A 57,671-nucleotide genomic window follows, 5' to 3' on the forward strand; every position below is an offset into this window, starting at 1 on the left:
TGCTGCCATCCCTTTCATCACTTGTTCTTGGAACATTAAATACACAATAATTGTTGGTAAGGATGCCATAGATAATGCGGCCATCGTTAAGCTGTAGTCTGTCGTAAATCCATCTGCAAATACGGACAAGCTCAATGGCAATGTCTTAAGACTAGGGTCATTGATAAAGACTAGTGCAAACGCAAAGTCATTCCAAAAGCGAAGAAACCCTAAAATAGCTACCGTAGACAATGCTGGAAGCGTAATGGGAAGAATAAGACGGAGAAATATTCCCGTATAGCCTGCTCCATCGACAAGCGCCGCTTCTTCCATTTCCTTTGGTATATTTGCCAAGTAAGCTGTAATAATGAACACAGCAATCGGCAGCTCAAACGCTGTATAAGGTAGAATAAGTGCAGCATGTGTATCGAAAATCCCCATCATATTCATCATACTGAACAGTGGTACCAACGTGCTATGGATTGGAATTAATAATCCGAGCAGTAATAAGCTATACAATATCCCTCTGCCCCTGAACTCAAACCTAGATATGATATAGGCAGTCAATGCTCCGAAGAACAGCGTTAACACCAACGATACAAAGGTAACAAATAGCGAATTCATCGTTGCCTTGCCCATTCCTGAAACTTCCCATGCACGAACAAAGTTGCTCCAATTCCAAGTCTGCGGCAGCGAAAACGGATTGGCAAAGAAGTCTGCATTCGACTTAAACGCGCTCATAAACATCCAAAATAATGGATACAGTGTCACTAACGCATAAAAGCCAAGTAATATATTTCGAATCGATCTTCTCCACCACTTATACTGCCGTCGCGTCTTATGCAACCCTGTGTCCAGTGCTGGCATCGACGTACTCATAGGCTGCACTCCTCTCTATAACAGAACCATATCTTTACCTCTCACCTAAACTATTGATTGTTGCGCCGCATAAGTATTTGCGACCCCGCAATCAAGAGTAGACTGATAATTACAATAAGCGTCGAGACTGCACTTCCGTACCCATAACGATAAACATTGAATGTGTTGTTATACATGTACGAAGCCAACAATTCGGTGGCATGTGCTGGGCCTCCTTTTGTCATTACATAGATGAGGTCGAATGCCTTGAGGCTTCCGGAAATACACAACACGATTGCTACCTTTATCGTATCCCATATCATGGGTAGTGTTATCGAGAACAATCTGCGTGTTCTTGTCGCTCCATCAATAGCAGCTGCGTCGTTTAATTCCTGTGGAATGCTGCTCAAAGCGGCAAGAAACATAATTAAGTAGGGCCCAATAAAATTCCAAATAATCGGAATGGCAATCATCCACATTGCAATACTCGGGTCAGAGAGCCACGCACGGTTCCACTCTTCCAGCCCTACAAAAGAGAGTATGCCATTTAACAATCCTATTTGCGGCTGATAAATATAAGACCAGATAATACCGATGACCACTGAAGAAAGTACCATTGGCATAAACACAGAAGCCCGTACGAAGCGTTGAAACCATGTACCTTGGCTAAGCAATAGTGCTAATAATAAGGCAAGTGGAACTTGTCCAAATACGGAAGCCGCGACAACAATTAAGTTATTTCCAAGCGATTGCCAAAAAATATCATGCGATAGCGCTTCCACATAGTTGTCAAAACCGATAAAGCGCGCCTCACCTATTCCTTTCCAATCCATGAAACCATAATATGCTGACCAGAATACTGGCACGACAACAAACACGGCATATAGCAGCACAGATGGAAGCAGGCCAAATCCGATAAATAGTTTTCTAGCTGTTCCAATTCGCATCGTGCACCTCCACTTCTACGATTAGCAATGCCTTGCAAAGATGATGCCTCTAAGCAAGGCATTGCCCTCTCATTCTTTAGACTTCATGTACGTTACTTGCCGAGTGATTTAGCTTGTGCCTCTTGAATTTTTGCAGCGATTGCTTTTGGATCTCCACCCATAAGAAGCTCTTGAATCCCGTTATTCACTACGTCTGCCCCTGCACTTGTGAGCATGCCATCGTAGACAGGCGTAAATTGAATGTCATTAACCAGTTCATAAACTTTGGAGAAAATAGGTGATACTTTACTCTTATCCAGTTCAACCTTATAGCTGACCAACTGATTCGATTCCAATGTACGTTTTTGAGCCTCAGGACCGGACATTGCAAAAATGAGCTTATGAGCTGCTTCTTTAACCTTGCCCTCCGTTTTTGCACTCAAACCAAGTCCAACCCCAACTACACCTGAAGTTGTATTTGGATCACCTTTTCCGTCTGCAATAGCAGGCAATACGGTTACACCCATTTGCTTAATCGCATCTGGTGTTGCATTAGCCGTCAAATTCGTCAAGGCCCATCCGCCATCGATCATCATAGCCGCTTGACCATGAGCAAACATCATTTCCATCTGTGTGTTATCCATACTATTAAAGCCTTCTTGGAATGCGCCCTCCTGCTGCAACTGCTGTAATAGTTCAAGCGCACGTACAAACTCTGGATCTGTGAACTTTGCACCGTCTTGAGCAGCGGCTTTGATAAACCATTCGGTACCTGTAACACGATCAGCTAATGAACTGAGAATACTGGATTGAGCCAGCCACGCCGCTTTATTTCCAAGTGCTATTGGTGTTACTTTGGCAGCCTTTAATGTACGGACAGCTTGTAACAGCTCATCCCATGTTTGCGGCACTTTCACTCCATGCTTATCAAGAATAGACTGGTTGTAATAGAGAATAGAGGTTGGAGTCAAGCTCATTGGAGCACTATACACTTTGTTATCTATTGTGAAATTATCAAATGAACCTGGCAAAAAGCCATCTTTCCAAGTCGCGTTTGCTTGCAACAATTCATCTACAGGTTGAATGAGGCCTCCTCCTTGAAACTCCTTCGTCATAGCCCCTGGCCACATAATGAATACGTCTGGCATTTCATTTGCCGCTGCCACCGTTTTTAGACGAGCTCGATAACCGTCTGGCGGGATCGCCTGAACATTCAGCTTAATACCTGGGTTAGCCGCTTCAAACTCACTAATGATTTCTCTCATCGTTCGAGCACGCAAATCATCCCCCGTGAAATTGTGCCAAAGTGACAGCTTGATACTATCCCCTTCAGCACTTTTAATTCCAGTCGCTCCCTTATCTCCAGAGCATCCTGCAAACATCGTAACAACGATAAGCAAAGTGAGTACAATCATCCAATTTCTACGCATTAACAATCCCCCCTGTTAATAGTTCTGCCTCTCCTGTTGTGCAGGAGTAGGTAATGAGTCAATTATAAGGAAGCGCTTACTTTTAGCGTGAGGGATATTTTTCCGATGCGTACGGGAACTTTTTCAGGCTTTTAGACGATAATCAGAGGGTGTACATTTCATATAGCGCTTGAACAGCTGAGCAAAATATTTAACATCCTCATATCCAACAATTCTAGCGATCTCATTTACCATTAGCTCTGTATTTTGCAGCAGCTCACAAGCACGCTCCATTCGCACCATCGTTACAAATTCGATATAGTTCATCCCGGTTTCAATCTTAAATCGTTCGCTCAAATGATGAGGATGGACATGAACGACGTCGGCAACCCGCTTCAATGTCAGCGTACCATCAGCATGCTCTCGAATATACTGCTTTGCTTTTAAAATAACAGACTGAGAAGTATTGCTTACTAGATGAACATATCTTTGCATAGCCTGCTGTAAAGCGGCATAAAGTTCTCGTTCCCATTGTTCTCTATTCATGGAACCTGCAGTACCTATCATCGTTATCTGCCAGATTGACTGATGCATGTTATCAGAAGCATCTTCGGCCATTCGATCCATCCAACGTTGAATCCCTATAAACAAGGAACTCACATAATTTTGCAGCGAATGTGGTGTCGCTTGTGGGTGACTCGTAAGCCGATCTACAAATTCAGATATCCAGCACCTCAATTCGCTAGCATTTCCAGACTTTAATTGTTGGATCAGGCCAGACTCATCTTCCGCATGCCTTAATAACGGGAGTCCTGTTCGCATCTCTGCCTCTTCGACCCTCATCGTTCTCTGTTTCGCTGCTATAACATGGTAGGAAGTTGCTTTAGCTGCACCGACTGCAGAATGACATACGCCTTCCACTAAGGAAGTCGCACGCCCTATTCCCGCGAACAGCCTGCACTTGAGCTGCTGCTCAATCATAGAAATTAACCTTTCCCACTCATGTACCCAGGATTGGTAAGCTTCATAACGTACAACAAGTAAGCGAGCATCATTTCGGAGCACCGCACAACGGATCGAATCACGCAGCATATTGCTAACTGCAAATAGGAGCAGCGATTCTTCTTTGGAATCCCAGCCCTCTACTTTCAATTCTGCGACTTCGTAATAACCTTCTGGTTGATCTGCGCTAGAATGACTAGACAAACGAGACTCATGAATTAGCAATTCAGCAGCATGTCTGGATTCCTCTACAGATAATTGGCCGGATAGCCATCTGCGCAGCAATTGATCACGATAAGACCCTTCTCTTTTCGCATGCTCTACCTGCTCCATACGACGAGATTCTATTCTTTCTCTCGCCTTGAGCGCTGCACGAACGATATCGTCTGGCCGTGATGTTTTCAACAAATAATCCGATACCCCATGACGGATCGCTTGCTGTGCATAATTAAAGTCATCATAACCGGTGTATACAATCGTTTCTGTTAACGGGCTGCATTCACGTATATAACCCGCAAGCGTTAATCCATCGACACCATTCATTCGAATGTCAGTCAATACGAGCTCTGGTTTCTCCTCTGCTATCAATTTCATCGCTTCTTCAGCTGATTGGCACGGAGTAAGCAGCTCAAACCCAAGCTCTTGCCAAGGAATTACTTGAGATAATCCATTACGAATAATGACCTCATCGTCTACGATTAATGCTTTCATTTTAAATCCCCCCGCCACTCATGATGGAATTGCTGCCTTAGTATTGGCTTGACTTTCGCGCTACTAAAAATACAAACTACCATTCCCCTTTAAAGCGCAGTATAATGCATGTTCCATGTTCCTTTTGGCTGCTGATGCTTACTTGCGAAGAAGTTCCATAATGGAGTAGAAGGCGCTGCTGAACATTCATTAATCCACACCCGCTTCCATGTACGGCCCGATCCGCTTCCAATAGTGGATCGCTAGGAATGAAAGTCCCCCGTCTTCCATCAGCGATGTTCAACATATGTATTTGCAGCTCGTTAAGACGTTCCTCCGATATTCCAACTCCGTTATCACACACTTGACATTCCATCCATCCTTCTTCGCATTCACGTAGATCGATCATGATTTGCCCGCGCTGTTTCATAGCGTCCTTTAAAATACCGTGAAGTAGTGCATTTTCGACCAGCGGCTGCAGCAGCAGTTTGAGTATAGGCTTTTCCAATAAGTTCGGAGACACATTTACTTCCATATCGAATCGTTCCGGATAACGAATAGCTTGAATATTCATATAATTTCGAACATGCTCGATCTCCTGTCTAACACTGGTTACTTCTACACCACGATTTAAGCTAAATCGCAAGAAATCACTAAGAGAACCTACCATTTCTGCAATTTGATCTTGTTTATTCATCCATGCCATCCACTGTATCGAAGAAAGCGTATTGTATAAAAAATGGGGCTGAATCTGGGCCTGAAGTGCTTTCAAGTCAGCCTCTTTCTTCATCGCTTCATTAATCTTCACCTGCTCAGTGAGCTGTCCAATATTTTCGCTTAGTCGATTATATGTTTTAATAAGTTGTCCAATTTCATCTGGCGTCTCAATGGGCAATCTACGATATACACGCTCGGGATTTATCGTTGCTAAATACCTCGTAAGCCTAATTAACGGTTTCGTTACCTGCTTCACAAAAAACATGACAGCAAATGCTGTAATTAGCAGTGCCAGTCCAACTGCAACAGCTGTTAGCAATAACACATATCGATTTTGTGCACTAAACGCATCGTAAGGTATGACGGTATAGGCTTGCCACGATGAAATAAGTGGAACGTCCGCTGCGATGACGATGTAGCGCCCTGAGCCGCTGTCCATCTCCCACATTTGTTCCGAATAGCCCTGCAATTTAGGCTGCTGCCGTATTTTTGCAAGTACATCATGATCAAGTTCTGTTGTACTAGATGCTATAATTTGACCTTGTTCATTTTGTAAAAACATAACACCATGCTCCTGTACAGCCACACGCAGCTGCTCGCTCACCACCGCAGTATCAATGCCAATCGATAACATGCCTAGTGTCTTAAACGTATTCAAGTCACGAATGGGCCTTACCAGAAATACAGAACGCTTCTTACCTGCGCTCGTGGTGGACTCTAAGGGTGGCGACCACCATTTAGGATGCTGCTTCCAGTACGATTCCGACATATCCGCAACTTGAAATAAAGAGGATTCAAGAATGGTATTGTTGTTGACCTCTGGCATTCCTTGTAGCGAGATGATGCGGATCTCCGAAATATACCGCTTTGAAAAAGCTAAATTCGTTAAAAATCCCGTCAAATCTAAATCTTCAGTTGCAGTCGCTCTCGTTTTACTCAAATATGATTGAACTTGTTCTTGTCCGATAAGAAAGACCGACATATTCTCTACATCCTGAACAATCGTTTCCATATACGAATTGATTTGTCGCAATGTATTCAAATTGGACATCGTTACTTTCTCTTCTGTTATTTTTGATGCTGTGTAATAGGAAATGAAGCCTAGTAACACTATGGGGACCATAGTTGCAAAAATAAGAATGAAAGACATTTTGCGATGAAGCGAACGAACGATCCATTGCATTTTGCTTTCCCCTCGCCTTCCTTTTAATGAATGATTGTATCATGATGCCTTTTTGTTAGGGAGAAAAACTTTTTGTTTGATCAGCTAAAAAAGTGTGATAAGCTATAAGCGTTCTTTACCAAATATTTCTGATAAACCTATCATTATTGTACGCTGAGAGGGAGGTCAAGCGATAGTGGAATCGATACAAGATGAACTCCCATTCCTTCAAGCTTTAGTAAAAGGCATCGCCGCTCAATTTGGAGACAATTGCGAGGTTGTGCTCCATGATCTGACACTTCCTTATGATAGAACGATTGTTGCCATCGAAAATGGCCACGTTACAGGCAGAAAAGTTGGAGACCCAGGGACGAATCTTGGCTTGGAACTGCTTCGCGGCTCTACAGAGAATGGTCATAAGCTGAACTATGTCACACAAACGAAAGACGGGCGCTTACTTCGCTCAACTTCGCTGTATATGAACAATCAAGATGGAACTATTATCGGATCACTTTGCATCAATTTTGATATTACTAGTCTTATGATCGCGGAGAAGACGCTGCAATCGATCACGATGACCAACTTGCAAACCGATGTCAAAGAATCTTTCGTTACCAACGTAAACGATTTGTTGGACGTGCTTATTCAAGAAACACAAGATGTAATAGGCAAGCCAGTAGCTGTCATGAGCAAGGAAGATAAAATGAAGATGATTGCTCTATTGGACCAAAAGGGCGCTTTCCTTATTAAGAAGTCCAGCGAGAAAATTTGTCTGTACCTTGGGATATCCAAATATTCACTCTATAGCTATCTAGATGAAGTTAAACAATGGAATGCGGAGGAATAGCAATGGAACACAGTGACTTGACTCAATCAAGCGGAATTCAAACCTGTGATAGTACTGATGCAATCGATTCATTTCCCGTTTTAGCGGAAGCCGAAACACCGTTTGTTCTCATTGATGAGCGTAAAGTAGATCATAACTTAAAACGAATGGCTGAGCAGGCAAGCAAGCTGGGTGTTAAGCTACGGCCCCATATTAAGACGCATAAAATGCCTTACTTTGCGCAGAAACAGCTGGACATGGGGGCAATAGGAATTACAGTAGCCAAAGTTTCTGAAGCTGAAGTTATGGTTGAGCAAGGAATTACGGATATTTTTATCGCCTACCCGATTGTCACGCCATCTAAAATACGTCGAGCAGCAGCGCTCCAAGAACGTGCACGAATTATAGTTGGTGTAGATAGTGAAGCTGGTGCAGTTATACTTAATCAAATCGCCGAAGAGCTTCAAGTTCGCTTAGAAGTGAGACTGGAAATTGACACTGGTCTTCGTCGGACAGGAGTTAGTGGTGATGCTACTGTTCGAACTGCCGATCGTATCGCAGCCTGCCCTCATTTGGATTTAACAGGAATCTTTACCTTTAGAGGTGCAATGCTCGCTGGTCAAGCAACTACAGATTTGCATGCTGCTGGCGTGGAGGAAAGCGAATTGATGCTGGCTGTAGCTGACACTTTGCGACAAGCGGGTCATTCTATTCACGATATTAGTGTCGGTTCCTCCCCTACGGGGTTAACAGCTGGTACAGTAGCTGGTGTGTCCGAGATTAGACCAGGCACTTATATTTTCAATGATCGCATGCAAATGGCGTTTGATCTCGTGGATCGTCATGATTGTGCCGCAACTATCGTAGTAACGGTTGTCAGTTGTCCCTATGAAGATCAGCTTGTCATTGATGGCGGCAGCAAAGCTTTCGCTACTGATGTTCAGCCTAACGGTGCTCCTCTCTTTATGAAAGGATTTGGGCATATTGTAGAATATCCCGATGCTGTGTTAGAGCGGCTTTCAGAAGAGCACGGTGTCATCCGCATTCAGCCTGGTCATTCCGTGCAGGTTGGAGATCGACTGCATATTATTCCAAACCATATTTGCAGTTCTTTAAATTTGTATAACAACGTCTGGATACATGGCACGGAGAGTCCTTCTCAAATGAACATCGCGGCTAGAGGCCATAACTGGTAGTTGTTGTTGAATAGTCATGAAATAGGTTCTACATCTTATTACACTTACAACTTGGGATGAAGGAGCGAGGGCGCCATGCTCGATTTGATTGTGAAACAAGCTCGAATTGCTGATGGATCTGGGAATCCATGGTTCTGGGGTGAAGTAGGCGTTAAAGACGGTCTCATTACACATGTGGGAGGTCCTGGTTCTGTTGATGTCAGTGCCGCTCAAATCATTGATGCTAAAGGCGAATTGTTAACACCAGGATTCATTGATGGCCACTGTCATTCAGATTTAATGATTATGGACTATCCTGAAAGCGGTATTAAAATGCAGCAAGGTGTTACTGCCGAAGTTGTCGGCAACTGTGGTCTTGCTCCTGCGCCTTTCGTTCCTGAGCGCGCTGCTATGTTACAAGAGTATATAACACCCGTTATCGGTACAACGAAACATCAATGGAGTTGGAAATCTGTTGGCGAATATATGGACGCGATTCATCAATTGAAACCAGCTGAGCACATGGCGACTTACGTTGCCCACGGTGCACTGCGCATCGGTGTAATGGGGTTTGACAACCGCCCTCCTTCAGCGGAAGAGCTTGAAGCGATGAAAGCGATCGTGAAGGAAGGAATGGAAGCTGGAGCGATCGGCCTATCTATTGGACTCCTTTATGCACCAGGCAGCTATGCTAACCGTGATGAAATCGCTGAACTATGCCGTGTCGTCGCACAATATGGAGGCTTGCTGGCCACTCATATTCGTGGTGAAGGCCGTCATCTCTTGCCTTCTATCGACGAAGTAATTTGGATCGCGGAGCAATCTGGTGTTTCGCTTCATATTAGTCACCTCAAAGCTGCTGGCAAACGTAGTTGGGGACAAGTACAAGAAGCGATGGAACGTATCGATCAAGCGCGAGCACGCGGCATGGATGTGACTTGTGATGTATATCCTTATCATGCCGGATCGACAACTTTGACTACAGTGCTGCCGCCATGGCTGCTCCAAGGAGGACTTGCTGGCGTACTGGAAGCTCTTCAGCAGCCTAGCATTCGCCAACGTCTGCATGAAGAGTTGGCGGAAGAACAAGATGACTGGGACAATCTCGTTGCTTCAACAGGCTGGCATAGTGTCGTTGTTTCTGCGGTACACAGCGACAACAACAAATCACTGGAAGGCTTGTCAATTGCCGAAATAGCTGAGAAACGTAGCATACATCCAGTTGATGCAATGATGGATCTTCTATTAGAAGAGCAAGCGAAAGTAACGATAGTCTATTATCATATGGCAACTGATGACGTAGATGCAGTCGTTCGCTATCCTTACTCTTTGGTTGCTTCTGATAGTCTTCACTGTGAGACAGGCAAACCGCATCCGCGTTTGTATGGTACGTTCCCTCGTATTTTTTCCCAGTATGTACGAGAACGTAAAATTATTACGCTTGAGGATGCTGTACGCAAGTTAACATCGTATCCTGCTGCACGTTTCCGTCTTGGCAAACGGGGCCTATTAGTACCTGGCTATGCAGCAGACATGGTCATTTTCAATCCTGAAACGATTGAGGATACGGCAACTTTTGAAGATCCTAGACAATACCCTCACGGTATCTCCCATGTTTTCGTCAATGGAAAATGGACGATGGAACATGGACAGTTCCGTAATGTATATGCTGGCGAGATGCTGCGAGCTGCTCGCCAAGTCCGTCATTGCTGTGGTGGACACTAAATCAGTCAGGAATGTAAATCGATACATCATTCGATAAATCGTTCCCTACTTCCATTACCTATACTAAAGGAGATGAATGTTATGTCACGTATCGAACAACGTTTACAAGAGCTAGGAATTACTTTACCAGAGGTTGGAGAGCCAAAATTCTCTTACATACCAAGCCGTAGAACAGGCAACCTTGTTTACACTTCTGGTATGGACTGCCGTGTTGATGGTGTGCTTATTTATGAAGGTAAAGTTGGTAGCGACTTAACGATCGAGCAAGGTCAAGATTGTGCGCGTCAATGTATCATTAATGCACTAGCTGTTGTTAAACAACAAGTAGGCGATCTTGATCGCGTGAAACAAGTCGTGAAGATGCTTGCCTTCGTTAATAGTGCTCCAGGCTTTGGAGACCAACCGTATGTAATCAACGGTGCATCCAACCTGCTCATTGACATCTTTGGAGAAGCTGGGCGCCATGCACGTTCTGCTATCGGTACAAGCGATCTTCCGTTCCACACGCCTGTAGAGATCGAGATTATCGTTGAAGTGGAAGACAACTAATAAGAAACAGTCTATAATTTGGCATAGTCTATTAAATAGAATTAATAATTATGTAATTGTTATTATGTTTATTATTCAAAGAAATTAAAGCAACTCATAAAACCTTCCTTGTCCTGATACGGATTTGGAAGGTTTTTTATTAGCATTCGCAATTATTCCTATTTTTTCTATTGACGAATTATAGAAAGAGAAGTAAATTAAATTATATATTAAATGACTTTAACACATAAAAGCGTGTAAGCGTGCAAGTGAAAAAGCAGTTTGAGATAAAATAGACAACATCTAGATTAGGAGAATGCACCATGAATCACAATCACACTGAACAGCCTCATCCACCTTCCCTGTCATGGCAGCAAGGAGCCGCTATCTTCGTCCTTGTCCTTGGGTGGCTGTTGTATGCCATACTCGGCTTGCAAGCTCAACCGCATATGCCTTTATTAATTGCAGCCATCGGCACTGCGCTCGCTTTGAAATTATGCGGCCAAAGTTGGAAAATGATTGAACAATCCGCCGTTCGCGGCTTGAAAGACTCCATTCAACCTGTCATGCTATTGTCGCTGATCGGTATTCTTATCGGGGCATGGATGATGAGTGGAACGGTTCCAGCCATGCTTGTATACGGCACAAACTTTTTTTTACCTGAATGGTTTGCTTTAAGTGCTATGCTCTTGACTGTAGTTGTTTCGATGAGCATCGGCAGCTCGATTACAACGGTAGCTACATTTGGAGTCGCTATCATCGCAATTTCTGAAGCTATGGGTGCCAATTCTGCTCTTGTGGCAGGTGCTGTTGTTTCAGGTGCTTGCTTCGGTGACAAAATGTCCCCATTATCAGATACGACGAACTTTGCAGCAGCTGTTTCAAGAGTTAGCATTACAAGTCACATTCGCAATATGACGAAAACGACAATTCCTGCTTTCCTTATAACAATCGTCGCTTTTGCCATACTTGGACATAGTACAGCAAATGATATGAGTTCCATTATTGCGATGAAACAGGAACTTCAACAAGTATTCCATATTCATCCGTTGAATTTACTTCCGTTAGTTATCGTACTTATTGCATCTTTGAAGCGTATTCCCATCTTGTTAACGATGCTTATGGGAATCGGCACAGCATTGGTTATTACAGGCTTCATACAAGGCAATTGGAACGTATCCATGTGGATGCAAACGATGCAAAGTGGATTAAGAATAAACTTTGAACTTGAGACGCTTGCTCCTGTCATTAACCGCGGAGGCATCGACTCCATGATGTGGTCCATCTCTTTGATAGGGATTGCATTTGTATTCGGTGGACTGCTGCAGCACGGCGGGGTTATTCGCTCTTGGATTGAGCCGTTAATGGCCCGCATTAAACGGAAACAAACGATGGTGGTAACAACCGGATTGAGCTCCATTGGTGTAAACTTTATGACTGGTGAACAATACATGTCCATTCTAATTCCAGGACAAATGTTCCAAGAGCAATATGAACAACGACGCATTCCTCGTCTCACGCTTTCACGAACATTAGAGGATTGTGGAACACTTGTAAATCCATTAGTCCCATGGGGCGTTAGTGGTGCAATGATGACAAGTGCAATCGGTATGGATGTTCTCACCTACGCACCATTTGCCTTGTTCCTTTGGATATCTCCATTGTGTACATTCGCGTTTGCACTTATTCCAGGATTGAACCGTCGAACCCTACACGAGACGGAATAGCGAATGAATGTAAAACCCTCTGCTCATTTGAATAGAGGGTTTATTTTTGTTTTCATTAGTCATTTTGTACGGACCGGATTTGCATGATGAATGATAACTCTACATCCGTTATGAAGTCCATGAACTTCATCCCTACGTATTGCATATTCTAATGAATCGCAATAAAAAAGGCTGAGGCAGGTATTTACCCGCTCAGCCGTGTGTATATTTTAGTTAGCACGCTTATGTGCAGGTTCAGCTGTTTGCGCAGCTTTCTTTGCAGCACGGCTACGTTTAATAAGAAGACCAGTACCTACTACAAGAACTACAACAGCTGCTTCGAAGCTGTATTTTGCAACCGGATTTTCGAAGTATGGCTTCAAGAAGCCTTCGCCAACGAACATTTTGGAAGCAGTAAAGGCAAGAATTGCAGCACCAATTGTAATAACAACTGGGAAACGATCAATCAACTTGATAACAAGCGTACTTCCCCAAACAACGATTGGAACAGAAATCAAAAGACCGATAATAACAAGCATATTGTCATGGTTTGCAGCACCTGCAACCGCGATAACATTGTCGATACCCATCGCAGCATCTGCGATAATAATGGTACGAATAGCGCCCATTAATGTACTAGCAGCTTTGACTTCTTCATGTCCTTTGTCCTCAAGCATTAACTTAAGAGCGATCCAGAGAAGAAGCAAACCACCTACTACCATTAACCCTGGAATATTGAGCAATTGAACAACGAAGATCGTTGCTACTGCACGAATAGCTACCGCTCCAAATGTTCCCCAGAAAATAACCTTCTTCTGCTCTTCTTTCTTCAAGTTACGAGCAGCCATACCGATAACGAGTGCGTTATCACCTGCTAGGACAAGGTCCAGCAAAATAATACTAAGTAATGCCCCGAACCATTCCACTGAAAATAGTTCCATTGTAATCCCCCTCATTTGGTCGTTGTACCTTATATCGTTTGCATATAAAAGCGCCGCTACCCAAAAAAGTAACGGCGCACGTAAAAGAGACCTTTACCTTTTTGTCGGCAAGGTCTCGCAAACAACGAATTCGTTGCCAGCATAGCCGAGGTGCACGCCCGCGCAACCTGGAATGACGACTATACTGTATAGCTACTCCCCTTATGGAGTTATGATGTTGTGTAAATACCAACCGTCACGTGCTTTAACGTGTAATAATAATATCACGGGTAAACTATAAGTTCAAGAGTATTTTTACCAACTTTTTTAACTTATTTGAGATTGCTTGGACAATTGCAATATCGGGTATGATTTGGTTATGATGTTAACAAAATAACTTGGAGAGGTGATTGCTGTGAGTAACAACTCTGCCGCATCTAACTTAGAAAAAGCAACATTCGCTGGCGGCTGTTTCTGGTGCATGGTGACACCATTCGAACAACTTCCAGGCATACACGGGATCGTCTCCGGATATATTGGCGGTCACACCGAAAACCCCACTTACAAAGAAGTATGTTCAGAAACTACGGGTCATGCTGAAGCTGTGCAGATTACATATGATCCTCATATTTTTCCTTATCAAAAGCTGCTTGAACTTTTTTGGAAGCAAATTGACCCCACAGATGCTGGAGGACAATTTTATGATCGTGGACGCTCCTATCGGACAGCCATATTTTATCACAATGAACAACAACGCGAGCTAGCGGAGCATTCCAAGCAGCAGCTTGAAGCCAGTGGAAGATTCAATAAACCAATCTCCACTGAGATCGTACCCGCTGCAATCTTTTATGAAGCTGAAGATTATCACCAGAATTACCACAAGAAAAATCCAGCTCATTATAAACGATATCGCAAAGGTTCAGGAAGAGATGCATTCATCGCAGAACATTGGGGAGTCAGTGATGATGAACGACATCAATTGAGAGACAAGTTAAATCCCATGCAATATCACGTTACACAAAATAACGCTACTGAACCCCCATTCCAAAATGAATTCTGGGATCACGAAGAAGAAGGCATTTATGTGGATATCGTCTCTGGCGAACCATTATTTAGTTCCGTGGATAAATACGATTCAGGCTGCGGCTGGCCAAGCTTCACAAAGCCCCTTCACCCTTTTAACGTTACAGAGGAACTGGATTTGACCCATGGTATGATCAGAACAGAGGTGCGCAGTCGTTTTGGAGATTCGCATCTGGGGCATGTATTTGATGATGGTCCAACTCCAGCAGGACTTCGCTATTGCATAAACTCGGCAGCATTACGCTTTATTCCTGCTTCTAGACTGAAGGAAGAAGGCTATGAGCAATTCGTGTCAATGTTTGCCTGAGAAAAAAACATCCTAATAATGTTGTATCATTCATTCCCATCAAAAACAGAGCACCCTTCAACCCATCTCATGTATGGCTGAAAAGGTGCTCTTTCGATACAACAAAGTGATTCACACATTTGAGCTAACAAGTATCACGCTGATTTTTTCTTCACGAATGCTACGATATTATGGAAAGTCGTGAGATCAGAAAATAAAAAATCTTCATCTGATATTTTGAAATTATATTCTTGTGCGATTGCAGTCAATATTTGCACGTGAGTAATGGAATCGATGCCCCACAGTTCATCAATTGGCGTATCCAACTCATCCTCGGACATAACGACACTATACGTTTTAAAGATTTCACGAACTCTGAACTCTACTGTTGTTTCCATATTTCCACCCCATATTATTTGATAAGATTGCTCCGTTTTATGTTGAAGCTACTGATGTCAACGACCACATTTCTTTTTCCATCTCAAGCAATTCTTTCGCCTTTGCATGGAGTAGGTTCAGATTCAATTGTTTATCATCTGATAGTGTTTTGTTAATGAAAATTTGCTTGATAGCTTTCCAACCTTGTTGAATGCGCTTGTTTGCCCGAATCATTTCTTTGCCTAACGCTTCGTCTATCTGGCCTAATTCAATTAATGATTGAATCAAAAAGCTGTTGCCGAGCTGACGATTTTCAATAATATTTATGCCTATTAAAGAAATACTAATATAATCGTCAAACTGATCCGTTGCTGCCTTAATATCCCATAATCCATCAAATGAGAATCGGGCTAACTCTTCCACCAATCGTTCTGCATTGCGCCTTACATCTTGAATCGATAGTTGATAGGGTTCAATTTCATCATTAAATTGATAAGTAAAAGCATGCGGCTCTCCGTTGGCTGGAGTTGTCACCGCTGTAGAATTCATAAACGCACGAATAAGCCTTTCCTCCGGCACTTCATGAGTACGGTAGCCTTCAATATCATCATCTAGGACAGCGTACATTTTCGTTTCAGGGTCATAACCATTAATGATGGAATAATGACTCATGTGAAACTTTTCCCACGCAATATTTTTAGGGAGCCAATAAAATAAGTCAACGTGGATCTTAACAAGCTGCTTCTTCTCCAAAATAATGTGCTTAAGCTCTTCAACAAAATGGTCCATGTCTTTAAAGAAGATTGACTCTTCTTTAACAATGACTTTGCTCAATATGTACTTGTCCCAGTTCGTACTATAATCCAACACCTCGATGGTAGGCGTCATAAATGAATAATCAATAGCTGCCCCCCATGTTTTATAAGAATAGTCGTTCATATAGGAGGCGTATTTGTAGCTTGGTTCTAACTGGCTTGCAATCGTATAGTGGGAGTTCAAAATGCAATTCATCCAAAAGTCATTGTACGGTGTTAACGGTATGGAATACTGCATGTACGAGCACCTCTTTCCTTATAATCGAATGATTGGCATAGTGTTGTCAGTCATCGGGTCTATAAAAAGATAGATAAACGTGTATCCATGACTTGCAGCATGTGGGTAGGATCTTAGTTGTGTAATTAAAATGATTCGAAGCAAAGCCTGTAGCCTTACATGAGGAATTATCTATGATGAAGTTTAATAGAATAACACAAGCATTACATAAACTTGAACATTAAGAAAACGTTATAAATATACGAAGATATACATAATTGTTCATCGAATCGATAAACATCAACATATACATAAACAAAAAAAGGAGCTTGCCTCGAGAATATCTAATTATACATGTTCATCCCATAACAAGTATTCAAAGTATCACTTTCCGAGAGTGTGCAGATTTCCTAAAATCAACCTAAAGATACACCAATAATTTGTAAATATTATTGATTCTCTTAATTAAATTGTTTATACTTCTTAATAAATCATTAACAGCATGAAAATATTGCTAATAAGTTGCTATATCTAGAAGAATACCGCTAACTATATCTCCTGTCAATTGTTATAGCGCTTGAACTTTGGAGATTATTTCCCATCTACTTTACATATTGTTGTGTAACTACTATCCTATTACTTCTTTGATTTGCACAGAAATGATAGTAACTGATATGGCTTTTCGATTAATTGTTTATTCACATTTTATACATATATAAATGAGTGGAGGGCTTTTAATGGAACACATCTATTCAGCTTCAGTTATCATTCCTACTTACAATCGTATTAACAATTTGAAACGCTCATTGGATTCTTTAGTCGAGCAGCAGCTTCCTAAGGATGAATTTGAAGTACTTATTTGTGACGATGGATCAAGTGAAGATACGCTAGGATTAGCGAGGAAATACGATGGATTATTGAACATCAAGTACTTTTTTCAAGAAGACAAAGGTTTCAGAGCTGCTGCTGCACGCAACCTAGGTATTCGCAATGCGGAAGGTAATCTATGCATTTTCATTGATAATGGGATTATTCTGCATAAAGATGCGATTCAAGAGCATATCAATGCTCACCTAGAAAGTAGTCAGCCAAGTGCTGTGCTGGGCTATGTTTACGGTTATGACATGGCAACTAGCAATCATGAGGAAATACGAGGAGTTGTCGAAAATAACTCTATAGATGGTGCTATAGAAACATTGCGCAATATGAAAATTCTTGATATTCGCGAGAGGCACTATCTTGAGTTCGGGGACGATCTTGAAGCATGGCCTGCCCCATTTGTTGTACTCTGGACATGTAATGTTTCTGTACCTCGGGAAACACTGCTCGAAATCGGGATGTTCGATGAGAACTACACCACTTGGGGTGGAGAAGATATCGATCTAGCCCTGGCTCTTCTCCAGCATGGAGCTAGCATCAAACTAGCACGAGCTTCGATGAGCATTCACTTCCCACATGAGAAAGAGCACGACTGGGAAATTGACGAAGAAAAGGGCAAATTGGAACTGAAGAAAAAGAAAGAATATTTGATTAGCAAATATTCATCTCCAGAATTGAAACGTTGGATGGAGATAAATGACATAGACGAACTCAATCGAGCACTATTAGCAGAACAGCAAATCGTCTGATAGCTTATACATTTCATGGATGTATACTAGGGGGGATGCCAAGTGTATCCCCCCTGTTGTTGTACCGATTCCATTTTACCAAGCCATAATACGCTTAATCTCTTGAGTAAGTTGATCTGCCATTTTAACATGTGTATTCGTAGTCGGGTGACCCTCTTCACCAAGCCCATCCCGCTGCGTATCAATCAAATCAAATATAAGTGAGTACATATTCAAATCGCCAGCCGCACGAAGTTGTTCACATGCCTCAACAACATAATCTTTAAGCGGCCATTGTTGAAAAGGACCAAGTGCCATTATGATCTTCGCCTGAGGATAATTGCTGCGTATACGTGTAACGAATTTACAATAGGTTGTGACAAACTCTTGTTGATCAATAGCAAAGTTATTATCATTGGTTCCTAAATTGATGACAACGAGATCAGGAATCCAGCTCGAAAAATCCCATCTTGATTCAGGTATGATTGGATTAAGCCTTTCATATTGTACTGGCATCGTGTTATCTCGATTATTATCATAGTTAACGACTAAGCCGATACCAGATACAGCTATCGTGTGATGCTCAGCGTCAAGCGCACGAGTTGCAATCGTGCCATAAGCAAGTTCGTTATTTTCATTTTCGGGCTTCGTAAGATCCTCTTCCCTACCTTCATTACCAGAACCGCAGCTTATTGAATCGCCAATAATCTCTACTTTCCGTGTAAACCGTGCTGGTGGTTCTAGAAAAGTCCCCCCGTCAGACAATGTGAAGCCCATAAATTGAATACTTCCGAACATCCCTTCCGTCCGTTTATATACTTCAATCGTATGTACATCATCACTAAGATCTGTTGCCAGCGTGTATACCGATACCCCAGCATCAATGTAGAGCTTGTAAGGCTCGCCACCATCAATGCTCACATTAACCCATGAGTGATCTCTATGCTTCACGGTCATATACATCGTAATAGAAGAGCCTTCAAACCGAGCTGCAATCGAACTTCCCGGCCAAGATAGTATAGGTCCACCATCATCTGACCAATCTATTCTCCCCACATAACGTATACTGTTTTGCATATTAAATTGAGAACTCTTCAACTGTTCGTCGCTCGGCCGCACGATTGGCTGCCAATACTTGTTCATTACTTCCACTATTATGTCCACTCCTTAAGCAATCGTTAGCGTCATCGTCAGACTCACGCTACAAAGGCCGTTCTGTCTCTACTAATGCCAAACATACTACTAACCTATTTGTATCCCACAACGATAATGGAAGATATACGTAAATATTGTAACATACAAGAAGAAAACAATAGATATTTTAAGCTATAATAAGATTAGTTTTCTTCATTTATTTGGAAACAAAGTAGAAAGGAGCCTCATTCCATGAATCGAAGGTCCAATCGTGCCATTGTCGTTAATCAGATCGGTTATCCGCTCCATAGCACTAAACAAGCTGTGTTCACCAAAGATGGAACCTTTCATGTTGTGAACGAAAGCAGTGGGATAGTAGTTTTTACAGGGCGAACGAGTTCCTTAAACAACGATCCTGCTAGCGGTCACATGGTGGCTCTCGGTGATTTTAGCGAGGTGAATGAAATTGGTAGATTCTATATACAACATGAAATAGAAAACGTGACCTCTGCCCCATTTTCAATCCAGCCGCATCCGTATACCGCTCTTCATCACGGACTATTAAAAGCATTCTATTATTTTCGCTGTGGACAAGAACTTACACCAGAACTTGCTGGCCCATGGCACCATAGTGCCTGCCACTTAGCAGAGGGATTCGTTTATGACAATCCTGAGCAAAGATTGGATTGCTCTGGAGGTTGGCATGATGCTGGTGACTACGGAAAATATATAGTACCTGGAGCAAAAGCGGTTGCCGATCTGCTGCTCGCATACGAGCTGTATCCCAGCGCCTTTCGTCGTCCCGTCCCTATTCCAGAAACAGATGGATTCCTTCCAGATGTACTGCATGAATGTCGTTGGGAGTTAGATTGGATGTTTAAAATGCAACACCCGTCCGGAGGTGTGTTTCACAAACTTACTACACATCAGTTTCCTCCACTTACTACTTTGCCTGAGCACGATCTAGAGCCACTTATCTTTTCCCCCATTTCATCGACAGCAACTGGTTGTTTTGCTGCGATAATGGCAAAGGCTGCACGAATCTACCAACCATTTGATGCAAAATATGCACATAAGTGTATTCAAGCATCTGTTCTCGCATGGGAGTGGTTAATGAACAATCCAGGTGTACTCGCATTCCACAATCCACCTGATATAGGTACAGGCGATTACAGTGATCAACAAGACATAGACGATCGTTATTGGGCTGCTTGTGAATTGTACGCTACAACACATAACCCCGTTTATCAAGATGCATTGTTGACAATGAGCAAAGAAGCGTTCCATAAATTTGGACTTTGCTGGTCCAATATAGGTGGATACGGCAGTATAGCCTATCTACTGAGCGATATTACGCAAACGGATTGCGAATTATACGATCAGTTGTTAAGTGGCCTTCGGAATGAAGCAGACTATATGCTTTGGAAAAGTTCAACAGACGGATATGGCATTTCACTGCTTAAAGATGAGTATATTTGGGGCAGCAACAAAGTGGTCATGAACAATGCTATGCTGTTATTGATAGCCTATCGCTTTTTTGAAGACAAACGATATGAAGCAGCTGCATTGAATCATGTTCATTACCTTTCAGGGCGCAATTCGCTAGATCTAAGTTATATTACAGGTTTCGGAGATCATTCTGTCCAACATCCGCATTACCGCCCAAGTATCGCAGATGACACTACAGACCCTGTACCTGGACTTGTTAGCGGTGGGCCTAATGCTGGCTTACATGATGAAATCTCCAAGAAAAGCCTTCAAGGTCTGCCACCAGCTCAATGCTTTATCGATCATGAAGATAGTTACGCCACCAATGAAGTAGCTATTTATTGGAATTCGCCTGCTTTATTCGTACTCTCTCATTGGGAGCAGCAGAAATAGGCAAGAGAGATGCTCCGTCATTCACACACTTGTTACATCACTGAATGACGGAAGCTAATCTCTTTTCTTTTCTAAAAAAACTAAACCTTGCACAATGACTCACTTTCCACCTTCTGTCCATATACATTTACATTCCATATGGAAAATCCATATGTAGTTTCCCTTTCTAACATAAGTATGCGAACGTATCGGCCCTCACCATGGCAAACAATTACCTCTTCGCTCACTTCCACCTCTTCTTCTCCTTCTCTTCTCTCTTTTTCTTTCGTACTGATCGTTACCCATGTTTCACTATCATCCGACACTTGTATTTCATACTTCGTAGCAAAAGAATACTCCCACTGGACAACAACGTGTGAAACAGCCACTCTCTCTTCTAAATCAATACATAACCACTGCGGCTCCGAGAATTCGCTGCTCCATCGCGTTGAACTATTCCCATTTACTACATGGTTAGCTGGAAAAGTCATACCGTCAAAACCTGGTTCAACAGACGAGGCCGATACCATTTTATTCAAAGCCCAATCCTCTCCTAGGATACTAGGCTCAGTTCTTATTTCAATCTCCGCTTGCAATTGCGATACGTTTCCAAAAATATCTTTAGAGCGAACGACGATACGATAGTCTGTATCTGGCTTTACGTTCTGGAACTTATATCTCGTCACTCTCGTTTCAACCATCATGTCATTTATCGTAATTTCAAATGCTATGACATGATCTTCTAGCATTGGCGCTTCCCATTCAATAGCAATACTATCGCTCGTGATTGCCAGTGCTCTTAATTGGGATGGACCAGCTGCTAATTGTTCGGGTTTGTTCCACGAAGATGCTTCAGCATCCTGTGCTATTTCTTTTTTCAAAGCAAGTAATGTTAAGCGCTCATATTCTCGTAACCCTGCCACTCTCTCAAGCAAATCATCAATTTGCACGGGCTGTTTTAATATATGGATTTGTGCTTCTTTTTTAATAATTACATTTTTAAGCCCTTCCGCCAGATCAGAACAGTAATGCAGCATAGGTGACACATACGAGGGTACTTGAAGAAGGTTAACATAACTGGAGAACATATATCGTGATCCACCTAGCACAACAAACAACTGTATTAACGTATGGAAGATGTCTTTCCTCTCTTCCGTCGTCACATATGGCAGCTGATTGACCATTTCTACAGCTTTATCAAACAATCTGGAGCTTCCCGTTTCCTTCATGATTTGTTGAATCGCTCTATCAAGAAATAATTGCTTTGATTCAGCAGTGAACTCAATATTATGCACATGCATGGAAAAGAGCGGATACTCCAATTGACTGACTACATTCAGTACAAATTCAGAATCGTATCTTTCAGATGCAACATGTCGAATATCATTCAATACAGCATGTTCCTGATTCACAAACTGCTCTATCATCATATAATGCGTAGATTCTCCATCCATAAAATGAAGCTCTGGAAAATACTTAGGCTTTAAACCAGCAAACACGACATGTTTATCATGCAAATTCATTTCAATAAACCGCACAGCCTCACTGGTAGATGAGCCCTCAAAATCCGTAAACTTCACGCCTACTTGTAAAAGGTCAGCATCTTCCAAACACTCCATATTTAAAAGCCAGAAGCCTTTTTTCTCCTCTAGTAATTCTTTATATAAATTATCCGAACTTTCATAGGAATTATAAAAAAGATGTTCTGCTTGATGCCCATAACGAAGCAAAAGATGAGCAACTGAAATTCTGTAACAATTGAGATGACTTCTACGATAGAACAAATAATGATTCATACCATCACCCTTTTCTCGATCTTCTATCATTCCATATAAAGTTCCTATAGTCATAAGGCTAAACATAAATCACTTAGTTTCATTATATTTATAAAATAATGAAATTGTTTATCAGATCTTGTTGTCGAATTTTAAGTTATTACGCAAAAAAAATCCCCTCCTTATTTATCACCGTAATGAGAACTTCGTCGTTCTCTAGTGTTTTCCTTAAAGAGGGGATACTATTTCTCTATTTATTATTTTCAGCCGCTATTGCAGCTGCTTGTTTGAATAACGCAATGATCATAACCGTCGTTACGACATACAAAAATGACATCGGCTGACCAAGTGCCTTGAAAATCGGAGGAGATACAATCGAAAAAGCTAACATGATTATCGTACCAAATAAGTTAATCGCACCATAAAACATACCACGTCGCTTAGCTGTATCAGCCAATTTCAATAAAGACTTGCCATTCGCCCATTCACGCACACCAGATGTAAGCAGCCAGATTAAATAAATATTCGTTGCCAAAATAGCGATACTTTGCACAATCGCAGACCACAACCATAACTGTTCACCCATTAATCCAGCTACAAAGGGCCCAATAAACTCATAACCCGTCAATACGATTACTACAGGCATAAATCGCTTCGCACGATAAAAAGATGGAGCTGTTTGCTGCAGCTCTGTCAAAGACTTCAGTACTAACAACATTCCGAAAACATCGGGAAGGACATCGACAACCCCCCATAATCGAATATCAATTAAGAAGACTAGCCCCCATAATATCCTTTTAAATGCTTGCTGTTCTTGGTTCATCCGCCAACCGACTCCCTTGTTGAAATAATCTCCTGTTGTCTCTTACATCTTTAATCACAATCATTTACCATTACATTCTATATTTCTACCCTATTGCATACGTGAATCAGTATACCGCTGATTCAGCAGTCAAGCAATGAACAAGAAAGCTCCCTCACACATATAGAATACGTTCATATACAATGAATGTAGTTCCATCCATAATTAGGGTAGATATTAAAGCGTGAATGAATTAGAGAATTGAAGTATAATAGAAACGATGTCTTTATGAGGGAATTCATTATATAATAGATAGATTGTCAGATTGCTGCAGGAGGTTAAACAATGGCATCGATCAAAATATTTTCTGATAGTACATGCGACCTACCACCATCACTAATTGAACAACATGATATCGGGATTGTCCCCCTTTATGTGACATTCGGTGATCAAGCGTTCCAAGATGGCGTGGACATGGACCCTGCTAAACTTTATGAAATGGTAGATCAAGGCGGTCAGCTTCCTAAGACTGCTGCACCATCTCCAGGTGACTTTGTCGCAAAGTTCGAACCGTTCGTTAAAGCTGGACAAGATATTATCTATATCGGTCTTTCTACAGAGCTCTCTTCAACCATTCAAAATGCGATTATCGCATCTCAAATGCTTGAAGAACATTCTGGACGTATTCATGTTATTGATTCCATGAATTTATCAACAGGGATCGGTATTCAAGTTCTGCGTGCCGCACGTATGGCTGAAGCTGGAAACAGCATTGAAGATATCATTCCACACATACAAGAAATGAGAAAGCATATCGAAACCGAATTCATCATCGATACGCTTGACTATTTGCACAAGGGTGGCAGATGCAGCAGCTTGCAGAACATCATTGGAACGCTGCTTCGCATTCGTCCAGTCATTAAAGTCGTAGATGGCAAAATGATTGCAGCCAGCAAAGTACGCGGCAAACGTGAAAAAGCATTGGAGCAGCTTCTAAGCAATCCTCTGAATTTGAAAAGTCGAATGGACAATGACACGATATTCGTCACTCATTCCTATTCTGATGAAGATGCTGCCCATGTGGTTGAGCAGCTTAAGCTGCTCACGGGAGCTAAGCACGTGTATACTTCGTATACAGGCTGTGTCATTTCAAGTCATTGTGGACCGAATACGATCGGTATCGTCTTTGCAACGAATAACTAGAGCCTATACTACACATAAGAAACGACAAAGAGAGGGAAGAAAAACGACTACTATCGTCGCTTTTCTTCCCTCTCTTCCTTATTTAACAGCAAACCATCTAAGTTACTTGCGGCGAAGTCCACGCTGCCAATTGTCTAAACACTTGATTCCGTTCATCCTGATAAAATTCTTTACGCAATATTCCCATAGCGATGAAGTCAAGATACATTCCATCTCGATATATCCGCTCTCTCAATCGACCTTCCTCTGTAAATCCACATCTTTTATAACTTCGGTATGCGCGTTCATTGTTACTGATTACATCCAGCTGTAATCTGTGCAAGCCTAATTGATCAAAAGCAAACACCATCAATAGGCGCAATGCTTCCTCACCGTAACCAGCGCCATGATAGGCTTTATTACCAATCACGATACCGAACGTACCCGTTCGATTTTTCCAGTCGATTTGCAAATCAACTTGTCCAATGTACGCCTCTGAATCCAGCTCAGCAATAACGAAACCGTACTCCTTCTGGGAAGGTTTCATTCTCATCTCTATAAAAGATTCTGTCATATTCATCGATTGAGGTGCTTGAAAAAGATCATGCAGTCCAGAGGTGATCGTGCCGTCATTTACCCATTTGCGAACTTCTTCGATATCTTCCTTACGGTACTCTCTTAACCGAATTCTCTGTCCTAAAATATGCGGCATAGCAAGCCCCTCCACCTTAATATGTCTACAATGATATAAAATAGTAAGAAGGATTGTAGTCATTTCACCCCATGATTATCAACCAGAATCTGGAGGTTGAGTAGCTACAGTTCGAGAAGCTAGCTTTAACATCACTTCAGTCGGCTCACCTTCTGAGGAAATTTGGGTCTGCTCCGTTACATACCCTTCTCCTTCTACCCTCACCTTGATGCCAAGGAAAGAGCTTATAGCGAGTACATCGCGGAGCGACAATCCATCAAAAACAGGCGTTGGAATATTTTCCGGCTTGTCAGTCAATATATATACGGTCGATCCTTTTGAAAGGGCTGTTTGCGCAGATGGATATTGCTTCAACACTTCGCCCCCTTGGCCAAATCGACGAATATTCATCCCTTCAGCTTGAATGGCCTTTACCGCATCTCCAACCGGCTTATTCGTTACATCCGGCATTTTTCGCTGATACCTAGCAGCAGCCTTAGCCTTTTCCTCTGTTGAAGGGACTACACCACTTAAGCGCAAACTACGCTCCATCGTAGACTTGAATACTGGCATCGCAACTTGACTTGCCAACGTGTAGTCTCCACCCAATTGAGGATCATCTACAACAATGCCAATGACATACTTAGGGTCTTCAACAGGAGCATAACCTGCAAAGGAGACCAACCATGTTGTTTTTGAGTATCCGCCGCCACTTTTTGCTCTTTGTGCCGTACCTGTCTTTCCAGCTACTCGAATACCAGGTATTTGGGCAGTTTGTCCAGTTCCATCTAGTACTACCTCTTCTAAAATTTCAGATACTTGTTTAGCTGATGCGACGGATATAACTCGCCTGCGCTCATCCTTATGCTCATTACTATCACTAGGTGGTATATCGCTTTTAACCAGTTGAGGTGTCATCCATTCACCACCATTGGCAACAGCCGCATAGGCAGATGTCATTTGGAGTCCATTAATAACTACACCACCCTGACCATAGGTAGTTGTTGCAAATTCAACTGGTCGGTTATACCTAACAAATCCCGCTACATCGCCTAATTCAACCCCCGTATTTCCATTCATGCCAAAAGCATCGGCATAACTCATAAACACATCTTCTCCAATAGCCTGACCCATTTTAACGAAACCAACATTACTTGATTTTTTAACTCCTGTTAAATAGTCTATTGTGCCCCAGCCGCCTCTTTTAACATCATGAAGTGGCTCACCTCCGACGATAATTTTACCAGATAGAAACTTGTCTTCAGCATTAAATTTCTTCTCTTCCACAGCTGCAGCCAACGTCACGAGCTTAAACGTAGAACCCGGTTCAAATCGTGAATACAGTGCATTATTCTTCATATCACGTATCGGATCGGATTTCGAATATGAATTCGGATTGAATGTCGGTGCGCTTGCCATCGCTAATATTTCCATCGTCTTCGGATCCATAACGTAACCTACTGCAAACTTCGGATTCCACTGTCGCATCATGTCTTGCATAGAATCCTCTAATATTTTCTGAATATCGACATCGAGCGTCAACTGTACTTGCTGCCCATCTTTTGGTTGCATGACTTGTGGTTTCGATTGAGGTAATGGATAACCCTTGAGATCACGCTGTCCTTTGATTGAACCGTCTTTTCCAGATAGTGCGTGATTCAATTCAGCTTCAATCCCCATAATCGGCTTACCTTCTCGATCAATATATCCGAGAATATGCGCCGCTGTCTCATTATAGGGATAATAGCGCTTCGTATCTCTCTGCAAACGTACACCGTACTCATAGAACACTATATCTTGACCTTGGATACGAGACTGTCCAAATGTTTGATTGAACTCTTCCAATCTGTCATAAGGCAAATGTCGACCCTGTGGGTGTAACTCAACTTGCGTCTTTTTCTTATTAACGAGCTCCATCACCTTGGACTCTGTTGTTCCTAATAGTCGTGATAGTTCACGCGCAACATCCGCTTCACGTTTGTTATCTCTAACCATTTCAGGGTGCAGCACGACATGATAAGACGGCGCGCTTGCAGCAAGCACTTTTCCATTACGGTCAACAATATCACCACGATGTGCAGGCATTTTAACCTCATACGCCCACGTCTTATTGTTATGCTGTTCATAAAATTCAAAATTGACCACTTGAATCCAGAAAAGTCTTATTAAAATGACGGTAACACATAGTATGAAGAAGCCGCCTAGAACGAGTGACCGAATCCGAATCCGTTTATTATGCAGCATACTACGCAGCCCTCCATACAAATTAGAATAATGAATAACGTGCACGGCCATCAAATGCTGAAAGTCATTAACCTTCGACTTATGTTGCAGTATTATCGTCTAACAGCTGGAATAGAGATTTCAACAACCGTTCCGATTCCGATGTGACTAAAAATGCTAACCCCATATTGTTCACCATACTGCAGCCGTATACGTTGATGAACATTGCGAATTCCGTAGCCACCATTCACGTGATCTTGCGAATCGAAAATATGACTAATGCGTTCCGCCGTCATTCCGACCCCATCATCCACAATACGAATTTTGATATGCTCATCCAAACATTGAACCTCAATACGGACATGAATCCGATCACCACACCATGCATGTTCGAACACATTTTCAAGAAACGGCTGTACGATTAACTTAATCGTTTGATAAGGCCATATATCACTATCTATTAAAAATAACACGTCCATCCGTTCGCCGAATTTAATTTTTTGAATCTCAATATAAGCTTGCGCTTGCTCTAATTCCGTAGCTAATGGAATATTCGTCCTACCGTCATTCAACGTTAAGCGATAAAACTTTGCCAATTCCATTACCATCTGATGCAGTCTGTCGGTATCCCCGAACTTAGCTAATCTGCTAATAGATGATAACGTATTGTACAGAAAATGAGGGTTGATCTGTGCCTGTAAAGATTCTAGTTCAGCCTCTTTCTTTTGAAGCTGCGTTACATACACTTCTTTGATGAGATCCCCTATATTTTCTCCCATCTCATTAATCGCATTGCCGATTTCAGAGAATTCATCTTTGTTGCGTAATTGAACTCGTTTATGGAGATCCCCTTCACGGAATGCATTTAATATCGTAATTAATTTGTTTACTCGCAATGAAAAGTGTCTAGAGATAAAAATAGCTGCGAACGTACATACGATGAGACAGGAAAGAGCTACCCATATCGTAAACATTCGAATACGCTTCGCATCTTGCTCTACGATCATAGTAGGTATGGATGCAGTTAATACCCATCCTCCGTCATCCAACGCTTCTTCAATCGTCATAAACGTTTCATCATTTACACGAGCGTGATCTGGGGCTGAGCTTGCTGATGAACGATAGACCGTATTCCCGTATCTATCCCTAACCGTCAGTATACTTCCATCGCCAATTTTAGCGTAATCAACACTTTCAAATAAATCAGACAACTTAATGCTAATTCTCACAAATCCAATTTCTTTCATATCTAAAGGCTGCTGAATATCAACGATTCTTCGAAGCAAAGAAATTCTTCCAAAATCAGCATCAGACTGCACCTGTCTCCACGCCCATGTTCTACTGTACTGTTCAACAGGATGTTCTTGATACCATGATTGTTCTTTTATTCGATTGATATGAAAAATGTTATAGGTCCGTCCGCTCTCATCTGGTTGTTCATTCATAAAGGTTTTATGATATATTTCCGGTAATGTTTCATTATGAAAAAAAACAGACGCCCATATTTTTAAATTCGTTGAAGTAATGGCATTATGTAAAGTTGGAACGACAATCTTAATTGTTTTCTCATGCGTTTCCCATCCTTCTTCATAATAGCGAATCGCATCAGCTAAGTTATAATCATAATAAATGGTGGATGATACCCTTATAACATCGTTAATTCGATAATGAATATTATCTTTAATTTGCTGTAATGTACCGTGAATCGTAGTCTGTGTCTGCTTGCGCACGGACTCTACATACATACTATAGGATACGATTCCAATTACAATTAGAGGTACAATAATGAATATCGCATACGTCACTAACAATTTGTAACCAAACGGAAAATACCCTGCTCGATGATGCTGTAAAGCCCTCATCCTCTCCACATCCTCATAATTTCTTACGGAACTCCATTGGAGTTGTACCGTAAGTTTCTTTGAACTGTCTACTGAAATACGGCAAATATCGATATCCCACTTGATTAGCTACTTCATATATTTTCATAGAAGGATCTTTGAGCAATTCTTTCGCTCGTTCCATACGTAGCTGGAATAGCATCTCACTGAATGACTTACCTACCTCCTCCTTAAATAGGAATCCTAAATAGTTAGGGGAGAAGGAAAATTGAAGAGCGATATCTTTAAGCGCAATATTTTCATGTAAGTTATCTTCCATAACTTTAATAATTTCTCGAATTAACCGACTATTTTTAGAAAGTGATTTCTGCTGCAACGTTTCCGAGATATAAAATACTTGCCGCACAAGCCAAGAACGGATATCACTAGTCGTTTCGAATTTCTGCAAGATATCTAAATTATGAAGCTGCATGCCTAGCATACGAAATACATCCTCATCCATAGATTGTAGATGCTGATCCAGCTTCATGACGAGATACAATGCTAAGTTATGTACGGTAAATTTAGAACGAATACTAGCAACTGATCGGAATAAATTATCAATTTCATCATGAATACGCACCAGATCATATTCCGAAATGGCCTGGCACATGGCGTCGACTCGAATATCGAGTGTTCGGGCATCTTCCATCTCAGGTGTACGCTTTACATCCATGTAGGGAATAACCTTCCCTTTTCCAAGGAACATTTTACCTTCAACTGCCTCAATTGCTTGCTGATAAGAAGCGCTTAACTGGTCTACTTCATGTACAGCTTCACCGATCCCTACCGTAAACGTAAACGAATATTTCGCCTGAACTTGATTCACTATCGCATGCATACAATTTGCCACATGCTCACTAGTCATTAAGATAGCAAGCCTCTGCTTGGATAATTGACAGCTATGAATCGTTCCACAGCTATGACATACTTCTTGCATATCCTGACTAAATGTCTGTTGCCATTGCAGTTTCTCTTCTGTCGAGTATGTACCAAGCATGCCACTTGTCCTTGCATCATCTACTTCAACAACGGCAACCTGCAAGGGCCATTGCAGCTTATGAAGTCCAACAGATTGGGATAACTTATCTAGCTCCACAAGAGTCAGCCTCTTATAATCCCCCTCTAATAGTCGAGTCATCAATTCATTTTTGGCCATAGGCCGCATGACTTCATAGTTCTCTTCCGCTTCTTTACGCCTTTTATCTTCATTTAGATCCTTTGTCACTTTATTTAAAGATTGAATAAGCTCCTCATCATCCATTGGCTTCAGCACATAACTACATGCATTCATGGATAATGCTTGCTTTACATACTGAAAATCTTGGTAACCGCTTACAAAAATAACACGCATATCTTGTTTATGTTCCAATGCGCGTCTTGCCAGTTCAAGACCAGACATGTTAGGCATATGTACATCTGTTACAAGAATATCGACAGGCTGTTGTTGTATGAGTTCATAGGCCGAAAATCCATTATTCACGGCACCTACTACTTCTAATCCCAGTTCACTCCAAGGAATAAACTGCCTCATTCCTTCTAGATCCAACACTTCATCATCGGCTAATAACACTTTGTACATGTCAGGACCCCCTCGAAATATATAAACAGCAAGTTAAAGCGGTTATCATATCATTATTGATGAATATATTAGCAAATGATTAAAACTAAATAACTAAAGATATAACTTAACGACAAAAATATGCCACTTATGATTCCAACTTATGGATCTATTGTATCATGAGCTATTCTTTCACACGACCATTGTTTTAATAAAAAAACAAAAAAAGTTAAGTCTATACGATTGTATAGACTTAACTTCTCTACTATGCGTTCTTATTTACCAAGTTTTTGTTTGTTTTCTACCCACATTTTTGTTTTGTAATCAAGCACTGTGCTGTAACCAACAGCATCTGCATCAGCATGTGCTTTGTCTAGCACTTTCAATACATCTTCCTCGCTCTTCGCGTATAAAGCTTGAGAACGAGCTTCCAAGTAGATATCTTCTACTGCCTGTCTTGCGATACCTTCATCAGATTCTTTGGATGGATCTAGATTTTGGAACTCAGTAGCATTGTATTGCGTTTTCCAAGTGATCTCGGATTGCCATCTTGTTTCCCATGTACGTTTTTCTGGTGGAAGTTGAAGCTCGAACTTGGACTTAGCAGGATCGATGTATCCCGTGTTACCAACCCACTGGAAGTTAACAAGTTTATCCATAAGATCTTGACGTTCTTTTTCTTTTGTGAAGTACTCATCTTTCAATTTCGGTACTCCGTCAGCATCTACACCTTCCCAGTATAGACCTTCAGGTCCCCAGAACAATACGCGGAATCCTTCAGGACCAGTCATGTAATCCCAGAATGCGAATACTGCTTCTGGATTCTCTGCGGAAGTTGTAATTACGCTTACGTTCCAACCCAAAGAGTTGTAGTGACCAGGATTAATTTTATCTTTAGCAATTCCATCTTTAGCAAATGGCCAGATCATGAAGTATCCATCATTCGGATCTTTCTTCGTCAGTGCCGCATGTCCCATACTTCCGAACTTTGTCGTATCTGCAGAAGCATAAACCGCAACACGACCATTCATAACTTTCTCTTTAACTTGGTCTTCTGTTTGCGTCAACGCATCTTTTGCTACCAAGCCTTCGCGATACAATTTGTTAATAAACTGCATCGATTCACGATAAATTGGATCCAAGAAGAGCGATGTCAACTTGTCGCCATTAGGTACAGCACGCATCGAGATGTGAGTTGGCGGGTTAGATTCTTTAAACGCAGAGTAAAGCGTATCGAATCCTTGTGCCTCTAAGCCTGGCTCGAATGGAATTACGTTAGGATACTTCGCTTTAACTAGCTTCAAGTAGTTATAGAAGTCATCCAACGTTTCAATTTTAGGCTCACCAAGCTCTTTATACATTTTAATATTCAACATGTAGCCACCGTTACCGTTAGGCTCTTTTGTATACCAGTTCGGGAACTGATACAATTTGCCGTCTGGAGAACGAAGCATGTTAAGAGTATCTTCGCCAGCCCACTCTTTCAAGTTCGGGTATTTATCCAAATACTCATCAAATGGAACAAGCAATCCATTTTGACGCAAACGTTCAACTTCGCCATCACGCTGCATCCAGATTACATCAGGAAGCGTCCCGCCTGCGATCAATGTGTTAAGCTTTTGGTTCGCTTTACCACCGGAAAGAATTGGTTTAATCGTAACTTTCATATTGTCTTGAATCCACTTTGTAGCAGGGTCACCACCCCATGCTGGCATAGAGAACCAGTCATAGTGACCATAAAGTTCGATTTCAAGCGGTTCTTTACCAAACTCATACTTCGCAGTTGATGCTTCTGGTGCTGTTGTTTCAGAACCTTTTTTCTCTGGTGTTGTTGCAGCAGGTGTTCCACCGCCGCCACAGCCAGCCAACAATGACATTGCTGCGAATACCGCGATAAGCGGAAGCAGTAATGACTTACCCCAACGGTTCTTCATAGACATAACCCCTCTCTTATTATGCATGTGCTGATCACTAGGATCATCTATGTTCAAAGCAAAAGCTTCAAACAACATCGGTTAGAGACTACTCTTTCAAGGAACCTACCAATACACCTTTAACGAAGAAACGCTGTAAGAACGGATATACCATAATGATTGGCAATGTAGCCACCATCATCGTCGCCATTGATAGCGATTTCGTAGTTACATTAGATGCACCTGCCATCCGTGCAGCAGCCTGCGGATCCAGCTTACTCATCTGCTCCGTCATGATATTGGCATTCAACGTATTACGTAGAATGGTTTGGACTGGCAAAAGATTCTCATTGTTAATGTAAATGCTTGGGATAAACCATTCATTCCAATGGGCTACCGCTGTAAACAAGGACAACGTTGCAATAACAGGACCTGATAAAGGAAGGACGATGAAGAAGTACGTTTTCCAAGGTCCGCAACCATCCATTTTCGCCGACTCTTCAAGTCCTGCCGGCAATCCTGCAAAGAATGTACGGAAGATGATCATATTCCACACTGATACCAAACCTGGCAAGATCATAACCCAGAATGTATCCATCAATCCCAACTCGCGAATAAGCAAGTATGTCGGGATCAAACCACCGCTAAAGTACATCGTGAACACACACATAATCATGTAATATTTACGACCCATAAGTTCACGCTTCGTCATACCATATGCTAATAGAGATGTAGCAAATATACTTAGTAACGTACCTAAAAGGGTTCGTGAAACTGAAATAACAAATCCATTAAGGATACGTTCATCTTGCAGTACTATTTTGTAGTTCTCAAGTGTGAACTCTCGAGGCCAGAAGGTAATTCCTCCAAGCATCGTATCTTTACCATCATTTAAAGATATAACGCCGGCATTCCAGAATGGGTAGAACGTTACGAAGGCCAGCAAAGTCAGAAACAAGTAAATCCAAAACTGAAGCATTTTATCGCCAAATGTTAGTTTCATCGTGCTACCTCCCCCCTACCACAAACTGTTACCGCTGCGACGAGCGACGGCGTTAGCAATTGTGAGTAAAATAATACTGACTACTGATTTGAACAATCCTACTGCAGCTGCATAAGAGTATCGATGATTCTCAATACCTACCCTGAGTACGTAGGTGTCTAAAACATCCGATACGCTCCAAACGATCTTATCCTTGCTCAGAAGCAATATATCTTCAAATCCAGCATTCATAATGTTTCCGATTGCCAGAATCATGAAAATGATTACTACAGGCATAATACATGGAAGCGTTATCAGGAAAATTTGTTTAAACCGGCTCGCACCGTCCATCGAAGCTGCCTCATACAAGTGAGGATCGATACCTGCAATGGCGGCCAAATATACAATTGAAGCGAATCCGATCTCCTTCCAGACGTTGGTCGTAATCAAGATAGACCAGAAATATTCAGGCATCGAAAGGAAATTCAGTGGTTCTTCAATTAAATTGAGCTTCTCTAAAATGATGTTAATACTACCGTTGTCGACAGATAGCATCGAGATAACGAAGCCCGATACAATAACCCACGACAAGAAGTGCGGCAAGTAGCTTAACGTTTGAACAAGGCTCTTAAAGTATTTGTTCCCCACCTCGTTAAGCATTAAGGCAAGAAGAATTGGTGCTGGGAAGCTAATTAGCAACTTCAAAAAGCTAATAACGAGCGTATTGCGTAATACTCGCTCAAAATCAGGAGAATTGAAGAAAGCTACGAAGTGCTTAAAACCAACCCAGTTACTAGCAAAAAATCCTTTAAACAAGCTGTAATCCTGGAAAGCCGTCAATACCCCATACATTGGGATATAACTAAAAACAAATACGAAGCAGAGAGCTGGCAGTACCATCAATTGAATATCGATTTGCTTTATAAAGCGCTGCCATCCACTTTGCTTTGATGCTTTGATTTGGAGCCCGGGATCTGGCGCTGAGCCTTTGGATGTGCTCAAGTCAGTAGGCGACATAATCATTCTCTCCTTTCCATCTCTCTTTATAGACTTCTGTACTACTATTGTATGAAGCAACTGCGTAAACGAATAGATGAGGAAACAACGAATTGTGATACTTTCCCATGAAGTTATATCATTTCATACAAAAAGACCTACTGAGAAAATGAATTTCACAGTAGGTCTTTTATCAATTACTATAAAGTTTAACGTTTACCAGGTTCATACGGAACACCAAGTGCAGCCGGAGAACTGGATTTTTTGGATGTAAAGATTAGAACGACAAGCGTAAGCACATAAGGAAGCAAATAGAATATTTCATTCGGAATATGCTTAGCCGCTTCTACCACTTGAATTTGGTCTTTAACCGCTTGTGCTACACCGAAGAACAAGGCAGCACCGAAAGCTCCAATTGGATGCCAACGACCAAAGATTACAGCTGCCAAGGCAATGAACCCTTGACCAGAAATCGTATGGAAAGTAAAGCTGCTGTTCATCGTCAATGTAACGGTTGCTCCACCAAGTGACGCGATCATCCCGCCTGCTAATACAGCCAAGAAGCGCAGGCGATTTACACGAACACCTGCAGTGTCTGCCGAGCCAGGGTGCTCACCAACAGCACGTAGGCGCAAGCCTAGCGGTGTACGATACATAACGAAGTAAATAATGATAGCTAGTGCAATTGCAATATACGTAACCGGATATAGGCTAAAGAAAGCAACTCCGACGAACGGAAGTTCAGACAGAACTGGAATGCTAATTTTACTAAATACGTTGTGCAATAATGGTGTTTCCGCCGCACCATCAAACAACAATTTTACGAAGAAGAACGTAGAACTCGCTGCCAACATGTTTACAACAATACCACTAATAACTTGGTTTGCCTTAAATCGAACGGAAGCAATAGCATGCAATAGGGCGAATAACAAGGTGAAGATTGGTGCAGCCAAGAAACCGATCCAAGGCGCCGCTCCAGCCATACCTGCTTGCTCAGCATAATAAGTGACAACACCCGCTGTAAACGCACCAGATACCATGAAACCTTCTAATCCTAGGTTAATTACACCTGCACGCTCAGTAATGAGACCACCCAATGCTGCAAAGATAAGCGCAGTCGCGAATACGAACGTACCATTAATGAGAAACGCTATCATTTCCACGAGCGCTCACCTCCTTCCTACGAGTCGAACGTCGAAGTTTGAATAGCACGCGCAGCATGCCTGGAGCCGCTGCAAAGAAGATGATGATACTAACAACCATACGGATTACTTCTCCTGGTACATCAGCACCAAAGCTCATTCCTTGCGAACCGTACATCAATGCTCCGAACAATGCAGCAGCCAACAATATGCCGATTGCTGTATTCATACCTAGCAACGCAACCGCAATACCGTCGAAGCCTAGCCCGGATGTCGTTGGTGCGATAGCCAAATATTTAAATACACCTAAGATTTCAAATGTACCAACTAATCCACCCATCATACCAGAAATAAAGAATGTGCGATGGATCGTCTTATTTACAGAAATACCAGCATAGTGCGCAGCATGCTTACTGGAACCAACTGCACGCAGCTCATAGCCCCACTTCGTCTTATTCATATAGAAAGAATAGCCGACTAGAAGAAGCATTGTGATTATGAATCCCCAGTGAATGCGAGCTCCATCAAACCATTGAATTAAGAAAGGAATTTCAATACTTGCTGAATCTTGAATCAGCTTCGAACGAGCTGTCCCCTCTTCCATCATGAACATACGAACGACGATATGGCTAATATATAGCGCACTCCAGTTCAACATGATACAAGTTACAACCTCGTTGATACCTCTGCTCGTCTTTAACCAAGCAACAAGCATTCCCCATAGACCACCGAATATAGCACCTACAACGATTGCAACAATCGCATGCAGTACAGGCGGTAGATCTAGGAAATATCCTACAAACAATGCACCGATGGAACCCATTACAATTTGTCCTTCAACCCCGATGTTGAACATTCCGCCGCGGAATGCAACCGCAACAGCCAAACCAGTCAATATAAGAGGCATAATGGAACGTATCGTTTCACCGATATCATAAGGATTTCCTACGATTTTCTCAATCATGGACTGGTAAGCCAATATAGGCTCATAGCCCCCGATTAGCATAACAATTGCACCGATCAGTAAGCCTAGGAAGATGGAAATGATCGAAATCCAAATGGATTCTTGTCTAAAAACATTCATGAGTGACTTAAGCTTAGCCATTGGACGATTCTCCCCCCAACTTTCCTGCCATCATTAATCCTAATTTCTGCTCATTTGTCGCCGAAGGAGTCGTCTCTCCAACGATTTGTCCGTTGAAAATAACGAGAATGCGATCAGCTACATCCAAAATTTCATCCAATTCAAATGAAACAAGCAGTACCGCTTTGCCAGCATCACGTTCAGCAATCAATTGCTTATGCACAAATGAGATCGCACCTACGTCCAAGCCACGAGTTGGCTGTGCCGCGATGAGGAATTTCGGATTCGCTTCGATCTCGCGTGCAATAATAATTTTTTGCTGGTTACCACCAGATAAGGAACGTGCCAGAACCTCTGTGCCTGGGGTACGTATATCATAGCTCTCAATGAATCGCTCTGCTTCTTTTCTAATATTGCTTTCTTGCAATATTCCTAGCTTGCTCATTGGACTGTTGTAATACGATTTCAGGACAGAATTCTCACTCACTGTAAAATCAAGTACAAGTCCATGCTTATGACGATCCTGTGGAATATGTCCAACACCCCGTTCACTAACTGTACGCGGTGATAGGTTAGCCATTTCCTTACCTTCCAAACGAATGGAGCCAGACTCAATCTTCATCATGCCAGTCAACGCTTCTATTAGTTCACTTTGTCCGTTGCCGTCTACACCAGCAATACCAACGATCTCACCAGCACGAATATCAAAGTTAACACCACGGAGCATATCTTGACCGCTTGAATCTTTAACATGCAGATCTTTCACTTCCAACAACCGTTCACCAGGCTGTGCAGCTTCTTTATCTACATGAAGGCTTACGTTACGCCCGACCATACGCTCTGCAAGCGCTTCAGGAGAAGCTGTAGCCACTTCCAAAGTATCGATTACTTTACCTCTGCGAATAACTGTACAGCGATCTGCAATTTCCATAATCTCTTTAAGCTTGTGCGTAATGATAATGATGGATTTGCCTTCTGCCGCCAAACCTTTCAATATCGCCAGCAATTCCGTAATCTCTTGTGGCGTCAATACCGCTGTCGGTTCGTCAAAGATTAGAATATCCGCTCCACGATATAGGATCTTCATAATTTCTACACGCTGCTGCATCCCTACCGAGATTGTATCGACAACTGCATGTGGTTTAATATTTAAGTTATATCTATCGGATAATTCCTGAATTCGCTGCGCGGATGACTTAAGATCGATAGCTAAACCTTTCTTCGTCTCCATACCTAGTACAATATTTTCCGTTACCGTGAACGGTGGAACTAACTTAAAGTGCTGATGAACCATTCCGATGCCGAGTTCAATCGCTTTACTAGGGGTGTCCATGGAAACAGGTTGGCCATTTATCCAAATCTCACCTTCATCTGGCTGATACAGACCAAACACCATATTCATCAGAGTCGATTTCCCGGCCCCGTTCTCACCTAGCAGCGCCAATATTTCACCTTTGCGCAACTGTAAGTCTATGCTGTCATTTGCAACGATTCCCGGAAATCGCTTGGTGAGCCCCTTAAGCTCAAGAACGATGTCGTGTTGAGCGGTCATACGGATTCCTCCTTAAGAAGTTCCCCCACCACTTAAGCGGCAGGGGAATTGGCAATGCATATCGTCAAAAGTACAATTACTCGCTAGGAACTTTGATTTCACCGTTGATAATTTTTGTGCGGTACTCTTCTACTTTTTCCAATACTTCTGGAGCAACGTTCTTCGTAGAAGTAGGAGCGATATCTACGCCCTTCTCTTTCAAGCCCATGTAAGTTGTTTTACCAGCTGGGAACTTGTCGCCTTCCAATTGCTTGGAAATTTCAATTACTGCGTTATCAACACGCTTAATCATAGAAGTCAAAGTAATTTCATCACCAAATGTCAAGGATTGGTCCATATCTACGCCGATAACCCAAACATTTTCACCACGTTGTTTACGCTCTTTCGCTTCATTAAATACACCGTTACCTGTCATACCAGATGCGTGGAAGATAATGTCCGCGCCACCTTCATAAATCGTAGAAGCTGCAGATTTACCTTTGTCTACACGGCTGAAGTCAGCTGTGTAAATAACTTTCAAGTTTTTCGCTGCTTCAGGGTTAACTGCTTCAACACCAGCGCGGAAGCCAACTTCGAAACGCTTAATAACCGGCAATTCCAAACCGCCAACGAATCCAAGTTTGTTTGTTTTAGTTGTAAGACCAGCAATAACACCAACCAAGAATGAGCCTTCATGCTCTTGGAACAGGACGGAAGCAACGTTAGGTGCTTGTACCTCCGCATCAATAATAGCAAGTTTAGCATTTGGATTTTCTCCTGCAATTTGCTTAACAGGATCCATCATTGTAAAGCCTGTTGCCCATGTCAAATCATAGCCGCCCTTAACGAATTGGTTCAAGTTAGGAATGATTTCAGCGTCTTTCTTAGGCTCCATGTACTTAACACTAACACCTTTTTCATCACGAAGCTTTTGCAAGCCTTCCCACGCACTTTGGTTGAACGACTTGTCATTTACACTACCCAAGTCTGTTACGAGGCCTACTTTAAGATCACTTTTTGGTGCGGAGCCACCAGTTGCTGGATCTGTCTCTTTGTTTTTAGCACCACAACCAGACAAAACGAGCGTAAGCACCATAACACTTGCAAGCATTAATAACCAACCTTTTTTCTTCATGCGTATGTTCCCCCTATGAATGATGTATTGGAATTGCCACTACCTATCGTAACCTAAGTTACTAAAATGCACCATAACTTTGTTACTAGAATTATAGCTGGTAACTAAAAACATCACCTCCACACTAAAGTAAAAGAAGTTAAGCTTGGTTTGAAAGCGTTTTCTAGTATATGATGACACTAGTGATACTATAAACAAGGTGGATTCATACGATGATTGATGATCTGCGTCAGGTTACCTTCTTTCAGGACTTGCCTGAGCATGCTATACAAGAACTGCTTCCTAAGCTAAAACACCGTCATTTCAAGAAAAATCACACCATTATTTACGAAGAAGATACGAATAGAGACATTTTTATTATTCGTTCCGGCTTCGTCAAAGTTTATCGCATCGAGGAAGATAAAGAGTTTATTTTCAACTTCTTCTTCCCTGGCGAAACGGTAGGCGAAGTGGAAGCTATTGATCCCGCCTCTGCTAGAATTGCTTCTATTGAAGCAATGGATAATGTTCAGGCATGGATGCTTAGCGGTGAAGACTTTATGCATCTAACCGAACGATATCCTTCGATACTGCGTCGCGCCTATTGCCAGCTCGTAGATAACATTCGGGTATTGAATCGTAAAATATGCTACTTGTCCTTTATGGATGTTAGACGTAAATGCGCGAACCTGCTGTTAGACCTGTCAACAAACTTAGGCACTGAAGATAGCGGTTACATTCAAATTCAATATAAGTTCCCTCATCATGTTCTTGCCAATATGATAGGCGTTACGAGAGAGTCTTTGTCCAAGACACTCAAAGAATTTCAAGATGAAGGAATCATTTCGGTTAATCAGAAAACGATTACAATTATGAATTTGAAAAAAATGTCAGATATCAGCGAATCGTCCTATATAGAACAGAAGCAGCGATTCTGGCGCCGTAAGGACACTACACATCATTTCAATGGTTAGTTGCTATAATGATAACTAGCAATACCCAACCGAATTTATTGTATGAATGCCTGTACCAGAATTTTTTGCTAAATGATTCTAGCACCATTGTAGTCCAACCTTCGACCTAGTCGCAGTGAAGCCGAGAACTATTTTTTTGTGAGCAAGAACACAAAATGAAAACGTTACAAAACACTGAAATGATGAATATGTGGTGTTAGGCTAGTATTCAAACAGCATTTTCGTGTCATCCTAATAAACAGCGTCTACATTGAACCTATTTTAAACCACTGGTCAATGTGAGCGTATTCAAAAATAAGATGAGACGAAGTTGTTACATTACATGAATGACAATTTGGAGGTATAGCATGAGTATACATTTAGAAGCTCCACAAGGTGCAATTGCAGAGAAAGTACTTCTTCCAGGTGACCCGCTTCGTGCGAAGCATATTGCAGAGACATTTTTAGAAGATGTGCAGTGCTATAACCAAGTTCGTAACATGCTCGGCTTTACAGGTACTTATAAAGGAGAGCGTATCTCCGTTCAAGGAACAGGTATGGGTATTCCCTCCTTCTCCATTTATGCGACAGAGCTTATTAAAGATTATGGCGTTAAAACATTGGTTCGCGTAGGTACTTGCGGAGCAATCCAACATGAAGTTCAACTTCGTGAAGTATTGATGGCACAGGGCGTTACCACAGATTCATCCATCATTTCGCATTACTTCCCTGGCCTTTCATTCTCGCCAATCGCAGATTTCGATCTTTTGCATCGTGCATACATGATTTCTCAAGAGCGTCAAATGCAAGTACGTGTTGGTAACGTTCACACATCTGACTACTTCTACTCCGAGAACCCAGAGGCTGTAAACAGACTCGGTAACTTTGGTGTAATGGCTGTTGAGATGGAAACAGCTGCATTGTACACATTGGCTGCAAAACATGGCGTTAAAGCTTTGTCCTTGCTAACAGTGAGCGATCACATTCTAACTGGTGAGCAAACTAGCTCCCAAGAGCGCCAAACAACGTTCAACCAAATGATCGAGCTTGCGCTTGATGCGATCGTTGAAGGTAAATAATATTTGTTACACACAACCGGGTATTCCTATGAGGATGCCCGGTTTCTTTTCGTGCCCACTACTTTCGTACTTATGGTATAAAGACATGCCAAAACGGGAAATACAATGCTGTATGTTGTGTTCAATAACTCATTATGGTATAGTTACCTTCCTGTTTTTTACGTACTTAAGAATGCATTGCTATTTCAATCTACTCTTAGGAGGTAACTGAAAGTGAGCGAATCTTTTCAAAGTGCCTATCAAGAAGAAGAACAACGTCTTGAACAGACATTGTCTCTTATTCACAGGCAGTATGATGAATTAAAGGAGATTCCGATCTATCGCGGCTCTGACTTCACAGAGCAAGTACTTGAAGATCATCGTGAAACAAGAAGGCAAAGGCTGTCGAGAGCGATTAAAGACCCGTACTTCGCAAGAATGGACGTACGACAAGTCGATCGAGATAAGAGCCATATTCTCTATATTGGTAAACAAGGCGTCGATGATGAGGAGACATGGAAGCTCGGCGATACAGAGGCCTACCCACTTGTATTGGATTGGAGAGCTCCCGTTGCGAGTCTATTTTATGCCTTCAATGGGGGAGAAGACGCGGTTCCGTATGAAACCCCTGAAGGAAGAGAAGAAGCGCAGGTCGATTTGAAGCGAAATTTGATCATCCGTCAGGAACGTTTACAGCGTGTAGCAGATACGTATAATCGCTCATCTGGAGACGAGCATGTAAACGATGAGTTTCTCGTGTACCGACTAGGAGAAAATAAAGATAATAAACTTCGTGATATCGTATCCACCATTCAAGCAGAGCAGGATCTTATTATTCGTGCACCGAAAAATAAAGCCTTATTTATACAAGGGGTTGCAGGTAGTGGTAAGACAACCGTCGCCCTACACCGTTTGGCGTTTCTACTTTATCAGTACCAAGAGCAAGTACGAGCAGAACGAATGATAATATTTGCCCCGAACCGGATGTTCTTGGACTATATCTCTGATGTACTCCCGGAACTAGGTGTAGGTGATATTCAACAACGAACCTTTGCTGATTGGGCACTAGAGTTAACGGGGCTAGACGAACGGATACATCTCATCAGCGCAGCAGAAGAAGCTGAGCTTTGGTACGGTGAACTGCAAGGAGCCAGTCAAGATGTTCAAGCTGCTGGCGGTAGGATGAAAGGCTCTCTTGCATGGAGACAACTTATTCAAGATACAGTGCAAGAAATCGTCGAGCAAGCCGTACCAGAAGAAGACTTCAGTCCATGGGATGGAGCAGCAATTAAGCATGAGCAACTGGTGACATGGTATCACGAAGAATATCGTTCTTATGCTCCTGCCAAGCGACTGGAACGTGTATCTGCACGTATTCAACGTTGGATCGAAATGGAACTGAAGCGTGAACGCTCTCGTACAGCCCTTCAGGAGAAGAAGCGTAAATCTTCTTCCCGCCTGAAAGCCTATATGAAAAAATGGCCAAAGCCCGATGTTCTCCATATATACAAGACGCTGATAAAAACAGACGCTGTACGTCAGTTCTTAACACCAGCATTATGGAAACAAACCGTCAGCGATCTGAAACAGAATAACATTCGCCAAGAAGATTTAACAACGTTGACCTATATCCATACGCTTATGTACGGTGTTGAGCGAACGCATACATTTGATCACATTGTCATTGATGAGGCGCAAGACTTCTCTCCCCTTCATCTGGCTTTATTGAATCAATGCGTCCGCAGCCAATCATTTACTGTGCTGGGCGATCTTTCTCAAGGTATTCATGCTTATGCAGGCATCGAGAGTTGGGGGGAACTTCGCAATCTATTCCAAGAAGAAGACACAGGTTATTTCGAGTTAAGAAGAAGCTATCGCTCTACAATGGAAATTATAGAGTTTGCCAATGTCATCTTGGAGCGCGGAATTACGAACCCAATCTTAGCAGAGCCCGTCTTCCGCAGCGGAGAACCTGTGCAAGTCCTTTCACATGACGAGAATGACCAGCTCACATATATTGAAGCTGAGCTTAACGCCATGAAGGAACATAACTTTGAGACCACCGCCCTCCTCACTCGCACAACTGAGGAAGCTCGTCAATTAGCTACTCAGCTCAGAGAAAATGGTTGGGAAATTAATTTGATGGATGGCAAACAAGATACGTATGCAGGGGGAATTTCCGTACTGCCTGTATATTTATCTAAAGGTCTAGAGTTCGATGCCGTTACAATCGTAGGCGCAGACAGCAATCGCTATGGCATGCAGCCATTAGAAGCTCGTTTACTCTATGTCGGTTGTACAAGAGCATTGCACCGCTTATCCGTGCTGTATGCTGGGACATGTAGCCCATTAATAAATAGCAGTACCGAAGAATAACGATATTGACATATGAAGCCCAGTTTAATTCCTCTTTAGAAATAAAGATGAGTTTGACTGGGCTTATTCATGTTTACATGCAGTATATAAGCAAGTGATAGATCAAAAATAACAACCCCACACTAGTCAGTCCTTATTCCACTTGAAGCCTGTACTTACGATATAACCAAAGCAAAATGACGCTGTGCAAGGATAAACCAATAATACCTACAACGAAACTAGGAAATTCAGAACCAGCTACAATATCAGGATTCGTCAACATTTCTATAATCCAGTACGGAGGTGCCCACCAGCCCAGCCAATGCAAATGTTTCGGAAAAAAAGCGACAAGCTGAGGAACGACGACGATTACGCCCGCCGCTTTTGATAAAGCAAGCCCTTCTACTTTATTCATCGCAAATACACTCATCGCAAGTCCCATCATTAACATTTCCAACATCAACATACTAAAAATAATGAAAAAAGAGTAACCAGATAGAGTTATTTGCTGCTGCAGAACAAAGATTAACATAATATAAACGGCTGTAACGAAAATGGGCAGCATATACCGGACCATCATATATCCTTGTCTAGAAATTGGAGTGATCGAGTAATACGCTATGAGCTGCTCATCCCGCTCGTCCAATAGAGCAAATCCTGTAACAACACCTAACATGAGTGGAATTAAACAGACAAACATACCGAATACATGAGGGTAATACGCATCGAGATTAATCTGATAATAAAAAGAGATAGATTGATTAATAACAGGCAGCACATATACCGTCATACTGATAAGCAGTAAAGGAGAAGCCATCAGGAGTAACTGCATCCGTTCGGACTGCAACCTCTTCCCCTCAGCAATAATGAGCGTACTTAATCCTTTCATAATCGTTTCCCTCCGCCTTGTATGGACATCATGTACTGATAGAATCGATGGCGGGCCCAACCAAACAACAAGATAGAAGCTACAGTTAAATAGAGAAAAGCGTATGCGCCTTCCATGATGTGCAATGGTTCAAATGCGGACTGTATGATCAGAAGGGATGCCTGTGTTGGCCAGAGCAAGTAAAGTGGAGTTTTCCATAAGTTTAGCCAGCCCAACAGCGGCACCATGCTGATGACTCCATACAACGATGAAACAGCAAAAAACTCATTTACCGTCGTGCATTTTGCAGCCACTCCTACACCGAGTAAAGTAAACATAATGGAAGTAAGCCACACCCCAAATAAAAATGATAAAAAATGTGCCGTAAAACCAAACGTAAACAAATGAATGATTGAACTACTCAATACGGATAGAACACTTAAAGATAATACTTTAGACCATATATAGTATTCCGGAGAATAAGGGGTCATAAATAACGGATCAAGCAAATGCTGTCCCTTCTCAATCATAATTAAGCCACCTATAAAGAAAAACCCAAGCACACTGGGGTCTGTAAAAGTAATGAACACATTCGCAGATTCACGATATTCAATTGGCACAAGGTGCAAAATGATTATATATAACGTACTAACTAAGGCATAAACGTAGTAGAAACCATGGCGAAATTGAATGCGTATATCGTTCCAAATTCCATTACGAAGAAGTGACCATTGGCACGCCCCAATCGAAGTGAATTGAGATAGTAATCCCATATCCATCCACCTATTGTTCCGCTTCATGAAGAGCCCTCCCTGTAACTCGAATAAATAGTTGTTCAAGTGACATTTCATGGCTATGAATAGATAAGAGCTCATGCGAATTCATTATGCTGTGGAATTGTGTATGCTGACTTAACTCATGAGTTGGTACATGTAAAGCCTTTACACTGCCATCTTCATGGGCGTATTTCACTTCTACTTGAGTCTGACCAGCTTCTTTCATCAAGCGAGCTGGTGTATCAATTAGACGAATCTTTCCATCAACGACAAAGGCAACTCTATCACATAACTGTTCGGCAAGAGCCATGTTGTGCGTAGTCAGAACGATCGTCCTGCCTTCTTCTTTTTGTTTGATCATAAGTTGTTTGATATGAGCTGCATTCGTCGGATCTAGTCCAGAAGTAGGTTCATCGAGGAACAGTAGTTGCGGGTGATGCATAAGCGAGCGTGCCAAGTTTAAGCGCATTTTCATACCTTTGGAATAGTCCTGCACTTTTCGATCCGCGTAGTCCTCTAGAGAAACCCACCGTAACGCTTCGTTCACTTCCACTGTCGGTACTGAGTAGAGCGTACGAAACATTTGCAAGTTCTCCCGTGCTGTTAAACGCATATAAAAGTTAGGAAATTCAAATGCAACCCCAATTTTTTCGTAAAACGTTCTATTGCTACGAGCAATCTCACCCCCCAGTACTTTCACGCTTCCTGTATAATCTTTCAACATGCCGATTAGAACTTTTTGTGTTGTGCTTTTGCCAGCACCAGAAGGACCTAATAATCCAAAAATTTCTCCAGTGCCGATCTGAAAATTCATATCTTGTAATATCGGCTGCTTGCTGCCGGGATACGCGTAAGACATTTCATGAACTTCAATCATCCGTGCTCTCCTCCTGAATGATGCCCTGTGCTATACAATCACAAAGCAATTCTAATGTAACTGCATACCTATCTTCACCGATCTGTTGTTTCTGCAGCGCCACTAGCACAACCGCCTGCATCAAACTGACGATATGGTCGGGTTCTCTGGCTGCAATCCATCCTTCGGCCTGTCCCCGTTCTATCCATGACTTCATCGTATCCTTATCTTGCTGAAACAGCTCAGCTTGTTTCTCCGGAGATAATTTGCGTATAACCGCATTCATCGTATCTGCATCATACAGCCATTTTAATAACGGGTTGTTTTCCACCAAAGAAATCGAGTGCAATAAAAATTGTCTAAACTGTGATCGATTCATCTTCGGTTGGTTTAAGAAAGATGAGAGGGATGCATGAACGCTTCGCTCTTCCAAAAGAAGAATATCAAGAAAGAGCTCTTCTTTTGAACGATAAAATAAATAAAACGTACCTTGCGCGACACCAACAGCTGTCGTAATATCAGCAATACTTGTTTTCTTAAGCCCAAATTGGGTGAATAAATTTCTAGCATGCTCAATGAATTGCTCACCTATTGCTTGACGTTGATGATCATTAAACTTTGGCATATCGATTGCCCTCCAGCAGCACTCATCACGATATTATGAATGATTTTGATTTTTATTCACATAATACATATCATATTCAACTGGCTTATTTTGTCAAGTAAAATAATTCTTGTTTGAACGATCATTTCATGAAACTTTTTCTAGTCATAAAACGTCATTCTATAGAAGGAGGTTATGAAATTGAAAAAAACCGCCCTAATAACCTTTACACTAGCCGTCGCTCTTACATTACATCCCGATTTTTCTGTACAGGCAGCTGCTGCAGTTGATAATCAAGCCGTTAATGTGATCAATGCTCATGGGGAATCTATTTTATCAGGAGCAATTATGCACGAAGGTGCTAGCTACATCCTTGCTTCACAGCTTCATGAAGTGATGGACGTTGAACTGAGTTGGGAATCTACTTCCCATTCCGTTATCATAAAAGATGCGCGACACCAGGTAAATTGGTATTCCATTAGTGACAAACTTAAAGTAAATGGAAAAGATGTTACTTTAACCGAAAAACCGATTATTAAAAATAAACGCACATACGTACCTATTTCACTACTAAAAAAAGTATTCCATCTTCCAGTCAGTTGGGACCAGCCATCCAAGACCGTAATCTTCTTGGATGGTAATCCAGCTGACGACTCGTAATGCATAAAAAACAACCTTAGTTCGTATTTACACGAAACTAAGGCTGTCACAGAGAATAGTTAATTTTGTTGTTTTGCTCGTTGGTCTCTCCTAGACCAGTTCCATACCTCTTCTACGTCTTGCTCATCCAAGCATTGAGTACTGAAACTGGTTCCCCCAACATCCCCCATTAATTTCACTTTCATACGCTGGAGACGCATCTTCTTCTGAATAGGTGTTGAGCTCTTTTGGAAGGTCACCATTTGCTTACGACGTGCAAAAATCGTATAACGTGCCAAATCCCTTTTCCAAATGGTAAGCTGTTCATCACGACACGTGAATCCCTCGTCATAATGCGCCGCATAAGAAAGAGGTACGGTGATGACGAATAATAATAGAACCCACCAGCCGACCATACCAAAGTACCAAACGGCGGCAGCTGTAAGTAATCCATTTATAAGGATATCCCATTTGAAGAAGCTCCAAATTGCTCTCTTTGGGGAACGCTTCTCTCGCTCGACCCAATTGAATTGTGGAACCATTTCAATCAACCAGCTTTGTAAGAGCTGCTTACGAATAAATGGATGTAAAATAACAGTTTCGTTTTTGTTAGAAGATACAACATGAAGTCCAACTTCTGCATATCCTAGCACTTGACGCAGAACACCTTCCTTCACAACGATCGCCTGCACCCGCTTAATGCGAAACACATGCTTCTTCTTCTCTAACAGCCCATAGGAAATACTCATTTGATTTCCATCAGACTCTAATTGGAATCCACCATATTTCAACATATAAAGAACCGTGGAAAGAGCCCATGCTGCAATTACACCTACGATGACGATCCCCCACCAAGTTGGGAAAATCATTTGAACCACTGAAAGGATTCGATCGTAGAGAGATGCTGGCAGGATGTCATCAGCAAATGAAATAACACCTAGTATAAAAGTGATAACCAACCCAATATTGACCGTTGTAATCGATGCAAATAATACTTCGCTAAAAGGCAGCTTGTATGTATAGGCAGTGGTCTGATCTGTATTATCATACTCACGCTCTCGTTTGTTATCCATAACATCAGGTGAGAGAATAGCACTCTGCTCCGAAGCTAGATGTGACGGAGAAACATCATTACTCTGTTCCTGGCTCAGCTCTTGCCGAACCTGCCCATCTTGTTTCTGCTTCATCGACGATGATTGGCTGCGAATCCACCGCTCCAATTCGTTTGCGGTTGCGAGTGTTATTGCTTTTAGTACGCCATCCCCTTCAGACTTCCCCCCCGGCATTTCGATCTTGATCCGAGCAATACCTAGTAAGCGATGAAGTAACGGCTGCTCCACATTCACAGAATGAATACGAGAGTAATAAAGATTACGTTCTTCTCTAAACAAAATGCCTTTGTGGATACGAACACGGTCATGCTCCAGCACATAATAGAATCGCTGCCAAGACAAATAGCTTGTCATTAACCCAAGCAGCAAAAAACCAGGCAGAATCGCGTGGTACCATTCTAATTGAGCCGCATCCCTTATATCTAAGGAAACGATAATAATTAATGGAATAAGAGCCTTAATAACCTCCAGCCAAGATAGCAATATTTGGGCAGGATGAAGCTTATATCGAGTTGGTGATTGCTTTACACGTTCGTGATCATTCATCGGTATCCACCACCCGTGCTAACGTACCGATATAAGACTTAAGATCATCTGCCTCCTTTTGGAGTAATCCGCTAATTTTATGCGTACCGGCAGCTGTAACAATCATCGTAGATGCTAGCCCAAATTTGCGCAGCAGTGGTCCTGTCTCTGTTTCTACATGCTGTACTTTTGTCATTGGTATAAGCACATGACTGCGGAACCAGACCCCTTGCTTAATTTCCATTTCCTCTTCGTGAACGACAAAGGAAAAGTATTGATACTCAAGTCTAGGCCAAATAAAAACATACAAGACAAACAATAAGACAGCACCAATGCATGCTGTAATGGCTGGCCATAGCAGCCAACTCCACATATATGCACATACGAAGTAAACTATAGCTCCTAACAATATCAAGGAAGTACTAAAAATACTGCGCCATCTAAATACATCCAACATCTTTTCGTGCAGCATGCGCATAGGTTGGTTTTCTCTCTCTATCATGACAATCCCTCCGCTGTACTTGTATCTATGGTTTCATTTCTACTGGGGATGGATATGGGGTGAGTTTCTCCGCCCACTTCAGAAGTTCATCTTGCTTTAAGTCAGGATGACGACTCATTAATTCATAAAGATAGCCGTTCTCCTCCCAAGAAAGTATCTGAAGCTCTTCCCAATACGTCCCTTGCTTGTTTCTAACTTTCACTTTGTTATCATTTGCTGAAGTATTATCTCCAACATTTGCAGATGGTGAGATATACAATTGAAACATTGGCGTTCCGTCAGGCTTATCATAAATAAGCGAAATTAATGTCCAGTCTACATCCTCTCCAAAGTCATACACTTCTTTTTCCACATGTGAAAGTTTAATATCTTGATTTTGAGATAGATGCATCAAACCGCTCTTTAGTAATTTGGCAGCCTCTTGCAAAGTAATTCGATCTGGCTCGCTACTCTCATCCATCTCCTCTATCATTACATGTGACGGAACAATTAACTCCAATTCCTTATCTTCGAACTTGTTCCTCGTTTCAAAGAGCGTATACTCCGTTACAAATTCGACTTCATCGGACCGTTCTGAGTCTTTCAATACCATCCATGTTTCCTTATCAATCCACAGTTCTATTTCTGAGCGGTAAGATGAATCTTTCGCTACAGCACGTAGACGCTGTACCGGTCGTCCCAAAAAGGTATCATCCTCTACCGATTTAATGGTGTAATTTTTACGGATCGACTCCATCTGCATCATAAAACTTTCGCGAGTTCCAAAGGACACTTCTGGATCATCTGGGGAAAATGAAGTGGTGTAGGCTACTTTATCGCCCTTTGTATAAGTGAGCAAGTCTCGCGGTGTCTGTAGACTAAAATGAACCTTATTTCCCTCTATCATTTCTCGATAAACCCGTCCCTGCTTAGCATCCACCCATTCTTTTATCAAATACTTCTCATCTTTTGACTTCCCGTCCTTATACGTATAAGTCATGTTCGCCTCCGCATAATAAGAAACCAATTCATAGTTAGGCGGCGTTACCATATCTAAGAAATTACTAGGTGGTTCGGACTTATTCCAGTTCCAGTTCCAACTCCAGCCACAGCCTGCCACTGAGAAAACGATGAAGACAACAAAGATCCATTTGATAACTGTCAAACCTTTTGTTCTCATGTATCATTGTCCTCCTTCACAACATTTGTATTTGGATGGATTGGAAATTGACACATCACGACCGTACCATAAGGAGCTTTTGACCATATATGAAGCTGCCCACAGTGTCTGCGTATAATTTCTTGTGTAATACTTAGACCTAATCCGAACCCTTGCATGGACTTGGGTCGTGACTGTTCGCCTTGAACGAAAGGCTCAAGCAATCCGGATAACACTTTATCAGGGATGACCGCACCTTCATTGAAAATAATAAGACTCGCTGAATTCGCTCTTCGCACATCATTCAACTGCTGCTCAAACGGTGTCAGCCAATCTGGCACTTGCTCATTCCCAGATACAGCTGCCATACCAACACATCTTCCAGCAGAGGTATGACGAAGCGCGTTGCTAACAAGATTGTCTGTCAGACGCATCATCTGCTTAGGGTCCATTTGATAAGTGCCCTGCACTTCGATACTTGTCTTTAATTCCACACCCTGTTTGCTGCACAAGGCATCATAGCCGGAAAACAGCATATCAAATAGTTCTTCACCTTCAACCTCAATCAAGTTCGTTGGGTATTTAGAAGACCGCAATGCTGCAAACAGCGTTAAATCATCAAGCATCCCACGCATCTGCTCTGCTTTGGATTTAACAATTGCCCGATAATCCTCTTGTTCCTCCTGTGTCAATTGTGATCCATTCTCCAGTGCTTCCATATAGGCTTGAATCGAAGTTAGCGGTGTTTTCAGATCATGAGACAGAGAAGCCACCATAAACTGCTTATCCTGCTGCTCCCTCGCCACTTCTTCACGCGCAGTCTCAATATCTTCACGCATATTTCCAAAATGTCTTATCAAAATACCCATTTCATCATTGGAAGCTTGCTTCCACTCTGTAACAGGCTCATTATTCGCAAGCGCACTCATCTGGCTCATCAGATGGCGCATTGGCTGAATAAGCTTACGCTTTACAAGTAACCATACGATGACATACAAAATGACAAAGAACAAAATAATTCCGGCAATAAGCTGCCATACCGTGTTGCTGACTTGCTCCACATACTGCTCTCTCTCTACACGCAAATCATAAAATCCAATGAGTTGATCACCGTGAAAAACAGGTTGTTTCATTTTATAAGCACGAGGTGTCTTCTCAAGTTGATATAATTTGCTGTATAACTCCTCAGCAGGGATGCGCAGGAAATATTGTTGATGATCATCCTTATTCGTGGAAAATAGACGATACCCGTCTGATCGATACAACGTTAGCTCAATGGAGTCATCCAGCAGTAATTCAAGCGGCTTGTATCTCTCACTAGATTGTACACGATACCATTTCGGGTTCATGATTTGTCCTTCATACTGCTGCATTTTCTCTGTAACTTGAACGTACTCTTCCAACGCTTCACTTTTATCATGCTCGTACGTTACATAAGCAAATAAGCCAAAAGCGATAACGGGAAGCAGCATCACGATTAAAAAAGCGCTCATCAGCCAATTACGGAGCTTCATTGGTCACGTTCTCCAATAAACCGATATCCACTGCCCCAAACGGTCTCAATGAATTTCGGATTGCGAATTTGTTCCCCGAGCTTCGTCCGTAGACTCTTAATGTGAACATTAATCGTATTTGTGCAGTCCTCGTGGCGCTGCTGCCAAACATGCTCATACAACTCCGTCTTGGAGAACGTTCGATCCGGGTGTGTTGCCATCAGCACAAGCAAAGCCCATTCTTTACTCGTCAAATGAATATCTTCTTCATTCAAATAAGCACGTTGACGCTCAAAGTCTACTAATAACCCATGCTTAAATACCATTTTCATCGCTTGAGATGGTTGAGCATTTCCTTGACGATAACGACGAAGGATCGATTGTATCCGTGCGGTAAGTTCTGTCAAACTAAAAGGCTTCGTTAAATAATCATCTGCACCAAGTTGAAGACCACGTACCTTGTCCTCATCCTCAGCACGAGCACTTATAATAATTAACGGTACATCACTAATTAACCGTATATTTTTGCATAAATCATATCCGTCCATTTCAGGCATCATCAGATCTACAATAACTAGATCATAATCACCATTACGAAAATCTTCCCAACATTCTAGTCCAGTGGATGCCCATGTTACATCGCATCGCTGCCTGCGAAAATGATCGCGGACAATACGAGCAATCTCGGGATCATCCTCCGCCAATAAAATAGCAGTTCCATCTAACATTCGATTCAACCCTCCTGCACTTATTGTAAAGCTTCATCGTATAACGATATTGACATTTAAGAAAGAATTCATATTTGGCAACAAAAACAAAAAACACCATACGCCTAGGTACGGTGTTATCCAATCCTATATATAAGTCCTTAATCGTATCCGTTCGATTTCTGTTAATCCACTGCAGATGCGTGTGTGCTATTGATCCTTCTGGCCTGCTCTGCCCACAAATGTCTAGCTACAATATGCAAACCGAATCCAAGCCATCCTCCGCCAATATTCAATATCATATCATCAACATCCAATGTACCAAGTTGAAGACCATATTGGAGCATCTCTATCGTAACCGTGAGAACAAAGGATAGAAGTACAATAATCCACCAGCGCTTAAATACAGGCAGCAACAGCGGAATTAGAAACCCTAAAGGCAAAAATAACAATACATTGCCAAATAAATTATTAAACCACACATCAAATGGATAATATTCAAGGTGGAACATATATTCCTTAATCGTTTGAAAAGGAACGAGATTAATCGCATATTTACCACTCATGTCCATAGCTCGATAAAAGCCGAAAAACAACAAGTATGTAGCGTATAACAAATATAAAATAAAGACAAGCCATCCAACAATCGTTAGATAAGTCTTCCATGCTTTGACTTGTTTAAGTGTAAACGAAGCCATACACGAGTCACCAACTCTCATATAACGAAGGAAGCTTGCCTCTCTTTATCATCGGATCAATGTAGAGATGTTTCTACTTCTTCGTGGATTTAATAACAAATCGCTCGTACCACAAATACCCAACAGCAATGAGGCAGAGTAACAAGACTAGAGCAAGAGTATACATCATTTAACCCTCCATGTGCAAATGAAAATCATCTGTATACTCTTATCATTTATGTCTGAGCCTTAACTTATACATCGGTGAAAAGATCACTTCTGATTAGACATGTACGGACTCATCATTCCCACTATCTATTAGATGTTTACGTGGACTAAAAAGTTTGAGCTTGCTGAGTAAATAATCAATCCCTGCAAATAACCACGCCGCAGCAATAAATGTGATGATTTCCTCCCATCCCATGTAACCCCATTCCCACGAATTCAGATCGCCATAAATAAAAAGACGAAGGGTAATAAATGCTGATACCACTCCCCCCATTGCATATAACAGCAGATAGCCCAACAGACGAACCATAACAAACGTTTTAGAAGGAGCTTTCCTTGCTTTTTTACTACCTATCCGCATGATTAGGTCAATGATTATGGACAATGGAATTCCTAGAGCATAATAAGTGCCTCCCAGCACAAACATAATCATTGTCAAAAGTAGCCGACCAGTTGAGTCTACGGAAAATAACGAGGACACTATTGTAAAAATGTTTACTCCGAAAAATATCATGGGTAATGTAAGGGAGAAAATAAGTGTCGCTATAAGTGCTGAGATTAATTTACGCATGATATACAAGGCTACACCTCCCTTTCTATATCCATATTCTGTTTATAATCATAACACTATATACAACGTTCTGATAATCATGTATACAAATATTTATCATTACGCATGAACAAGTGTACGTATAAAAATAAAGCTGACATCCATTTTAATCTGGATACCAGCTTGTTCGTTCATCGTATTAATGTACAAGAAGCGCCTTCTTCAATGCGTCTTCTACAGGCACATAGGAATAACCCAAGTCACGCGCTACTGCATGATATGTCATCTCACCACCAGCCGTATTCACACCCGCTAGCAATGCCTTGTTCTCTTGCAATGCACGCTCTAGTCCTTTGTTAGCGATTTGCAGCGCGTATGGCAATGTTACATTAGTCAGTGCCATCGTTGAAGTGCGCGATACAGCGCCTGGCATATTGGCTACGGCATAGTGTACAACACCATGTTTCACATAAGTAGGTTGGTCATGTGTAGTTACGCGATCAACCGTTTCCACGATACCACCTTGGTCAACAGCTACGTCAATAACTACAGACCCTGGCTGCATCGATTGAATCATCGCCTCTGTAACAAGTTTAGGCGCCTTAGCACCTGGAATTAATACAGCACCAATGACAAGGTCCGAATGACGAACAGACTCAGCGATATGCATCGGATTGGACATCAGCGTTTGCACGCTTGTACCGAATATATCCTCGATTTGACGAAGACGATCAGCACTCAGGTCGATAATTGTTACATCTGCACCAAGACCAACCGCGATCTTTGCTGCATTCGTTCCAACGACTCCACCACCGATAATTGTCACCTTACCACGTTGTACACCTGGCACACCACCTAGCAAGATCCCTTTGCCACCGTGAACTTTTTCTAAGAACTGAGCTCCAATTTGTGCTGCCATACGTCCCGCTACTTCACTCATTGGGGTCAGCAATGGCAATGTACGATTGACTTCAACCGTTTCATAAGCAATGCCGATTACACCCGAATCCAATAACGCTTTAGCTAGCTCAGGCTCAGCTGCTAAATGCAAGTAAGTGAATAAAATAAGTCCTTTGCGGAAGTATCCATATTCAGCAGGAAGCGGCTCTTTAACCTTCATAATCATCTCTGCTTGTGCCCACACATCAGCAGCTTGCTGTACAATAACAGCACCTGCTTGTTCATAATCATGATCTTCGAATCCGCTGCCTACACCCGCTCCACTTTGGATAAGCACTTTATGCCCCGCTTGGCTTAAAGCCATGACTCCGGCAGGCGTTGCAGCAACGCGGTTTTCATTATTTTTTATTTCTGCTGGAACTCCGATAATCATCATTGAATCCCCCTCAAGTTCTTTGCACATGCTTAAAAGTATCATTGCTTACATTTAATATAACCTTTTATGGCGACCACAGCTTCGTCCAACTTTATGAAAAAAAATAATCCGCCTTGTGAATTTACACAAAGCGGATACCTAACTTATTTATGATTGCCATTGGTCCATTTTCAATTCCAAATACAATGAAATTTTTTGCTCCATATCATTCAAATCAATGCCGCCAATATCCGTAATTCGCTTCAAGCGATACATTAGCGTATTGGAGTGAATATGCAGCATTTCAGCAGCTCGTTTCACATTGCAATCTGCTTGCAGAAATAGGGACAGAGTACTAACTAATCCACTCTGATGCTCTTTATCGTACGCTTTGAGCCTAGACAAACTCGAATGCTGCATCGGGCGTGCACGACGCTCCTGTATCATAGCAGGAAGGAAGCGATACCAACCCAATTCTTCATATCGATGCAAATGCTTCGTTTCATCAGGCAGATGCTTCTTCATATTCATAACGGTTATTGCTTCTTGATAACTCTTCACCACATCCATATACAAGGAATAAGATAGCCCGCTAGCTAAATGAACAGGTTTCACCCCAAAGCGCTGCTGCATCCGTTCCATAAGCAGAATCCACGCTGCAATATGCCCATCAATGTCATCATCTGTTGCATCGATAAGCACAAGCAAGCGCTGCTCTTGCCTAACATGCAGCACTTTCCGATGTCGCTGTGCCGTAAGTATCGTATACAGCACTTGTTCATATAGTTTTTCATTTAGCAATGTATCAAATTCAATAATCATAACACGATAGGACTTGGGCAATGTGATTCCAAGTTGGTGCGCTCGATCTACAATTCGATGCTCGGAATCCATGCTTCCGGTCAACATTCCCCAGAAAAATTCAAAGCTCTGTTCCTCGCGTCTGCGACGTTGAGTTTGAACTTGCAGCAGTTTGCTTCTAGCTGCATGTGAAGCCTTGTTCAAGTCATCCAGCCCTTGTTCATCAATCCCCTTGTGCTCATCCATCACCCATATGTACCCGAGAATATCATGATGATGACGAATCGCAACTGCAATACGCCGATTCAAGCCAATGGAATCAATCGGGTCAATGAGAACGGGCACTTGGCTATCCATAATTTGTTGAATGATCCCTTCACGCCACAGCATACTAATGACATGTTCCGGTACGCGCCTGCCGATGATCGTTGCAATACGAACCGGATCGGTATCAGGCGCATGCGTGCTGTATGCAAGCAGCCTATGGTTACTGTCCTCGATCGTAACCGGACATTGCAGAATCTGACTAATCGTGTCCGCAATCGCTTCAATGGATTCAAAGTCACGATCAAATGGATCAAGGTGAACATTCATCTAAACAAAACCCCTCTACCTGCACACTCGTTTTCCTATGT

The 57,671-nt window shown here is 42.0% G+C and carries 48 protein-coding genes (1 of these 48 running past the window's edge); 13 read left to right on the plus strand and 35 right to left on the minus strand.

Translation table 11 applies throughout. The features are described from left to right. The 5 genes from IFO66_RS05755 to IFO66_RS05775 form a co-directional block, all read right to left on the minus strand. Positions 1-858: the 5' portion of a carbohydrate ABC transporter permease gene (locus IFO66_RS05755; RefSeq protein WP_192024185.1), read on the minus strand. Its footprint begins 18 nt before the window's first position; only the first 858 of its 876 coding nucleotides appear in the window; the start codon lies at positions 856-858; its stop codon lies beyond the left edge, outside the window. 50 nt (positions 859-908) lie between these two features. Beyond that, positions 909-1,784 carry a carbohydrate ABC transporter permease gene (locus tag IFO66_RS05760; RefSeq protein ID WP_192024186.1) on the minus strand — a complete coding sequence of 292 codons (876 nt, stop codon included), beginning with the start codon at positions 1,782-1,784 and terminating at the stop codon, positions 909-911. 92 nt (positions 1,785-1,876) lie between these two features. After that, positions 1,877-3,193 (minus strand): extracellular solute-binding protein, encoded by a 1,317-nt coding sequence (locus IFO66_RS05765; RefSeq protein ID WP_192024187.1) that lies wholly within the window; start codon positions 3,191-3,193, stop codon positions 1,877-1,879. 123 nt (positions 3,194-3,316) lie between these two features. After that, positions 3,317-4,885, minus strand: coding sequence for a response regulator transcription factor (locus tag IFO66_RS05770; RefSeq protein ID WP_192024188.1), 1,569 nt, complete (start codon positions 4,883-4,885; stop codon positions 3,317-3,319). A 76-nt stretch (positions 4,886-4,961) separates the two neighbouring features. Beyond that, a complete protein-coding gene (locus IFO66_RS05775) occupies positions 4,962-6,764 on the minus strand; it encodes a cache domain-containing sensor histidine kinase (protein WP_192024189.1) in 1,803 nt (600 codons plus the stop codon). Positions 6,765-6,939: 175 nt separating this feature from the next. Here IFO66_RS05775 and IFO66_RS05780 point away from each other — a divergent pair, with 175 nt between their 5' ends. The 5 genes from IFO66_RS05780 to nhaC all read left to right on the plus strand — a co-directional run bounded on the left by IFO66_RS05780 (position 6,940) and on the right by nhaC (position 12,724). Then, a complete protein-coding gene (locus tag IFO66_RS05780) occupies positions 6,940-7,590 on the plus strand; it encodes a PAS domain-containing protein (protein ID WP_192024190.1) in 651 nt (216 codons plus the stop codon). 2 nt (positions 7,591-7,592) lie between these two features. After that, positions 7,593-8,765 (plus strand): alanine racemase, encoded by a 1,173-nt coding sequence (locus IFO66_RS05785; protein ID WP_192024191.1) that lies wholly within the window; start codon positions 7,593-7,595, stop codon positions 8,763-8,765. 75 nt (positions 8,766-8,840) lie between these two features. Continuing rightward, on the plus strand, positions 8,841-10,469 hold the full coding sequence (locus tag IFO66_RS05790) for an N-acyl-D-amino-acid deacylase family protein (protein ID WP_192024192.1): 1,629 nt from the start codon (positions 8,841-8,843) through the stop codon (positions 10,467-10,469). A gap of 81 nt (positions 10,470-10,550) precedes the next feature. Continuing rightward, positions 10,551-11,018 carry a RidA family protein gene (locus tag IFO66_RS05795; RefSeq protein ID WP_192024193.1) on the plus strand — a complete coding sequence of 156 codons (468 nt, stop codon included), beginning with the start codon at positions 10,551-10,553 and terminating at the stop codon, positions 11,016-11,018. 302 nt (positions 11,019-11,320) lie between these two features. After that, entirely contained in the window at positions 11,321-12,724 is a 1,404-nt protein-coding gene (gene nhaC, locus IFO66_RS05800; protein WP_192024194.1) for a Na+/H+ antiporter NhaC, read from the plus strand. Positions 12,725-12,933: 209 nt separating this feature from the next. Here nhaC and IFO66_RS05805 read toward each other — a convergent pair whose 3' ends face one another. Next, positions 12,934-13,644 carry a TerC family protein gene (locus tag IFO66_RS05805; protein ID WP_192024195.1) on the minus strand — a complete coding sequence of 237 codons (711 nt, stop codon included), beginning with the start codon at positions 13,642-13,644 and terminating at the stop codon, positions 12,934-12,936. Positions 13,645-14,038: 394 nt separating this feature from the next. Between IFO66_RS05805 and msrA the strand changes: the two genes are divergently transcribed. Next, positions 14,039-15,013 (plus strand): peptide-methionine (S)-S-oxide reductase MsrA, encoded by a 975-nt coding sequence (gene msrA, locus IFO66_RS05810; protein ID WP_192024196.1) that lies wholly within the window; start codon positions 14,039-14,041, stop codon positions 15,011-15,013. A gap of 134 nt (positions 15,014-15,147) precedes the next feature. Here the strand turns inward: msrA and IFO66_RS05815 are convergent, their stop codons facing one another. Then, entirely contained in the window at positions 15,148-15,390 is a 243-nt protein-coding gene (locus tag IFO66_RS05815) for an acyl carrier protein (protein WP_192024197.1), read from the minus strand. Positions 15,391-15,427: 37 nt separating this feature from the next. Next, the gene (locus tag IFO66_RS05820) at positions 15,428-16,423 is read right to left on the minus strand and encodes a hypothetical protein (RefSeq protein ID WP_192024198.1); all 996 of its coding nucleotides are present in this window, start codon (positions 16,421-16,423) and stop codon (positions 15,428-15,430) included. A gap of 716 nt (positions 16,424-17,139) precedes the next feature. On the opposite strand from IFO66_RS05820, the gene IFO66_RS05825 reads away from it, so the two are divergent. Further along, on the plus strand, positions 17,140-18,030 hold the full coding sequence (locus tag IFO66_RS05825; protein WP_192024199.1) for a glycosyltransferase: 891 nt from the start codon (positions 17,140-17,142) through the stop codon (positions 18,028-18,030). 75 nt (positions 18,031-18,105) lie between these two features. Here the strand turns inward: IFO66_RS05825 and IFO66_RS05830 are convergent, their stop codons facing one another. Further along, entirely contained in the window at positions 18,106-19,152 is a 1,047-nt protein-coding gene (locus IFO66_RS05830) for an SGNH/GDSL hydrolase family protein (protein WP_225445541.1), read from the minus strand. Positions 19,153-19,395: 243 nt separating this feature from the next. Here IFO66_RS05830 and IFO66_RS05835 point away from each other — a divergent pair, with 243 nt between their 5' ends. Continuing rightward, positions 19,396-21,024 carry a glycoside hydrolase family 9 protein gene (locus IFO66_RS05835; RefSeq protein ID WP_192024201.1) on the plus strand — a complete coding sequence of 543 codons (1,629 nt, stop codon included), beginning with the start codon at positions 19,396-19,398 and terminating at the stop codon, positions 21,022-21,024. Between the two features lie 80 nt (positions 21,025-21,104). Here IFO66_RS05835 and IFO66_RS05840 read toward each other — a convergent pair whose 3' ends face one another. Beyond that, positions 21,105-22,829 (minus strand): discoidin domain-containing protein, encoded by a 1,725-nt coding sequence (locus IFO66_RS05840; RefSeq protein WP_192024202.1) that lies wholly within the window; start codon positions 22,827-22,829, stop codon positions 21,105-21,107. Between the two features lie 199 nt (positions 22,830-23,028). Continuing rightward, positions 23,029-23,601 carry a hypothetical protein gene (locus IFO66_RS05845; RefSeq protein ID WP_192024203.1) on the minus strand — a complete coding sequence of 191 codons (573 nt, stop codon included), beginning with the start codon at positions 23,599-23,601 and terminating at the stop codon, positions 23,029-23,031. Positions 23,602-23,925: 324 nt separating this feature from the next. On the opposite strand from IFO66_RS05845, the gene IFO66_RS05850 reads away from it, so the two are divergent. Further along, the gene (locus IFO66_RS05850; protein ID WP_192024204.1) at positions 23,926-24,783 is read left to right on the plus strand and encodes a DegV family protein; all 858 of its coding nucleotides are present in this window, start codon (positions 23,926-23,928) and stop codon (positions 24,781-24,783) included. A 97-nt stretch (positions 24,784-24,880) separates the two neighbouring features. Here the strand turns inward: IFO66_RS05850 and IFO66_RS05855 are convergent, their stop codons facing one another. The 11 genes from IFO66_RS05855 to IFO66_RS05905 form a co-directional block, all read right to left on the minus strand. Next, the gene (locus IFO66_RS05855; RefSeq protein WP_192024205.1) at positions 24,881-25,474 is read right to left on the minus strand and encodes a GNAT family N-acetyltransferase; all 594 of its coding nucleotides are present in this window, start codon (positions 25,472-25,474) and stop codon (positions 24,881-24,883) included. 78 nt (positions 25,475-25,552) lie between these two features. Then, the gene (locus tag IFO66_RS05860; protein ID WP_192024206.1) at positions 25,553-27,697 is read right to left on the minus strand and encodes a penicillin-binding transpeptidase domain-containing protein; all 2,145 of its coding nucleotides are present in this window, start codon (positions 27,695-27,697) and stop codon (positions 25,553-25,555) included. A 92-nt stretch (positions 27,698-27,789) separates the two neighbouring features. Then, positions 27,790-29,538 (minus strand): cache domain-containing sensor histidine kinase, encoded by a 1,749-nt coding sequence (locus IFO66_RS05865; protein WP_192024207.1) that lies wholly within the window; start codon positions 29,536-29,538, stop codon positions 27,790-27,792. Between the two features lie 13 nt (positions 29,539-29,551). Further along, positions 29,552-31,138 (minus strand): response regulator, encoded by a 1,587-nt coding sequence (locus tag IFO66_RS05870; RefSeq protein ID WP_192024208.1) that lies wholly within the window; start codon positions 31,136-31,138, stop codon positions 29,552-29,554. A 254-nt stretch (positions 31,139-31,392) separates the two neighbouring features. Continuing rightward, on the minus strand, positions 31,393-33,051 hold the full coding sequence (locus IFO66_RS05875) for an extracellular solute-binding protein (protein WP_192024209.1): 1,659 nt from the start codon (positions 33,049-33,051) through the stop codon (positions 31,393-31,395). Between the two features lie 88 nt (positions 33,052-33,139). Then, positions 33,140-34,033 carry a carbohydrate ABC transporter permease gene (locus IFO66_RS05880; protein ID WP_192024210.1) on the minus strand — a complete coding sequence of 298 codons (894 nt, stop codon included), beginning with the start codon at positions 34,031-34,033 and terminating at the stop codon, positions 33,140-33,142. A 15-nt stretch (positions 34,034-34,048) separates the two neighbouring features. Continuing rightward, the gene (locus IFO66_RS05885; protein ID WP_225445542.1) at positions 34,049-34,912 is read right to left on the minus strand and encodes an ABC transporter permease; all 864 of its coding nucleotides are present in this window, start codon (positions 34,910-34,912) and stop codon (positions 34,049-34,051) included. A 305-nt stretch (positions 34,913-35,217) separates the two neighbouring features. Continuing rightward, a complete protein-coding gene (locus IFO66_RS05890) occupies positions 35,218-36,165 on the minus strand; it encodes an ABC transporter permease (protein WP_225445543.1) in 948 nt (315 codons plus the stop codon). Beyond that, on the minus strand, positions 36,146-37,255 hold the full coding sequence (locus IFO66_RS05895; protein WP_192024213.1) for an ABC transporter permease: 1,110 nt from the start codon (positions 37,253-37,255) through the stop codon (positions 36,146-36,148). Before IFO66_RS05895 ends, IFO66_RS05890 begins: the two co-directional genes overlap by 20 nt. Beyond that, positions 37,248-38,786: an ABC transporter ATP-binding protein gene (locus IFO66_RS05900; protein ID WP_192024214.1), complete on the minus strand. Its 1,539-nt coding sequence runs from the start codon at positions 38,784-38,786 to the stop codon at positions 37,248-37,250. Before IFO66_RS05900 ends, IFO66_RS05895 begins: the two co-directional genes overlap by 8 nt. A 76-nt stretch (positions 38,787-38,862) precedes the next feature. Beyond that, positions 38,863-39,900, minus strand: a complete 1,038-nt coding sequence (locus tag IFO66_RS05905; RefSeq protein ID WP_192024215.1) for a BMP family lipoprotein — start codon at positions 39,898-39,900, stop codon at positions 38,863-38,865. Positions 39,901-40,112: 212 nt separating this feature from the next. Here IFO66_RS05905 and IFO66_RS05910 point away from each other — a divergent pair, with 212 nt between their 5' ends. The 3 genes from IFO66_RS05910 (at position 40,113) to IFO66_RS05920 (ending at position 44,266) form a co-directional block, all read left to right on the plus strand. Then, positions 40,113-40,853 (plus strand): Crp/Fnr family transcriptional regulator, encoded by a 741-nt coding sequence (locus IFO66_RS05910; protein WP_192024216.1) that lies wholly within the window; start codon positions 40,113-40,115, stop codon positions 40,851-40,853. Positions 40,854-41,200: 347 nt separating this feature from the next. Beyond that, entirely contained in the window at positions 41,201-41,911 is a 711-nt protein-coding gene (gene deoD / locus IFO66_RS05915; RefSeq protein WP_192024217.1) for a purine-nucleoside phosphorylase, read from the plus strand. 213 nt (positions 41,912-42,124) lie between these two features. Then, positions 42,125-44,266 (plus strand): 3'-5' exonuclease, encoded by a 2,142-nt coding sequence (locus IFO66_RS05920; protein ID WP_192024218.1) that lies wholly within the window; start codon positions 42,125-42,127, stop codon positions 44,264-44,266. 133 nt (positions 44,267-44,399) lie between these two features. On the opposite strand, the gene IFO66_RS05925 is transcribed toward IFO66_RS05920, so the two are convergent. From IFO66_RS05925 to IFO66_RS05940, 4 genes are read right to left on the minus strand one after another with little or no spacing between them, the layout of a single operon-like run. Beyond that, positions 44,400-45,134 (minus strand): hypothetical protein, encoded by a 735-nt coding sequence (locus tag IFO66_RS05925; protein WP_192024219.1) that lies wholly within the window; start codon positions 45,132-45,134, stop codon positions 44,400-44,402. Further along, positions 45,131-45,913, minus strand: a complete 783-nt coding sequence (locus IFO66_RS05930) for a fluoroquinolone export ABC transporter permease subunit (protein ID WP_192024220.1) — start codon at positions 45,911-45,913, stop codon at positions 45,131-45,133. The genes IFO66_RS05925 and IFO66_RS05930 overlap by 4 nt, the downstream gene beginning before the upstream one ends. Continuing rightward, complete coding sequence (locus tag IFO66_RS05935) at positions 45,897-46,766, minus strand: ABC transporter ATP-binding protein (RefSeq protein WP_192024221.1); 870 nt, start codon at positions 46,764-46,766, stop codon at positions 45,897-45,899. The genes IFO66_RS05930 and IFO66_RS05935 overlap by 17 nt, the downstream gene beginning before the upstream one ends. Further along, the gene (locus IFO66_RS05940) at positions 46,759-47,370 is read right to left on the minus strand and encodes a TetR/AcrR family transcriptional regulator (protein WP_192024222.1); all 612 of its coding nucleotides are present in this window, start codon (positions 47,368-47,370) and stop codon (positions 46,759-46,761) included. Before IFO66_RS05940 ends, IFO66_RS05935 begins: the two co-directional genes overlap by 8 nt. Positions 47,371-47,544: 174 nt before the next feature. Between IFO66_RS05940 and IFO66_RS05945 the strand changes: the two genes are divergently transcribed. Next, complete coding sequence (locus tag IFO66_RS05945; protein ID WP_225445507.1) at positions 47,545-48,009, plus strand: copper amine oxidase N-terminal domain-containing protein; 465 nt, start codon at positions 47,545-47,547, stop codon at positions 48,007-48,009. A 59-nt stretch (positions 48,010-48,068) separates the two neighbouring features. Here the strand turns inward: IFO66_RS05945 and IFO66_RS05950 are convergent, their stop codons facing one another. From IFO66_RS05950 to IFO66_RS05990, 9 genes are all read right to left on the minus strand, one after another. Next, positions 48,069-49,646: a PH domain-containing protein gene (locus IFO66_RS05950; protein WP_192024224.1), complete on the minus strand. Its 1,578-nt coding sequence runs from the start codon at positions 49,644-49,646 to the stop codon at positions 48,069-48,071. Further along, the gene (locus IFO66_RS05955; RefSeq protein ID WP_192024225.1) at positions 49,639-50,127 is read right to left on the minus strand and encodes a PH domain-containing protein; all 489 of its coding nucleotides are present in this window, start codon (positions 50,125-50,127) and stop codon (positions 49,639-49,641) included. The genes IFO66_RS05950 and IFO66_RS05955 overlap by 8 nt, the downstream gene beginning before the upstream one ends. Before the next feature lie 25 nt (positions 50,128-50,152). Continuing rightward, positions 50,153-51,286: a LolA family protein gene (locus tag IFO66_RS05960; RefSeq protein WP_192024226.1), complete on the minus strand. Its 1,134-nt coding sequence runs from the start codon at positions 51,284-51,286 to the stop codon at positions 50,153-50,155. Beyond that, the gene (locus tag IFO66_RS05965) at positions 51,283-52,779 is read right to left on the minus strand and encodes a sensor histidine kinase (protein WP_192024227.1); all 1,497 of its coding nucleotides are present in this window, start codon (positions 52,777-52,779) and stop codon (positions 51,283-51,285) included. The genes IFO66_RS05960 and IFO66_RS05965 overlap by 4 nt, the downstream gene beginning before the upstream one ends. After that, positions 52,776-53,486, minus strand: coding sequence for a response regulator transcription factor (locus IFO66_RS05970; RefSeq protein WP_192024228.1), 711 nt, complete (start codon positions 53,484-53,486; stop codon positions 52,776-52,778). Before IFO66_RS05970 ends, IFO66_RS05965 begins: the two co-directional genes overlap by 4 nt. 164 nt (positions 53,487-53,650) lie before the next feature. Next, a complete protein-coding gene (locus IFO66_RS05975) occupies positions 53,651-54,163 on the minus strand; it encodes a VanZ family protein (protein WP_192024229.1) in 513 nt (170 codons plus the stop codon). 262 nt (positions 54,164-54,425) lie between these two features. Then, entirely contained in the window at positions 54,426-54,950 is a 525-nt protein-coding gene (locus IFO66_RS05980) for a hypothetical protein (protein ID WP_192024230.1), read from the minus strand. A gap of 169 nt (positions 54,951-55,119) precedes the next feature. Further along, positions 55,120-56,253 (minus strand): alanine dehydrogenase, encoded by a 1,134-nt coding sequence (gene ald / locus IFO66_RS05985; protein WP_192024287.1) that lies wholly within the window; start codon positions 56,251-56,253, stop codon positions 55,120-55,122. A gap of 150 nt (positions 56,254-56,403) precedes the next feature. Further along, complete coding sequence (locus IFO66_RS05990; RefSeq protein ID WP_192024231.1) at positions 56,404-57,630, minus strand: PucR family transcriptional regulator; 1,227 nt, start codon at positions 57,628-57,630, stop codon at positions 56,404-56,406. Positions 57,631-57,671: the final 41 nt, after the last annotated feature.

Origin of the sequence: Paenibacillus arenosi (genome assembly GCF_014841135.1) — a bacterium.
In the GTDB taxonomy this organism is placed as follows: Bacteria; Bacillota; Bacilli; order Paenibacillales; family Paenibacillaceae; genus Paenibacillus_B; species Paenibacillus_B arenosi.

Bases quoted from the DNA above. Each gene is read 5' to 3' on its own strand.
- IFO66_RS05760 (WP_192024186.1), bottom strand. From the start codon at position 1,784: ATGCGAATTGGAACAGCTAGAAAACTATTTATCGGATTTGGCCTGCTT.
- IFO66_RS05765 (WP_192024187.1), bottom strand. From the start codon at position 3,193: ATGCGTAGAAATTGGATGATTGTACTCACTTTGCTTATCGTTGTTACG.
- IFO66_RS05770 (WP_192024188.1), bottom strand. From the start codon at position 4,885: ATGAAAGCATTAATCGTAGACGATGAGGTCATTATTCGTAATGGATTA.
- IFO66_RS05775 (WP_192024189.1), bottom strand. From the start codon at position 6,764: ATGCAATGGATCGTTCGTTCGCTTCATCGCAAAATGTCTTTCATTCTT.
- IFO66_RS05785 (WP_192024191.1), top strand. From the start codon at position 7,593: ATGGAACACAGTGACTTGACTCAATCAAGCGGAATTCAAACCTGTGAT.
- IFO66_RS05790 (WP_192024192.1), top strand. From the start codon at position 8,841: ATGCTCGATTTGATTGTGAAACAAGCTCGAATTGCTGATGGATCTGGG.
- IFO66_RS05795 (WP_192024193.1), top strand. From the start codon at position 10,551: ATGTCACGTATCGAACAACGTTTACAAGAGCTAGGAATTACTTTACCA.
- nhaC (WP_192024194.1), top strand. From the start codon at position 11,321: ATGAATCACAATCACACTGAACAGCCTCATCCACCTTCCCTGTCATGG.
- IFO66_RS05805 (WP_192024195.1), bottom strand. From the start codon at position 13,644: ATGGAACTATTTTCAGTGGAATGGTTCGGGGCATTACTTAGTATTATT.
- IFO66_RS05815 (WP_192024197.1), bottom strand. From the start codon at position 15,390: ATGGAAACAACAGTAGAGTTCAGAGTTCGTGAAATCTTTAAAACGTAT.
- IFO66_RS05820 (WP_192024198.1), bottom strand. From the start codon at position 16,423: ATGCAGTATTCCATACCGTTAACACCGTACAATGACTTTTGGATGAAT.
- IFO66_RS05825 (WP_192024199.1), top strand. From the start codon at position 17,140: ATGGAACACATCTATTCAGCTTCAGTTATCATTCCTACTTACAATCGT.
- IFO66_RS05830 (WP_225445541.1), bottom strand. From the start codon at position 19,152: ATGAACAAGTATTGGCAGCCAATCGTGCGGCCGAGCGACGAACAGTTG.
- IFO66_RS05835 (WP_192024201.1), top strand. From the start codon at position 19,396: ATGAATCGAAGGTCCAATCGTGCCATTGTCGTTAATCAGATCGGTTAT.
- IFO66_RS05840 (WP_192024202.1), bottom strand. From the start codon at position 22,829: ATGATAGAAGATCGAGAAAAGGGTGATGGTATGAATCATTATTTGTTC.
- IFO66_RS05845 (WP_192024203.1), bottom strand. From the start codon at position 23,601: ATGAACCAAGAACAGCAAGCATTTAAAAGGATATTATGGGGGCTAGTC.
- IFO66_RS05850 (WP_192024204.1), top strand. From the start codon at position 23,926: ATGGCATCGATCAAAATATTTTCTGATAGTACATGCGACCTACCACCA.
- IFO66_RS05855 (WP_192024205.1), bottom strand. From the start codon at position 25,474: ATGCCGCATATTTTAGGACAGAGAATTCGGTTAAGAGAGTACCGTAAG.
- IFO66_RS05860 (WP_192024206.1), bottom strand. From the start codon at position 27,697: ATGCTGCATAATAAACGGATTCGGATTCGGTCACTCGTTCTAGGCGGC.
- IFO66_RS05865 (WP_192024207.1), bottom strand. From the start codon at position 29,538: ATGAGGGCTTTACAGCATCATCGAGCAGGGTATTTTCCGTTTGGTTAC.
- IFO66_RS05870 (WP_192024208.1), bottom strand. From the start codon at position 31,138: ATGTACAAAGTGTTATTAGCCGATGATGAAGTGTTGGATCTAGAAGGA.
- IFO66_RS05875 (WP_192024209.1), bottom strand. From the start codon at position 33,051: ATGAAGAACCGTTGGGGTAAGTCATTACTGCTTCCGCTTATCGCGGTA.
- IFO66_RS05880 (WP_192024210.1), bottom strand. From the start codon at position 34,033: ATGAAACTAACATTTGGCGATAAAATGCTTCAGTTTTGGATTTACTTG.
- IFO66_RS05885 (WP_225445542.1), bottom strand. From the start codon at position 34,912: ATGGTACTGCCAGCTCTCTGCTTCGTATTTGTTTTTAGTTATATCCCA.
- IFO66_RS05890 (WP_225445543.1), bottom strand. From the start codon at position 36,165: ATGATAGCGTTTCTCATTAATGGTACGTTCGTATTCGCGACTGCGCTT.
- IFO66_RS05895 (WP_192024213.1), bottom strand. From the start codon at position 37,255: ATGGCTAAGCTTAAGTCACTCATGAATGTTTTTAGACAAGAATCCATT.
- IFO66_RS05900 (WP_192024214.1), bottom strand. From the start codon at position 38,786: ATGACCGCTCAACACGACATCGTTCTTGAGCTTAAGGGGCTCACCAAG.
- IFO66_RS05905 (WP_192024215.1), bottom strand. From the start codon at position 39,900: ATGAAGAAAAAAGGTTGGTTATTAATGCTTGCAAGTGTTATGGTGCTT.
- IFO66_RS05910 (WP_192024216.1), top strand. From the start codon at position 40,113: ATGATTGATGATCTGCGTCAGGTTACCTTCTTTCAGGACTTGCCTGAG.
- deoD (WP_192024217.1), top strand. From the start codon at position 41,201: ATGAGTATACATTTAGAAGCTCCACAAGGTGCAATTGCAGAGAAAGTA.
- IFO66_RS05925 (WP_192024219.1), bottom strand. From the start codon at position 45,134: ATGAAAGGATTAAGTACGCTCATTATTGCTGAGGGGAAGAGGTTGCAG.
- IFO66_RS05930 (WP_192024220.1), bottom strand. From the start codon at position 45,913: ATGAAGCGGAACAATAGGTGGATGGATATGGGATTACTATCTCAATTC.
- IFO66_RS05935 (WP_192024221.1), bottom strand. From the start codon at position 46,766: ATGATTGAAGTTCATGAAATGTCTTACGCGTATCCCGGCAGCAAGCAG.
- IFO66_RS05940 (WP_192024222.1), bottom strand. From the start codon at position 47,370: ATGCCAAAGTTTAATGATCATCAACGTCAAGCAATAGGTGAGCAATTC.
- IFO66_RS05945 (WP_225445507.1), top strand. From the start codon at position 47,545: ATGAAATTGAAAAAAACCGCCCTAATAACCTTTACACTAGCCGTCGCT.
- IFO66_RS05950 (WP_192024224.1), bottom strand. From the start codon at position 49,646: ATGAATGATCACGAACGTGTAAAGCAATCACCAACTCGATATAAGCTT.
- IFO66_RS05955 (WP_192024225.1), bottom strand. From the start codon at position 50,127: ATGATAGAGAGAGAAAACCAACCTATGCGCATGCTGCACGAAAAGATG.
- IFO66_RS05960 (WP_192024226.1), bottom strand. From the start codon at position 51,286: ATGAGAACAAAAGGTTTGACAGTTATCAAATGGATCTTTGTTGTCTTC.
- IFO66_RS05965 (WP_192024227.1), bottom strand. From the start codon at position 52,779: ATGAAGCTCCGTAATTGGCTGATGAGCGCTTTTTTAATCGTGATGCTG.
- IFO66_RS05970 (WP_192024228.1), bottom strand. From the start codon at position 53,486: ATGTTAGATGGAACTGCTATTTTATTGGCGGAGGATGATCCCGAGATT.
- IFO66_RS05975 (WP_192024229.1), bottom strand. From the start codon at position 54,163: ATGGCTTCGTTTACACTTAAACAAGTCAAAGCATGGAAGACTTATCTA.
- ald (WP_192024287.1), bottom strand. From the start codon at position 56,253: ATGATTATCGGAGTTCCAGCAGAAATAAAAAATAATGAAAACCGCGTT.
- IFO66_RS05990 (WP_192024231.1), bottom strand. From the start codon at position 57,630: ATGAATGTTCACCTTGATCCATTTGATCGTGACTTTGAATCCATTGAA.